Source organism: Psychroflexus gondwanensis ACAM 44 (assembly GCF_000355905.1).
GTDB classification, from domain to species: Bacteria; Bacteroidota; Bacteroidia; order Flavobacteriales; family Flavobacteriaceae; genus Psychroflexus; species Psychroflexus gondwanensis.
Genome location: NZ_APLF01000016.1, coordinates 1 through 53,915 on the forward strand (window position 1 = coordinate 1; position 53,915 = coordinate 53,915).

The 53,915-nt window shown below is 35.9% G+C and carries 42 protein-coding genes; 26 read left to right on the forward strand and 16 right to left on the reverse strand.

Translation table 11 applies throughout. From position 1 onward, the window contains the following. From PGOND44_RS12495 to PGOND44_RS12510, 4 genes are all read left to right on the forward strand, one after another. On the forward strand, positions 1–1,255 hold a 1,255-nt coding region (locus tag PGOND44_RS12495), incomplete at its 5' end, for a DUF4268 domain-containing protein (protein ID WP_003442941.1). Between the two features lie 135 nt (positions 1,256–1,390). Next, positions 1,391–2,140: a DUF7829 domain-containing protein gene (locus PGOND44_RS12500; RefSeq protein ID WP_236611997.1), complete on the forward strand. Its 750-nt coding sequence runs from the start codon at positions 1,391–1,393 to the stop codon at positions 2,138–2,140. A gap of 351 nt (positions 2,141–2,491) precedes the next feature. Then, complete coding sequence (locus PGOND44_RS16015; protein ID WP_003442946.1) at positions 2,492–2,623, forward strand: hypothetical protein; 132 nt, start codon at positions 2,492–2,494, stop codon at positions 2,621–2,623. Between the two features lie 1,142 nt (positions 2,624–3,765). After that, positions 3,766–4,215 (forward strand): hypothetical protein, encoded by a 450-nt coding sequence (locus PGOND44_RS12510; protein WP_003442947.1) that lies wholly within the window; start codon positions 3,766–3,768, stop codon positions 4,213–4,215. A gap of 250 nt (positions 4,216–4,465) precedes the next feature. Here the strand turns inward: PGOND44_RS12510 and PGOND44_RS12515 are convergent, their stop codons facing one another. From PGOND44_RS12515 to katG, 3 genes are all read right to left on the reverse strand, one after another. Then, positions 4,466–5,713 carry a phage integrase SAM-like domain-containing protein gene (locus tag PGOND44_RS12515; RefSeq protein WP_003442960.1) on the reverse strand — a complete coding sequence of 416 codons (1,248 nt, stop codon included), beginning with the start codon at positions 5,711–5,713 and terminating at the stop codon, positions 4,466–4,468. Positions 5,714–6,453: 740 nt separating this feature from the next. Then, positions 6,454–7,221 carry an SDR family NAD(P)-dependent oxidoreductase gene (locus PGOND44_RS12520; protein ID WP_003442962.1) on the reverse strand — a complete coding sequence of 256 codons (768 nt, stop codon included), beginning with the start codon at positions 7,219–7,221 and terminating at the stop codon, positions 6,454–6,456. A gap of 115 nt (positions 7,222–7,336) precedes the next feature. Then, the gene (gene katG / locus PGOND44_RS12525) at positions 7,337–9,634 is read right to left on the reverse strand and encodes a catalase/peroxidase HPI (RefSeq protein WP_003442963.1); all 2,298 of its coding nucleotides are present in this window, start codon (positions 9,632–9,634) and stop codon (positions 7,337–7,339) included. 280 nt (positions 9,635–9,914) lie between these two features. Here katG and tnpA point away from each other — a divergent pair, with 280 nt between their 5' ends. Then, entirely contained in the window at positions 9,915–10,316 is a 402-nt protein-coding gene (gene tnpA, locus PGOND44_RS12530) for an IS200/IS605 family transposase (protein ID WP_223810290.1), read from the forward strand. 526 nt (positions 10,317–10,842) lie between these two features. Here tnpA and PGOND44_RS12535 read toward each other — a convergent pair. After that, the gene (locus PGOND44_RS12535) at positions 10,843–11,550 is read right to left on the reverse strand and encodes a class I SAM-dependent methyltransferase (protein WP_003442968.1); all 708 of its coding nucleotides are present in this window, start codon (positions 11,548–11,550) and stop codon (positions 10,843–10,845) included. A gap of 330 nt (positions 11,551–11,880) precedes the next feature. Between PGOND44_RS12535 and PGOND44_RS12540 the strand changes: the two genes are divergently transcribed. The 4 genes from PGOND44_RS12540 (at position 11,881) to PGOND44_RS12555 (ending at position 17,908) form a co-directional block, all read left to right on the forward strand. Next, the gene (locus PGOND44_RS12540; protein WP_003442970.1) at positions 11,881–12,645 is read left to right on the forward strand and encodes a DUF6577 family protein; all 765 of its coding nucleotides are present in this window, start codon (positions 11,881–11,883) and stop codon (positions 12,643–12,645) included. Further along, the gene (locus PGOND44_RS12545) at positions 12,642–13,760 is read left to right on the forward strand and encodes a nucleotidyl transferase AbiEii/AbiGii toxin family protein (protein WP_003442973.1); all 1,119 of its coding nucleotides are present in this window, start codon (positions 12,642–12,644) and stop codon (positions 13,758–13,760) included. Before PGOND44_RS12540 ends, PGOND44_RS12545 begins: the two co-directional genes overlap by 4 nt. Positions 13,761–14,342: 582 nt before the next feature. Continuing rightward, a complete protein-coding gene (locus tag PGOND44_RS12550; RefSeq protein ID WP_003442976.1) occupies positions 14,343–17,324 on the forward strand; it encodes a M16 family metallopeptidase in 2,982 nt (993 codons plus the stop codon). A 221-nt stretch (positions 17,325–17,545) separates the two neighbouring features. After that, entirely contained in the window at positions 17,546–17,908 is a 363-nt protein-coding gene (locus PGOND44_RS12555; protein WP_003442978.1) for a cupin domain-containing protein, read from the forward strand. 6 nt (positions 17,909–17,914) lie between these two features. On the opposite strand, the gene PGOND44_RS12560 is transcribed toward PGOND44_RS12555, so the two are convergent. The 4 genes from PGOND44_RS12560 to PGOND44_RS12575 all read right to left on the reverse strand — a co-directional run bounded on the left by PGOND44_RS12560 (position 17,915) and on the right by PGOND44_RS12575 (position 22,816). Then, positions 17,915–20,137 carry a TonB-dependent receptor gene (locus tag PGOND44_RS12560; protein ID WP_003442981.1) on the reverse strand — a complete coding sequence of 741 codons (2,223 nt, stop codon included), beginning with the start codon at positions 20,135–20,137 and terminating at the stop codon, positions 17,915–17,917. 2 nt (positions 20,138–20,139) lie between these two features. Beyond that, entirely contained in the window at positions 20,140–21,420 is a 1,281-nt protein-coding gene (locus PGOND44_RS12565) for a tetratricopeptide repeat protein (RefSeq protein WP_003442991.1), read from the reverse strand. Positions 21,421–21,523: 103 nt separating this feature from the next. Next, positions 21,524–22,099: a DUF4331 family protein gene (locus tag PGOND44_RS12570; protein WP_003442997.1), complete on the reverse strand. Its 576-nt coding sequence runs from the start codon at positions 22,097–22,099 to the stop codon at positions 21,524–21,526. Between the two features lie 60 nt (positions 22,100–22,159). Next, a complete protein-coding gene (locus PGOND44_RS12575; protein WP_003443000.1) occupies positions 22,160–22,816 on the reverse strand; it encodes a DUF4331 family protein in 657 nt (218 codons plus the stop codon). A gap of 284 nt (positions 22,817–23,100) precedes the next feature. Between PGOND44_RS12575 and PGOND44_RS12580 the strand changes: the two genes are divergently transcribed. The 5 genes from PGOND44_RS12580 (at position 23,101) to PGOND44_RS12600 (ending at position 26,960) form a co-directional block, all read left to right on the forward strand. Beyond that, a complete protein-coding gene (locus PGOND44_RS12580) occupies positions 23,101–24,270 on the forward strand; it encodes an ATP-grasp domain-containing protein (RefSeq protein ID WP_003443003.1) in 1,170 nt (389 codons plus the stop codon). A 51-nt stretch (positions 24,271–24,321) separates the two neighbouring features. Further along, the gene (locus PGOND44_RS12585) at positions 24,322–24,549 is read left to right on the forward strand and encodes a hypothetical protein (RefSeq protein ID WP_223810284.1); all 228 of its coding nucleotides are present in this window, start codon (positions 24,322–24,324) and stop codon (positions 24,547–24,549) included. A gap of 39 nt (positions 24,550–24,588) precedes the next feature. Continuing rightward, complete coding sequence (locus tag PGOND44_RS12590; protein WP_003443024.1) at positions 24,589–26,154, forward strand: GMC oxidoreductase; 1,566 nt, start codon at positions 24,589–24,591, stop codon at positions 26,152–26,154. Between the two features lie 46 nt (positions 26,155–26,200). Further along, complete coding sequence (locus PGOND44_RS12595) at positions 26,201–26,590, forward strand: hypothetical protein (RefSeq protein WP_003443028.1); 390 nt, start codon at positions 26,201–26,203, stop codon at positions 26,588–26,590. A gap of 76 nt (positions 26,591–26,666) precedes the next feature. Further along, positions 26,667–26,960 carry a putative quinol monooxygenase gene (locus tag PGOND44_RS12600; protein ID WP_003443031.1) on the forward strand — a complete coding sequence of 98 codons (294 nt, stop codon included), beginning with the start codon at positions 26,667–26,669 and terminating at the stop codon, positions 26,958–26,960. Between the two features lie 93 nt (positions 26,961–27,053). Here the strand turns inward: PGOND44_RS12600 and PGOND44_RS12605 are convergent, their stop codons facing one another. Next, positions 27,054–28,121, reverse strand: coding sequence for a methyltransferase (locus PGOND44_RS12605; RefSeq protein ID WP_003443034.1), 1,068 nt, complete (start codon positions 28,119–28,121; stop codon positions 27,054–27,056). A gap of 148 nt (positions 28,122–28,269) precedes the next feature. Here PGOND44_RS12605 and PGOND44_RS12610 point away from each other — a divergent pair, with 148 nt between their 5' ends. Further along, positions 28,270–29,091 carry an endonuclease/exonuclease/phosphatase family protein gene (locus PGOND44_RS12610; protein WP_003443037.1) on the forward strand — a complete coding sequence of 274 codons (822 nt, stop codon included), beginning with the start codon at positions 28,270–28,272 and terminating at the stop codon, positions 29,089–29,091. On the opposite strand, the gene PGOND44_RS12615 is transcribed toward PGOND44_RS12610, so the two are convergent. Then, positions 29,088–29,636 carry an NUMOD4 domain-containing protein gene (locus tag PGOND44_RS12615; protein WP_003443040.1) on the reverse strand — a complete coding sequence of 183 codons (549 nt, stop codon included), beginning with the start codon at positions 29,634–29,636 and terminating at the stop codon, positions 29,088–29,090. The genes PGOND44_RS12610 and PGOND44_RS12615 overlap by 4 nt on opposite strands. A 222-nt stretch (positions 29,637–29,858) precedes the next feature. On the opposite strand from PGOND44_RS12615, the gene PGOND44_RS12620 reads away from it, so the two are divergent. Next, positions 29,859–32,837, forward strand: coding sequence for a SusC/RagA family TonB-linked outer membrane protein (locus PGOND44_RS12620; RefSeq protein WP_003443043.1), 2,979 nt, complete (start codon positions 29,859–29,861; stop codon positions 32,835–32,837). 18 nt (positions 32,838–32,855) lie between these two features. After that, a complete protein-coding gene (locus tag PGOND44_RS12625) occupies positions 32,856–34,163 on the forward strand; it encodes a RagB/SusD family nutrient uptake outer membrane protein (RefSeq protein WP_003443046.1) in 1,308 nt (435 codons plus the stop codon). A gap of 61 nt (positions 34,164–34,224) precedes the next feature. Here the strand turns inward: PGOND44_RS12625 and PGOND44_RS12630 are convergent, their stop codons facing one another. Both PGOND44_RS12630 and dusB read right to left on the reverse strand, forming a co-directional pair. Continuing rightward, the gene (locus tag PGOND44_RS12630) at positions 34,225–35,283 is read right to left on the reverse strand and encodes a serine hydrolase domain-containing protein (protein ID WP_003443053.1); all 1,059 of its coding nucleotides are present in this window, start codon (positions 35,281–35,283) and stop codon (positions 34,225–34,227) included. A 59-nt stretch (positions 35,284–35,342) separates the two neighbouring features. Continuing rightward, the gene (dusB, locus tag PGOND44_RS12635) at positions 35,343–36,335 is read right to left on the reverse strand and encodes a tRNA dihydrouridine synthase DusB (RefSeq protein WP_003443056.1); all 993 of its coding nucleotides are present in this window, start codon (positions 36,333–36,335) and stop codon (positions 35,343–35,345) included. Positions 36,336–36,485: 150 nt separating this feature from the next. On the opposite strand from dusB, the gene lepA reads away from it, so the two are divergent. Next, positions 36,486–38,282 carry a translation elongation factor 4 gene (gene lepA / locus PGOND44_RS12640; RefSeq protein WP_003443060.1) on the forward strand — a complete coding sequence of 599 codons (1,797 nt, stop codon included), beginning with the start codon at positions 36,486–36,488 and terminating at the stop codon, positions 38,280–38,282. On the opposite strand, the gene PGOND44_RS12645 is transcribed toward lepA, so the two are convergent. Together PGOND44_RS12645 and PGOND44_RS12650 are read right to left on the reverse strand one after the other, a co-directional pair. After that, complete coding sequence (locus tag PGOND44_RS12645) at positions 38,279–39,370, reverse strand: ABC transporter permease (protein WP_003443063.1); 1,092 nt, start codon at positions 39,368–39,370, stop codon at positions 38,279–38,281. The two genes, lepA and PGOND44_RS12645, sit on opposite strands and share 4 nt — an antisense overlap. Positions 39,371–39,390: 20 nt before the next feature. Then, the gene (locus PGOND44_RS12650) at positions 39,391–41,538 is read right to left on the reverse strand and encodes a carboxy terminal-processing peptidase (RefSeq protein WP_236611998.1); all 2,148 of its coding nucleotides are present in this window, start codon (positions 41,536–41,538) and stop codon (positions 39,391–39,393) included. Between the two features lie 162 nt (positions 41,539–41,700). Here PGOND44_RS12650 and surE point away from each other — a divergent pair, with 162 nt between their 5' ends. Genes surE through PGOND44_RS12665 form a run of 3 tightly spaced genes read left to right on the forward strand, consistent with a single transcriptional unit; the run spans position 41,701 to position 43,246 of the window. After that, entirely contained in the window at positions 41,701–42,486 is a 786-nt protein-coding gene (gene surE / locus PGOND44_RS12655; protein WP_003443067.1) for a 5'/3'-nucleotidase SurE, read from the forward strand. Continuing rightward, positions 42,479–42,760, forward strand: coding sequence for a hypothetical protein (locus PGOND44_RS12660; protein WP_003443069.1), 282 nt, complete (start codon positions 42,479–42,481; stop codon positions 42,758–42,760). Before surE ends, PGOND44_RS12660 begins: the two co-directional genes overlap by 8 nt. 3 nt (positions 42,761–42,763) lie before the next feature. Further along, positions 42,764–43,246 (forward strand): acyl-CoA thioesterase, encoded by a 483-nt coding sequence (locus PGOND44_RS12665; protein WP_003443071.1) that lies wholly within the window; start codon positions 42,764–42,766, stop codon positions 43,244–43,246. 74 nt (positions 43,247–43,320) lie between these two features. Here the strand turns inward: PGOND44_RS12665 and PGOND44_RS12670 are convergent, their stop codons facing one another. After that, the gene (locus PGOND44_RS12670; RefSeq protein WP_003443072.1) at positions 43,321–45,165 is read right to left on the reverse strand and encodes a fasciclin domain-containing protein; all 1,845 of its coding nucleotides are present in this window, start codon (positions 45,163–45,165) and stop codon (positions 43,321–43,323) included. A gap of 139 nt (positions 45,166–45,304) precedes the next feature. Further along, positions 45,305–45,958 (reverse strand): hypothetical protein, encoded by a 654-nt coding sequence (locus PGOND44_RS12675; protein WP_003443074.1) that lies wholly within the window; start codon positions 45,956–45,958, stop codon positions 45,305–45,307. A gap of 80 nt (positions 45,959–46,038) precedes the next feature. Here PGOND44_RS12675 and PGOND44_RS12680 point away from each other — a divergent pair, with 80 nt between their 5' ends. The 5 genes from PGOND44_RS12680 (at position 46,039) to PGOND44_RS12700 (ending at position 53,760) form a co-directional block, all read left to right on the forward strand. Then, positions 46,039–46,563 (forward strand): RNA polymerase sigma factor, encoded by a 525-nt coding sequence (locus PGOND44_RS12680; RefSeq protein ID WP_003443076.1) that lies wholly within the window; start codon positions 46,039–46,041, stop codon positions 46,561–46,563. 56 nt (positions 46,564–46,619) lie between these two features. Next, positions 46,620–47,522, forward strand: a complete 903-nt coding sequence (locus PGOND44_RS12685; protein ID WP_003443078.1) for a FecR family protein — start codon at positions 46,620–46,622, stop codon at positions 47,520–47,522. Continuing rightward, on the forward strand, positions 47,519–50,035 hold the full coding sequence (locus PGOND44_RS12690; protein WP_003443080.1) for a TonB-dependent receptor plug domain-containing protein: 2,517 nt from the start codon (positions 47,519–47,521) through the stop codon (positions 50,033–50,035). Before PGOND44_RS12685 ends, PGOND44_RS12690 begins: the two co-directional genes overlap by 4 nt. 189 nt (positions 50,036–50,224) lie before the next feature. After that, on the forward strand, positions 50,225–52,732 hold the full coding sequence (locus tag PGOND44_RS12695; protein WP_040556154.1) for a M14 family metallopeptidase: 2,508 nt from the start codon (positions 50,225–50,227) through the stop codon (positions 52,730–52,732). 116 nt (positions 52,733–52,848) lie between these two features. Next, entirely contained in the window at positions 52,849–53,760 is a 912-nt protein-coding gene (locus PGOND44_RS12700) for a patatin-like phospholipase family protein (RefSeq protein WP_003443085.1), read from the forward strand. Positions 53,761–53,915 lie beyond the last annotated feature (155 nt).

The following is a 53,915-nucleotide window of genomic DNA, read 5'->3' on the forward strand; positions in this document are numbered from 1 at the left end:
GACAGCACTGAAGGATAAAGATTTGTATAATATCCAGACAAAGAATAAAAACTACTTTTTTGAATTGCTTGAAAACTTCAACAATAAAGAATATGTAGACACAGGAAACTCAAATATTTCTATTGAACATATATTCCCTCAAAACCCTAATCCAGAATGGTCGGAACAGTTAAACAATGAAGAGTTTTTCATGTTTAAAGAAAGACACTTAAACACAATTACAAACTTGACTTTGTCTGGTAATAATGCCGCTTTAAGCAATAGGACTTTTAGTGCTAAAAAGAGTATGAATAAGAATGAAGGTGAACAGGGTTACCAATTTAGTCGGCTGTGGTTAAACTCATTTTTAAACTCGATAGATGAGTGGACCATCGAAAATTATGAAAAGCGATTTGAGCTTATTTATAACCGCTTCTTAAAAATCTGGGAATATCCAGATATAGAGCTTCAAGAAGACGAAACAGCATCAGAGATAAATATATTTGAAGCAGAGAGTCCAACTAGTAAAAAGTTAGAATATTTTATTTTTGAAGACACCAAATACGAAGAAACAGCTGTTTCAATGATGTATTTTTATGTAGTTAAAGCTTTATTTCAAAAAAATCCAAAGTTGCTAATTGAGAACCAAGACATTCTTAAAATGACTAAGAATGAGGAAGATTTTAGGTCTCCCAACGAAATTGCAAACGGTTATTTTATAGAGTTTAATATTGACAGTAAATCAAAATTCAATTACCTAAAGAAGTTACTTAGCCTTTATGACTTAGAGGATGAACTTGTAATAAAATATGACGATAATAATGTTACATCTTATAAGGGCAATAGGCATGTTGTTCGACAAAAATTTTGGAAAGGGATTTTAGGTAAATTAGAAAACACTCCTCTTTTTGAAAACGTAAATCCATCTAAAGACCATTGGTTAAGTACTGGAGCTGGAACTGCTGGTGTTTCTTTTACTATGGTCATTTCTAAAAACTACGCAAGAATTGAGCTTACGATAAGCTCATACAGTAAAGAGCAAAACAAGCGATATTTCAAAAAACTACTGAGTCATAAAACAGAAATTGAAGGTCAGTTTGGTAAAGAATTAGAATGGGAAGAATTACCCGATAAAAAAATGAGCAGAATCAAAATCGAAATTGACCAAGTCAATGTTTTTGATGAAGATACATGGGATGAAATGGATAGGTTTTTTATTGAGAATCTACCTAAGTTTGAAAAGGCTTTTAAGCCTTACATAAGTCAACTAAAATAATTTAATCCATAAGGTATAAACGAATTAAAAGCTTTGATAAGAAACAACCTCTTATTTAGTTTGCGCTTGTCAAATTGAGTATTAAATAATAAAAAAGCTCGTGTTCGAATTTTGATAAAATGGAGAAAATATATAGTGGAGAGTTATGTCCATAATCTGAAACTGAAACTACTAGATAAACCCTATGATCATGGCTTTATAAAAAACTTCAATTTTAACGAAGAAGAACAGGCCTATTTAAATTCCCTTTTTAATCTTAATCAATTTCTGGATACGGACACCCCTTTAATTCATCTTATTAGTAAAGGTCATATAGAATTGGTTTCTCATCTTTTAAATTTTAGTAAAATAAGAGTAGATGTAAATGAAGTAAAGCTTAATCAAACTTTGTTTGTTTGCTTCACTACTCATTTTTTAAACCTACCCTTAGAAGAGCTTAGTAGAAACTATTTAGATTATCAAAACGAAATTTCACATCTTTTCATAAACGGTTACCAAGTAAAAGAGGATGATTTTAAATTTATAAAGCAATTTAAAGCCCGAAAGGATTCTAGACAATTACAATACATAATGTTTGCTTCCTACACATTAAAGTTAGCTAAGCCTCGTTTAATATACGTCCTGATGGATCATATTAGATTATTCACAAGTCTAACCTGCATTAAAACTGGAAAACACATTGGCTTTTATAAAACTATCGAGAAACAGGTTATAGAATCAACTCAAAATAGCAGTGCTTTTCAAAATGAAATCATCAACTATATCTCAAAGAATAGAAAAACAGAATTTAAAGCAATTGAGAATAAGCTTTTGGAGATGAGGAGAAACAAATATGAGGTAATTGAGGACCCCCAATTAAGGGAAGTACTAAATAGGCTGATATAAATAATCTTATCAGTTTATATTAAAAAATGAATAAAAGTAAATTTTAATTATAAGATCTTTCAAAGTGGCATCATTTGACCGAAACAGGTGGCACCATTACTCCGAAATAGCCAACAAGCCGTATTTTAAAAATTACTGAGTCAAAAAAGATAAATTGAAGGTAAGTTTGGTAAAGCATGTTTTTAATGTCAAGACTTTTAAGACTATAAAAAATTCACTAAGTTTATACTATAAATAAAATATGGATGACACAATTTGTTGTGTTATTCATAGGTTTTAAAACATTTGAGAGAAAATTTCGATTATTAGATTAATTCGAATTATCACGACACATAATTAAAATAAAACATTATGGGAATTAAAAAAGGTCCAAAAAAAATTGCTAAGTCGACTGGAAAACCAGATAAACGCCAACGAGATAATAAGGATACGCCTGGAAATACTCCATCGCTAAAGCCACACAAGCATAAGAAAGGTGATTAATCAGAATGACTGAAAATATCTTAAAAAAATTGAAAATGAGATTAATTTCTATCTGCTGATTTTAATGAAAGCATAAAAAAACTGACTTGTTACACTTCTGAGATAAATGTTGTAAAGGTTGAATCTGAAGTTGAATAAAAACACAAACACAAACGTACTTGAAAATACAAGTATGGTAAGTACTTTATTGACCCAAATATTAAACACAATCTTATTTAAATTCGATTGGATATATATTTGCACATATAAAAAAGTAACAAAACCTAAAAATAATCCTGTAGCTCGCTAGTGCTTTTTTTAATCCAGACATTGGAATTTTGTTCACCAAAAGCAAATTTCGCGGAAACGGATTTGGTGCTTTAATGATGTCTTTTTGTTCAAAAATTCTTGTTGAAGAAAATGGAGAAGTATTCGTTACGACTGATAAAAAAAAGTTGCATCAAACATTGTCTGTGAAAAGATAGGATTTGAGCCATTTTTTAATTTCACATACACGGAAATAAATAATGGCTAACAAAGAACTGAGGTAAAAAACAACCCTTTTCTAATTAATTTATTAAATATAAAAATATGTATTTTCCGACGTTTACAGAGTTATTGTTAATCGGCTCAGGCTTAGGTATATTAGTTTTAATTTTAGCTTATACACAAGCAGATGCAAAAGACAAAGAATATAAATCGAAAATTAAAAAATATTTTTTATTACTATTTATAACCTATCTTATCATTGGATATTTTAGATTAAGCTGAATAAAATCAATATAAAAAAAGAATTTTATAAAATTGAATAACAAGAAAACTAAACTTACACATAAGTGGAAACATTTTTTGAAAAACTAAGGAAAAAATGTAAAAGAGTTTTTAGAAATTATTGATAAATCAACAATAATCATCTTGTACCGTTCTCTAGTAAAATAGTAGAAATATCATCTAACTTTTGAAAAATTAAAGCTGTATTGTCGTTAAGTAAAGCTTGATTTGTTACAAATTAGAAAAGCTTTGTGGAGTTTGCTTTCAAGCACGATTCTGTGATGGGCTTGGGGTAAAATTCTCCTTGTCAACCCGACTACAAAAATGTTGTAAAACATTAACCAAGTATCACGAAAAGAGAACACATTAAACTGAAATAATAAAAAACCACAATGAACGATTTATCAAAAGAGGAAAAGAGAATTTTTTTTGTTGATTTTATAAGATTTATAAATGCTATTGAGTTTCCAAATGAAAATGATGACCAAAAACGAATACATCTTTTATCTCTTGAAGAAGAACAGGTTAAGAGAGTGACTTATTATTTACAAGACTATGAAGGAGAAGGATTTTCACTCATTATTGTGGAGGTTGACTCGGACACGGTTAATTTAAAAATATACGAACCACATACGGATGACTTTTATGAAAAAGAAAATATAGTTGTAAGACATAATATATTAGAAAAATACAAAAATACAAATAAAGACAATACCTATTTATCAGTTGGTATGATGGAAATTATTGATAATAAGCCAACTGTTAGACCTAATGCTTTTTTGAAAATTCCTTTAAAGTCAATTTCATTTTACGAAAAAGAGGATACAGAGGATAAAGAGTAAAATTATAAAAACATTTTAAAACAAAGAACTTAGGTAAAAAACAACTCTTTTCTCCTTTAATTTGAAACACTTATGTTCAAGACTTGGAGATTCGCAAAACTGATTCTTTGAGCTTTTTTAATTGATTTTTCTCTATTTATTTAATCAACTTAAATACATAAATATCATCATAAAGTCTACTAGATTTTGTGGTAGCAAAACAGTATTTAAGTAGCTTGGAGACAACTGCGATTAAGATTCCAAATATTAATTAATAAAACTCTGCCATTAATGCAAGGTCTAAATTTGATTTGCCAATATATTCGAGCAGTGCAGCTTCAGTAGTATGTCCTGTTACACTTTTAATATAAGCCGTTGATACTTTGCCATAATTATTACTAGCAAATGAATATCGACCAATGTGTGTACCTATAAACTTATATTTAGGGTAGGTACCTTCAACGCCTCTTTGCCCTTTTTCAGTTTTCATCTTAATTTTACCAGTAATCATTTCATCTATTTTGGCTCTTTTACCTAAGATTTTAAAATATTTATTCAGTTTTTGTTCTAATAGAACAGGTGGAAATTGGTCATCATATTTTTCTAAAATTTTGAGTTCTCTCTCATTAAGCACCACTGCAATTTTTGCATATACCTTCTTTTGACCAAGTTCTAAAATACGCTTGCCTTTAACATCTCTTATCATAGAAATATTAAAACGAGAAAAATCTGAATAGCGTTGTCCTGTGCTACATGCAATCAACAACCAATCTCTAGCAATATCTAAAGTCTCATCTTTAAGATCTAAATCTTCAATATCGTTTTGCTCTTCTAAAGTCAAATAAAAACTTTGTGTTTTTTCCTTTCTATTTTTTATGGAGTTAAATTGAGTGTTAAGCTTATTACCGTTTAATTCTGCATATTTACATACTGTCTTGGTGAATTTAAGCATCCTAGAGATAGTATTTATAGCATAGTTTTCATCATCAAAGAAACTTTCAAATTGTTTCTTGAATTTTAAATCAACGTTATTAACATATACTGGTGAAGTTTGAGAATCCAAAAACCTATTGATGTTATTTCTCATACTCTTTTGCTTCCTAAGTGTACTTTCCCTTATTTCGCCTTGCTTAAAATCAATGTAATTTTGAATCCAAGCATTTAATAATTTCGGATTTTCAAATGAATCCTGTTCATTTTCACTGTGTACTTCTTTGTAGTATGAACTTATCTGACTTTCCAACCATTTTTTATTAATATCGCCTGTAAAGCTTTGATGAAAATTATGAATTACATACTGGCTTAAATCGTTAGTTGATTGATCAATTTTATTTTTTAATCGAAGCAGTTCAGCATCACGAAGACGCTTCCCTTTTGAGATTTTAATCCAGTTAGTCTTACTGATGAAAATTTTAGAATTTACTTCAATTACTTTAGGTGCACCGTCAGAAAAAAGGAATCTTAATTTTAAATTACTATTTTCTTTAGTTGATCTATAAAGGAAATTAACAGTTGCCATGGGCTTTTTTGATTAGGTACAAAGCTTGAATATTTGTACGATTTTTGTACGATGAAATTAATCAATTGAAATTACATACAATCATATGCATTGAAAATAAAATCAAATTCAAGTTTAAACTACTTATTTTCAGTGTATTATAAACTTTATTAAAAAATAATTACTTTGCATAGGATTGCATAAATATTCACAACTTGGTCCAAGTGGGACCACACAGTGGAAAACCTTTGCGATAAGCAAGGGTTTTTTTGTGGAGCAAAGCGAAGCAAATCTTGGACGAGAAGTTTACCCTGAGCCCCGATAATCATCGGGATCGAAGGGAGCCCCAAGTGGGACCACACAGCGGAAAACCTTTGCGATAAGCAAGGGTTTTTTTGTGGAGCAAAGCGAAGCAAATCTTGGACGAGTCCCGATAATAATCGGTATATCCTGAGTCCCGATAATCATCGGGATCGAAGGAACCCCCAAGGGGGACCACACAGTGGAAAACCTTTGCGATAAGCAAGGGTTTTTTTGTGGAGTAAAGTGTCCCGTCCTAAAAATGGTTGACCCTTTTTATCTCTTTTCTTGATTCAAAGTCAATAGCTTTTCTGTAATTTTTACATCCTCTTTTTTTAAAAAAAAAGTGGAGCAAAGGAATAATTTGACCTCGTTCCACTTAGTAGCTAAGCTCATGTGTTGGTGGTTTTTAGGTTAACATGTATCCATGATTCTGCAAGTGTCTAATTCATAAATTATAGTTACTGCTCTGTAAACCCGCCATCAACCACAAATTGACTTCCGTGCACATACCTACTTTCGTCTGAAAAAAGAAATGTAACCATATCACTCACATCTTTTGGCTTTGCGTAGCGGCCCAAAGGAATCATTTTTACAAATTGATCTTTCACTTCATCCCCTTTTCCTGGATTTATTCCATCTTCAAGAGATCTCATCATCCGACTATCCACTACACCAGGATGTACAGTATTTACTCGTACTTTTCGATCTCCTAATTCTTTAGCAGCAACACGCATAATTCCTATATTGGCATGCTTGGTAGTATTGTAAGCCACCATACCTGCCGTACCTGTTAAGCCTGCAACAGAGGATGTAATGACAATGCTCCCCCCATCTTCAATTTTTGGAATGACATATTTCATCCCCAGAAAAATACCCTTTATATTCACCGCAATCACTTTGTCAAACACATCTACAGGATATTCATGAATAGGTTTTACAACCCCTTCAATTCCTGCATTATTAAAGAACAAATCAATTTTACCATACCGGTCAATTGCAGTTTTAACGTATCTTTCTACATCTTCGGGATTTGTTACATCTGCAACGACGTAGGACATATCATAGTTGTTTTCTTTGGCCTCTTTTTCTTTTTCCTTAAGGCTATCCTCATCTATGTCGACCAGCAAAACCTTAGCTCCTTCAATGACCAAGTTTTTTGCAGTTGTAAATCCTATTTCTCCTGATCCACCTGTTATAATAGCTACCTTATTTTCTAATCTTTTCATTTTGAATGTTTTTAATTGTTAAAAATCATTAGCTCCTGTCGATAATCTTGTGTCTAACTATTGTCTGAAGCTCGATTGATAGCTATCATTTACATGGCTTTCTTTTTTAGATATTTTAATCGTCCTTAACGTCGTAACGGTCCAGCATCATTACTTTGTCCCAGGCTGCAACGAAATCTTTTACAAATCGCTCTTGCCCATCATCAGCGCCATAAACTTCAGCGACGTTACGCAGCTGAGCATTGGAACCAAAAATTAAATCGCAGCGGGTAGCCGTGTATTTTGTAGCTCCACTTTTACGGTCGTTGACATTGAACAGCATTTCGTTTTCACCTTGGGGAACCCACTCATAGTCCATACTGGTGAGCACCCGAAAGAAATCGTTAGACAGTTCACCAGGGCGTTGGGTAAATACTCCGTGTTTGGCATAATCGTAATTTTGGTCCAATACCCGCAGGCCGCCTACCAAAACCGTCCATTCTGGTGCATTCAATGTCAATAATTGGGCACGGTCCAAAAATATACGTTCTGAGGGTACATTGTATCCTATTTTATCATTGTGGTAGTTTTTGAATCCGTCTGAAACAGGCTTCAACCAATCGAAACTTTCTACATCGGTGAGTTCTTGAGTTGTGTCCGTACGGCCTGGAGTGAATGGCACTGAAATGGGGGTACCCGCATCTTTAGCTGCCTTTTCAATAGCAGCACAACCCCCTAGAACCACTAAATCGGCTAGAGAAACTTCCTTATTACCAGATTGACTAGCATTGAAATCACTTTGAATTGTTCTAAGCGTGTTAAGCACCTTATTAAGCTCAGAAGGTCGATTCATTTCCCAATTGTTCTGAGGTTCCAGAGCTATACGCGCTCCATTAGCACCCCCTCTTTTATCGGAATGGCGATACACGGCTGCTGAGGACCATGCTGCAGATACTAAAGCGGATACGCTTAAACCACTGCTTAAAATCTGGTTTTTCAAAACGGCTATATCAGTATCGTTCACCAATTCATGATGACAAGCTGGAACTGGATCTTGCCACAACAAATCCTCTTTTGGTACTTCAGGACCCAAATAGCGATCTTTTGGCCCCATATCTCTATGCGTTAATTTGTACCAAGCTTTTGAAAAGGCTACTGTGAAATAATCAAAGTCATTTAAGAATTTCTCACATACTTTACGATATTCTGGATCTGCCTTTAAAGCGATATCAGACGTCATCATCATCAAATCGTCCATCATTCCTTCTCGATGTGCGTCTGGAGTTTTTGGAGCATTAGAATCTACTGGAGTCCATTGGATGGCTCCAGCAAGACTTTCTTTATTCTTCCATTCAAATTTAAACAGGTTAATCAAGTAGTCATTGTCCCATTGAGTAGGATTGGGTGTCCATGACCCCTCAATCCCATTGGTCATTGTGTACTGGCCAAATCCCGTACCTTCTGGGTTCTGCCAGCCCATACCCATGGCCTGAAGGGGTGCTGCTTCTGGTGCTGGGCCTATCTTATCGGCAGTCACCATACCGTGACTCTTCCCGAAGGCATGTCCACCCGCAATTAAAGCTACCGTTTCTTCATCATCCATCGCCATACGCTTAAAGGATTCCCGAATTGCTCGCGCAGAATCCAAGGGTTTTCCATTCCCTCCAGGACCTTCTGGATTTACATAAATTAATGCCTGATGGGTAGCACCAAGCGGATTCTCAAGATCTCGATTCTCGTCCGATGGTTCACCTTTCCAGCGGAGCGTTTGGGTCACCATTTTATCGGGATGACCGTCGGAGTATTCTCCAACTTTTGATTCCTTGAAGGGTTTGCCATCCCAGAATTCTGGCCCCCAGTAGGTACTGCGGTCTGGTTCCCAAGCATCACGACGTCCACCTCCAAAACCATAGGTAGGGAAATTCATTATTTCTAAGGCGCAATTACCAGTCAAAACCATGAGGTCTGCCCACGAAAGTGCTGCCCCATATTTCTGTTTAATAGGCCACAGCAATCGACGTGATTTATCAGTATTCCCATTGTCCCACCAGGAATTAATAGGGGCAAAACGCTGCATAGCTTGTCCTGCACCACCTCGACCATCGGCGATACGATACGTCCCAGCTGCGTGCCACGTCATACGAACCATTTGCGGACCGTAATTTTTATAATCTGCCGGCCACCATTCTTTTGAATCTACTAGTAAAGCCTTAATATCTTGTTTCAATTGCTGAAAATCAATTTTATTAAAAGCTTCTTTATAGTTCTCGTCACTCATGGGATTGGCTGCAGGCTGGTCTTGGTGCAGCAACTCCACTTGTAGGCGGTTGGGCCACCAGTCATCAATCTGAGGAGGAGTTCCAGCTGCTCCACCTATTCGAGTACCTCGAAATGGACATTTACCTGAATCTTCTGGGTTATCATTATTTTTCATAGCATTCTCATTAAATTATTGTGTCAAAACTGATCAAACATTACCAATAAAGTTATGAAAAAAAAGTGAATAAGCGTTTATGAGGTACAATTTCGGGCCTACACATAGCCCAGGGTTTAAACCGTGGGCTTTTAAAAAAAGATGTATTTTTAGGATAGGATATAAAATGGTTAAAACCATTAAATCCATATTTTCAAAATATATAACCCACGGTTTAAACCGTGGGCTGAAAGAATGCAAGGAAAGCATAACCGTTTTAACGGTTTTAAAATTAACTAATATGCCACACTCATACAATAAAATATGGATACATGCCATATGGTCAACGAAAGGAAGAATACCGTTAATTTCAAGTTCAATAGAGCAAAAGGTTTATCCATTTATTTCAGAACAGTTGCGTGAAAAAGGCTGTCCAGCTAGGCTCATTAATGGGATGCCAGACCACATTCATTGCTTATTTTTATTAAATTCTCAAAAATCGATTTCAGAACTAATTAAACAAATCAAGGGGAGTAGCTCACATTGGATCAATCAAAATAATTTGATTTCAGAAAAATTTGCCTGGCAAACAGGATTTGCTTCTTATTCCGTTTCAGAATCTGTTGTTGAAAAAGTTTATCAATACATCAAAAACATCACCATCAAAAGAAAAGCTTTCAGCAGGAATATAACGAGTTTTTGAAGCTTTACGGTTTCGAAACTCAAAATGAACATTGACCTTATAAAAAATACGATAGACATTTGTAAGCATTAAAAAATAAATAGAAGAGTCCTCGGGGCAATCCCACGAGGCATTCAGAGGGCTTTTTTTTGATTGATGAAAACCATCCGTTTTCAAACCTTCATCAAAACACGAGGCAAGTCTCGGGGAATTAAACCCAATAGAGATTAAAACATTGTGATAGATTCAACTTAAAGTAAAACCAAATTAAATTTATAATGTCGTATGAATAAATTGAATTATAATACGACGTAGCTCAGCACAGGTTTTTTGATTGATTGAAGTTAAAAATAATTAGCATAGCATTAGTTACGGTAATTATTTTTGATGCAAAGCATCCGTTTTCAAAACTTCATCAAAACACGAGGCAAGTCTCGGGGAATTAAACCCAATAGAGATTAAAACATTGTGATAGATTCACCTTAATGTAAGGTGTAAGCACCGGATTTTTTATTGAGAAACACCAAGCAAATCTAGCCTGAGAAGTTTATGACTTCACGAATACCATACAATGTTGCCACGGAAGATTTCCTTTATTTTTTTCTAACTTAAAACCTGCAGCTTCAAATTCCTTAACCGCCTGCTTTTCGCTCATTTTATGAACCTCTTTAATAGGTACACGGGGATCTTCGGCCCTATACTCGATTAAATAAATTTTACCATCTGATCGCAAGGCATTTTTTATGGAAGCTAGCATTTCTATTGGGTAACTAAACTCGTGGTAGACATCTACCATAAGTATTTTATCAACCGAATTTTCAGGTAAATTGACACTCTTTTCACCTCCTTTAACAAGCGTCACATTATCGATCTTGTTATCGGTAATCCGTTCGTTCATTTCTGCTAGCATTTCATCTTGAATATCGACCGCGTAAACGAATACATCTTTGGCTATTGAAGACATTTTAAACACATGATATCCCGACCCTGCTCCAATATCTGCAATAACATCCCCGGAGGTGATATTCATGTTTTGTAACAATTTTGCCGTGTTCTCTTCCTTTTCGCGTTCAGGACGCTCTAGCCAGCTCATCCCTTGAAAACCCATCACATAAGCAATTTCTCTTCCCATATACCATTTACCAGTGCCATTGCGATCTCCTTCTTTATAGGTATAGGAGTCTACTGAGCTTGTACTCTGTGCAATTAAAGTAACTGTAAAGCAGAATATGAGTAAACCTATAATTTTTTTCATAAGACAACTCTTTTTTTGATTTCTATTAAAATTAGTGATTTTTAGTAAGAAAAGGAGGAACTCGGCAGTTTTTAAGAACTGTTTGAGGTCTGTACTATGCAATAAACAGACTACGTACTAAAGTTTTATTCGACTAGGCTTTATATGACATGATCTGAATTCTTAACATGGCTTCTGTTAACAACAAGGCAAATTAAAGCTTTTAAGAGCAAAAGATTTTTTTTCCTCCATATATATATCCAATATTTGCCAATTATTATTTTTACTGGCGTATTTTTGTTATCAAATATTTGCCGATTTTTTATATATTTGGTATAAATTTGATCTGAGATGGCTAAAATAATTGAAGATAAACTCATTGTAGAATTTAAGGATAGAAATTCTTTTTCGAGAGAAGAATTGTTTGACTTTTATAAAAATTTCGAACCTAGCCTGAAAGAAGGCACCTTAGGATGGAGGATTTATGACCTTAAGAATAAGAACATCATAAAATCTATTCAAAGAGGTTATTATACTATTTCATACAAGCCCAAGTATAAGCCTGAGATTTCTGGAGAGCTTTTGAAATTTGCCAAAGTAATTTCAGAGAGATTTGGAGAAGTAAAATATTGCCTGTGGGACACCGATTGGATTAACGAATTCTCACAACATCAATCAAGTAAAAAACTAATTGTTATTGAAATTGAAAAAGACTTTATAGAATCGCTCTACCACGAGCTAAAAGATACTTTTCGATCTAACTTCTATTTGAATCCTGATAAAAAAATCATTGATTTTTATATGTCCGAAAGTCAAAATCCTGTTATTATAAAAAAACTCATCACAAGGTCACCAATTTCAAAAAGGAAGGAAAAGAAATTTGAAATATACACTCCCCTACTTGAAAAAATACTAGTAGATCTTTTCACAGAAAAAAAACTATTCTATTTCTATCAGGGAGCTGAATTAATCCACATTTACGAAAATGTTTTAAAAAATTACACGCTCAATTATACCAAATTATTCAGTTACGCTAAACGAAGAGACCAGGAACAAGACATCAAGCAATTTATGAACAACCATATGTATCATCTTGTAAAAGACATAATCGAATGATAAAAGAGCATTGTTTTACAGAAGAATGGTTAACTACTTTCAAAAAACAAACAGAACATAAAAGAATCGATAAGATTATTCTTGAAAAAATGATTTATGCACTTCACCTATTGGAACGCATTAAAGCTAACGGACTTGATTTTGTATTTAAAGGAGGGACTAGTTTGGTGCTGCTACTGGAAGAGTATAATAGATTCTCCATTGATATTGACATCATTTGCAATACCGATAGAGAAACCCTAGAAAAAATATTGAGCAAAGTTATTGATTCTTCTAATTTCAAATCATTTGAACTGGATAAACACCGTAGTTATATACCAAGTGTTCCTAAAGCACATTATTCTTTTGCCTTTGATTCCGTAACAAAAGGGAGATATTCTGGAACTATTTTATTGGATGTATTAATTGAAGAGTCTATTTATCCAGAAATAATAGAAAAGCCTATTCAAACCAAATGGGTTGAAATGGGGGGAGAAACAAAGATCAAACTACCAACTGTAGATGCAATTACAGGAGATAAGCTTACAGCTTTTGCGCCAAACACTGTTGGCATACCCTATTTTAAGGGAAGGAATCAACAGGCATTCTCTATGGAGATTTGCAAACAGTTATTCGATTTAAGCAAACTCTTCGAACGAATAGAAAACATTGAAACTGTATCTCAAAGTTTTGAAGTCTTTGCGATACAAGAAATTGAGTATCGTAAAACTGCAACATTAGATTTAACTCCTGAAAAAGTACTACTAGACACTATAGATACATGCCTGATTCTCGCAAAAAGAGGAGGAGGTACACCTGATGAAAAAACAAATTTTACAGAATTACAAAAAGGTATTCGAGCTTTTGGCACAGGTTTTTTGATGGTTGGCAATTTTAGAATAGATGATGCTATTCCTGCATCTGCTCGCATAGCTTATTTGGCAACAAAACTATTACACAAAGAATTATCGCCAATAGAATATTACAAAGGACAAGATTTAAAAGCACTAAGTATTGAAAATAAAGATTGGAATTTCTTAAACCGATTAAAAAAACAACCTGATAAATCCTCTTTTTATTATTGGCACAAGACACTTGAAACGATGGGTTTGATAAAACAGAATAAAAATGAGTAAAACCAACAAATACTCTATCGATAAGCGTTTTACTCGACTAGGCTTTATATGACATGATCTTAACATGAAGTAATACACCACCGAAATCCAAAGTGGCTAGGTCATCGACATTAAGACATCTTTATACCAAATTTAAATATCGGCATTGAGTATCAAGGAAAACACCATAAAGAGTCTGTAACGTTTTTTGGAGGAGTTGAGACTTTCGGAAAAAACCTTGAGCGTGATAAGCGAAAAAAGACTATGTTCTGAAAATGATTTAAAACTGTTTTATGTTTTTCCAGAAACAGACACCATAAAATTTAGTACAGAATTAAAAGAAAATGTAAAAGCTTTAAGCACGAGATAAGCATTTATGTGGCTCTTTTGTTCTAGCATGAGTAGCACTTTATCTGTACCCTTTGTGTATCTCATTAAGGGGTAAGAATCCCTTGGGAACAGTACCTTTATGACCAATGACATAAGACTAGACTCTCGTATTCAATAGACTACAAGGTTAAACCTTAAAAAAATTCAAAAAGGAAAGTATTTATTTGTGGAATACGAACTATATTTATAGCATTAATCCTAACAACCCATCTTATGAAATATGTTAAACAGTATGTTTTTATCCTAAGCCTTGCCCTTTTGAGTAGTTGTACACAAAATTCAACAGAAGAAGGCTATTTAATTACAACGCAAGAAGACGCCAATGGTTTTAGTTATGAAATGGCAGAAAATGACCCTTCAGGCTTAAGACTTTACACCTTAGATAATGGTTTAAAGGTATACCTAGGAAAGAATGAAGAAGATCCCAAAATTCAAACCTTAATAGCTGTAAGAGCGGGATCTACTTACGACCCCGCAGATAATACTGGACTTGCCCATTACCTAGAACACATGGTCTTTAAAGGAACGGACGACATAGGCACTTCAGATTATGAAGCTGAATCTAAATTGCTTACAGAAATTTCTGACTTGTACGAAGCCCATAAAACCGAACAAGATCCTGAAAAGAAAAAAGCGATCTACAAACAAATAGATTCCGTTTCATTTGAAGCTTCAAAATTGGCAATAGCCAATGAATATGATAAAATGGTTAACTCTTTAGGCGCTGAGGGAACCAATGCTTTTACATCGAACGAGCAAACGGTTTATGTCAACAAAATACCATCTAATGAGTTGGAAAAATGGTTGACCGTAGAAAGCGAGCGTTTTAGCAAATTGGTTTTACGTTTGTTTCACACCGAGTTGGAAGCTGTTTATGAAGAATTCAACAGAGGTCAAGATAACGACGGCAGAAAGCAATACTTCGCCACTCTAGAAGGACTCTTTCCTACACATCCTTACGGAACTCAATCTACAATTGGAATTTCTGAACACTTAAAAAATCCATCTATGGAAGCTATTAATGCTTATTTTGATAAGTATTACGTCCCTAATAATATGGCGGTGATTTTGGTAGGAGACTTAGACTTTGAGGCTACCATCCAAAAAGTGAATGATGCTTTTGGCGATTACGAACGTAAAGAAATAGCTCATCCTACATTTCCAGAATTGGATCCCATCACCGAACCCGTGAAAAAAGAAGTCTATGGCCCCACATCGGAGTCTATTTATTTAGCCTTCAGATCTGAAGGTAAAGGCTCTGAGCAAGAGGTTTTACTTACACTTGTAGATTATATGTTAGCCAATTCTCAAGCTGGGCTTATCGATTTGAATTTAAATCAGAAGCAAGTCGTACAAAACGCCTCTTCCTTCACCAATTTCGACAATGACTATGGATTCCATTTACTTTATGGAAGCCCAAAAGAAAATCAAAGTTTGGATGAAGTCAAAGATTTACTCCTTGAGCAAGTAGAAAAAATTAAGAAAGGCGAATTCGAAGATTGGCTTCTCGATGCTGTTGTTAACGACTTAAGATTATCACAGATCAGACAATATGAAGATGCTTCTTCTACAGCTTACGCTTATTTGGACGCATTTATTGGCTTTCAAGATTGGAATAGCAGATTGGAAATGCTAGACAGAATGAAAGAAATCAGCAAAGAAGATATCGTGAAGTTTGCCAACGAATTTTACGGAAACAATTATGTAGAAATACATAAGTTAAAAGGAGAAGATTCTTCTATAGTAAAAGTTGAAAACCCTGGCATTACTCCAATTGAACTAAACCGAGATAAAGAATCTGCTTTTTTGAAGGAGTTCAATAAGGTTGGATCTCCAAGTTTAGAGCCACAATATATAGACTATAAAACGGCTATTAAGGCTACGGAAACCGATAACAATATTGAAGTTTCCTACATTAAAAACCCAAACAATGATATTTTTAATTTGAATATCATTTTCGATATGGGACAAGATCACGACAGAATGGTGTCGCTTGCTGCGGGATATTTAGACTATCTAGGGACAGATAAATACACACCAGAAGAGCTAAAACAAGAATTTTATAAAATTGGGATAAGCTATAATATCTTTTCATCGAATGATAAAACATACATGAGTATTTCTGGCTTAAAAGAAAATCTTGATGCAGGTTTAGCCCTATTAGAAAACCTTTGGGACAATGCACAGCCCGATCAGGAAAGCTATGATAAATATGTAGAAAGCATTCTGAAACAAAGACAAGATGGTAAAACTCAAAAAGGAAATATATTTTATAATGGAATGATGAACTATGCACAGTATGGTGAAGATTCTAGATTGAGAAATATCTATTCTGAAAAAGAATTAAAAGCGTTTAAACCTGCTGAGCTGGTAGCTAAAATAAAAGAAATGCGGGCGTACAAACAGCGCATATTTTATTATGGAAACGATGTTGACGCTGCTGTTGCTTCCTTAGACAAACACCATGCGGTTCCTGAAACTCTGATGGATTATCCTGAAAAAATGGAATACCAAAATGTAGATACTGGGGGTAATGTATATTTTGTGGACTATGATATGGTGCAAAGCGAAATCTTATTGCTATCTAAAGGCGATGAATTTGATGATAAAAAAATGGCCGCTGCAAGACTATTTAACACCTACTTTGGAAGCGGTTTATCCTCCATTGTTTTTCAAGAGATTAGAGAATCCAAATCCTTGGCTTACTCTGCCTTTGCCAGTTATAGTATGGCTTCGGAAGAAGGAGAACCAGATTACACCATGGCCTATGTTGGAACACAAGCCAACAAGCTAGAACAAGCCGTAAATGCTATGATGGAATTGATGAACGATATGCCAGAAGCGCAAGAACAATTTAATCAAGCTAAAGAAGCTACCTTAAAGCAGATTGCCGCTGAACGCATTACAAAGTCAGATATTTTCTGGACCTATGAAGGTTTGAAGAAAAGAGGGATAACCAATGATTACCGAGAGGAGATGTACCAGACCATTGAAAATATGACATTTGATGACCTGAAAACGTTCTTTAACGAAAACATTAAAGGACAAGACTATAATGTAGCAGTGATGGGCAACAAAAAGGATTTAGATTTTGAAGCCCTTGGTAAACTAGGTACGGTTAAAGAATTGGATATTGATTATATTTTTAACTACGAAAAGAAAGAAGAGGAAAGTCTTGAAGAGGTCAAGCTATAAATCAAGTGAAGTAGAGAAAACCCCAGCATTTTAGGTAAATGCTGGGGTTTTTAGTTAAAGAGACATTGGTGAAAAGACCTAAAATGAAGACCCCTATCCCTCTAGGTTAACTGGTCCGATTGTATATCGATACTCTACGTATAGGAGTGAGATTATTTTTAAAAAATTAGATTTGTATTACCAATTCAAAGGTTTTTTTAGAGATTTAAATTTAAAAACAAATGATAGAAGCCATCAACATAAAGAACAAACTTGAATTAATCGATGAACTCTGGACCCCAAAAGTCATTGCAGAATTGAATGGACAGCAAGTGAAGCTTGCCAAAATCAAAGGGGAGTTTGTGTGGCACGACCATAAAAATGAGGATGAGCTCTTCTATGTCCTTAAGGGAAAATTGGTGATGGAATTTCGAAATAGAAAAGTAGAAGTAAACGAGGGCGAGCTTATAGTAGTTCCAAAGGGAGAAGAACATAGGCCTTTTGCCAAAGAGGAAGTATGGATTCTTCTATTTGAGCCTAAAACCACAAAACATACTGGCGAGGTAAAGTCAGATTTTACCGTCGATACTCCAGAAAAGATATAAAGGACTTCAAAACGTGTAAGTCACCGTTGCTTTTATAAAAAAGGGTGTTCCTGGTGTAAAGTGTATTTCTTCTACAGGTCGTGTCTCATTCCGCAACCTCGATTCTGTTGCAAACTGTGTTTCATTCCAGTCTACATCAAGTACATTTTCTATAGCCAATCCTAAGCTTATAGCCTTAAAGTCATAATTCACATTAAAATCGGTGACAAAGTAACCTTCTGCAACTATGGAATTATCTTCATTGGCCGGTCTATCATCCAAATACCTGAGTCTTATTCCGCCAGAAAAACCATCCAAATTATTAACTGATAATCCACCTGTGAACGTAAAATCTGGAGCTAATGGAATATAGTTTTTACCACTTGGCTCTTCTGTGCTTCTAGCATTCGTAAATGTGGCATCAGAGTCTAAAAACAACCAATCTGTAAGTTGATACCTCAACCCCAAATCCAATCCATAACGTCTTGTTTTCCCGCTAGGCTCTACAATGCCAGCATCGCCTACATAGACAAACTCTTGCTCTAAAAATAAATACCAAAGTGCTGAATTGACGACGAGTTTTGGAAATGGTTTCCAAACGCTTCCAAAGTCGGCACCATAAGATCGCGGTAAAATATCTTCTCCGCCGTTGGCAACCACTACTCTAGTATCATTGGAATGGAAGCCGAGTCCAGATTTTAAATATAGCTGTAAATTGTCTTTGGCGTTATAAAAGAAATTTAGTTTTGGACTTAAAATAGCTTTTGTCTCAGAGAGTGTTTCGTAGTTGGTTTGTAAAGCATCATTGTATAAAAACTTAAAATAATCTACACGCAAAGCTGGTGCAATCTTAACCTTACCGAGTTCGAATTCAGCTTTTACAAAAGCATCGATATTGGTCTGATTAATATCTCCCAATTGAATGTTCTCGAGTGTTGTTCGTCTATTCAAGGTTCTAGATAATTCTACATCATCAACTACATCATGTCTTACCCCAAAACCAGAGCTTAGATTCAATTCGATTCCTCCTAAATCTGTGGTATGAGTAATCGCTGCATTGACACCAAAAATATTCCTATCTTCTTTCTGTTTAATCTGATCTCCATTCACAGGATCTTCCAGAAAGAATGTAAAATTTGAGTACAATTCAAAAGCATAATGAGAGTAAAAAGCATTGGCACTCAGTTTGGTATCGTCTGAAATGTAGTTATCGAACGTTACATTGAAGTTAGTACGCTCGGTTTCGCCTCCTTCAGTATCGTCTATCGCGCCAAAACGTGTCATGTTGCCGTTATCGACTTCACGCTGTGGGATTTGCCCCGACGCGTCCCAGCGACTTGTAAAATGTGATGCTGTTAAGGTAAGCTTATCGTTTTCTGGAGAGTACATGACGTACTTTCCAAATAAATTTAAGCGATTGAAATTCTGTGGAGATTCAAAAGGGCCATCTGTCGCTATATATTCTAAAGCTACATAAGCATTCTGGTTTTTAGTGTTTTCTAAAAGGTCGAATAAACCAACCGTTCTAAGGGTATTGAACTGACCTGCCGACGCTGATATGCTACTTTCTTTTAAATAATCTTTGGTTTCAAAATTGACATAACCTGCCGTGTTAAAATCACCTTCCTGAGCGTAGTATCCTCCTTTACCAAAATCAATTTTATTGATGGTTTCTGGGATAACAAAGTGTAAATCGCTATACCCTTGTCCATGGGCATGAGATACCATATTTACTGGCATACCATCTACTGAAATAGAAACATCTGTCCCATGGTCGACATCAAAACCACGAAGAAAAATCTGTTCTGCTTTTCCGCCACCAGCATGCTGGCCAATAAAAAGACCTGGCACTTTTCGTAAGACTTCTTGAGATGAATTTACGGGAGTCACCTTCAAGTCTAATCTCGAAATGGTACTGACAGTGTTTAATTCTTCCGTTATCACCATCTCATCCAATTGAAAGGTTTTTTCTTCTAATATGATTTTTAAATCTGTGGTGTTTTCAACTTGAATCGTTCTGGTTTTGTAACCCAAAAGACGAACTCTAATAGAATCTGCTATTTTAGTATTCGTACTTACAAACACTCCATTCTCTGAAGTATGGGTATGACTTTCTGAATTGATATTATACACATAAACATCTTCTAACGGCTGGTTAAGCTCATTCACAACAATCCCTTTTACTTCTTGGGCGTAAGTCATAAATGAAAGACAGCCCAAGATGAAAGCTCCTAAAATCCGCTTGCTCATGACTATAGTTGATTTATTTTAGTAGCCATGTTTGGTCCCAACTCATATAAACTACCTATTAGTTCTTGTTTTATAGGTGCAACCTTATCGGTTTTACCTGCAGCTTTATAAATTTCTGCAATATGATATAATACATCTGGCTCAGACGTCTGTCCTTCCACATGAGCTTCTATAATGTCATTTGCTTTTTGTACATCACCGGTTTTAAAGTAACTCCAAGCTAATAGATCGTAAGACTGAGGTGTTGGTCTATTTTCTATTTCGCGCTTGGCGATTTCTAGTGCTAATTCTGGTTGACTTAAATCTTCAGAATATAAGGCGACGTTATATTTATTATACATTTCGCCATACTGCGCATTTTTCACTGCATTGGTATAAGACGCGAGGGCTTTTGATTTTAAATCTCCATCGTTTGTATACTCAGCGATTTCAGCTTTCAAAAGGTCATAATCTGGTGAGTTATAATAGGACGTTATATGGTTGAGTATACTCAAGGCTTCTTTTGGATTCTTTTCGTGAGAATATATAATCCAAGCAATTCCTTTCTTAGCGTAAGCATCGTCTGGGTCTAGGGCCAGTGCTTTAAGAAAATAGGTGTAGGATTTATCAATTTCACCTGCATGACCATAGAAGTCTGCTAGGTTGGTATAAGCCCATTGCTTTATGCCTTTTAAGTTTGAAGATTCTGCAATAGCAGTTGCTTTTTCCATCTGTAGAATAGCACCCTCTAGGTTTCCAATATGGTCTTCCCATTTTGCAGATCGAATGAGATAATCGAAATCTGAAGTATTTTTAAAGTCTTTTAGGTAGGATTCTGCATAGATGTAGTTCCCTAATTCTAAATGCACATCGAATAGCATTTTCTTAGTCCCCTTTAGGTTCTCACCATTGGTTTTAGCTTTTAGAAGTAATTCTAAAGCTTCTTTAAATCTGTGTTGTGAAATGTAATTGGAAGCAAGATTTTTCAAAAGTCCTGCATCGCTATCCTTTACAATTTTATTGGCTTCAATAAGATCCTGTTCGGCTTTAATTAAGTAGTCGATATTTCCAGTAGTGCTAAACACTTTAGTATGTGCATTGGCACGTTTTACCAAATAAGTATAGGCGCTAGAACTTTTCTCTATTCTATCGGTCCAGAAATTCACATCTTCTAAGAGTTTTGAAGAGTCTATCTTGGTTGAAAGATATGGACTGTAATCTGTTTCATTTGTAACTTGATTGGAAGTACAACTTACTAGTGATAAAAGAACACTAATAACCGAGAGTATTTTTTTAATAAGCATGATGGTTTGTTTTTTTGAAGTGACTTATCCTTTTGCTTTTTGGGCATTAAATAATAATCTGAAATGAGACCTCGCGACCTCATTCCAGACTATACTTATCATCTTACCAAGGTGTCGCTAAGTAAGGGAAAGAGTTTAAAAATTCTTTGTCGTTAGAACTTACATTATCACTAACCAATCCTGGGTTTTCTGGATTGGATAATCCGTCTTCACCACCAAATATGAGTATCAATTCTACATCGATAACATCATCGGCTAAAGCTCTACCTGTTAACACATTTGTCCCGTCGAAAAAGGTTGTTGGATCATCCAAAGAAACTGTAAGCACATCCGTAGCTAAAACCCCAGTAAACTGGGCCGCTGTAAATCCTAATGCATTGGCGTCGCTTGGGTTTGCTGGATCGTAAGCTGGGCTCAAAGCTTCTAGTTTAGTTTGAAATGGTCCTTGAAACATCTCTCCCATTTGTGAAGGCACTGTAGAATTAAATGTGTCTTTCATACCGTCATTTACAAATACGGTATTAATTGCTGGTCTTGCCATTTGGTCTTCCTGAATATAAGTTCCAGAAAAGTCTGGTCCTGTTGGCATATTTATTTGATCGTCGTCGCTACTGCAATTGATAGCAGTCATAGAAGCTAAGATCGCAACAGCAAATAATTTTATTTTATTGAATTTCATGTGAATTGTTTTTATTATTAATGGATTACCCTTGAAACGCTTAGGCTTCAAAAAGGTTAATTATTGTTTTCTTTTAGATTCTACCCAAGTGTTGATAGTTCCAGATCCACCAATCATGGACTTTGGCACTTCAACAACCACAGATAAAACGTTGGAACCTGAGAAGGTGTCATCTCCTGGGCTGTTAAATCCACCAGCTTCTCCATTGATAATAGCCGTGTATTGGTTAAAATCGAAAAAGAAAGGATCATCTCTTGGGCCTGCAAAGAATTTCATTCCACCAGTTTCTTTTACAATTGCAGATTCTCCGTATTTGGTAATATCAACTACACCAGCATTAGTCGTGGATGTTGATGAAAAATTGGTGTTCAATCCTGTTTGGCTTGGAGCAGTAGGTCCAAAGAAATACATCTGGCCGTCTCTAGGAATGGCCTGGATAACCAGATCTTCTACATTGTCACCGTCAGTATCAATGTTGATTTCAAGCATTACATTTTCGTCAAATGAAGCTCCTGCAGTGTTTCCTGGCGATAATAAGCCTTGTACACTGGCAACAAACACTATGTTTGATGTGTTTTCCCCTCTAAAGGCATAGAAATCTGTGATATCACTTGTACCACCAGCTACAGCGGGTGCATCAATGTGATCTGCTGCAATGGCAACGAATGTTGCAATACCTAATAGTGCTGCTGCCATTAAAATTTTTGTTTTTTTCATGATTTTTGAGATTTTGTTTATTATTAATTAAGGTCTCAATACTACTTACGCAAAAAGGATTGGTACGGTTGTGTTATTAAAATAAAATTTTGTTTTTTACTTAGGGTGAAGCAACTTGAACCCTTGAATAAATAGGAGATGAGCTATACTAAGCAAACACTTTATTTAAAATTAATTTCTAATTCTAGTCTTTTAAAAACCTCGAAGACTCCCGATTCTGATTCTATTTACTAAATTTAGGTTTTGAAAAGACTCTCATAAAAACATACTAGACTCGATAAAGAATGATATTGATAGACCACCCCTACGTTTCAGATTTTCTACTCAAAACGATTAAAGAGTATGATTTTGAAATTGTTTCTACTCCAGAAGCGAAGTCCTTAATTACTGATGATTCTCTAAATTGGATTTCTGAAAAGGAAGCGGCGAAGCAAATTATAAACACTTTAAATCCTCTGGTCTATACCAATTCTGAGAATTCGTTAGCCTGGGTTTTCAAACATCTAAAAGCTACTCGACTCCCTGAACAGATCCAACTGTTTAAAGACAAGCTTAAATTCAGAGAGCTCACTCAAGAGTTGTTTCCAGATGTCTTGTTTAGGAAAATTAAAATAGATGAAATCCAAACCCTAGATATCAATGACTTACAACTGCCCTTTGTTATTAAGCCTTCCTTGGGGTTCTTTAGTATTGGAGTTCATATTGTGCATAGCAAGTCAGATTGGTTTGCTGCTCAAAAAGAATTAACCTACGAGAATCTTAAAAGCATTTACCCTAAAGAGGTGATGGATGCGTCTACCTTTATTATTGAAGACTATCTGGAAGGAGAAGAATTTGCCGTAGATGCCTACTTTAATGCTGAAGGAGAAGTCGTTATTTTAAATATTCTCCACCATAAATTTTCTTCCAGCACCGATGTTAGCGACCGAGTCTACTCCACCTCTCAAGGCATTATTCGCAAATACAAAGACCCTCTTGAAGCCTTTTTAAAACCCATAGGTAAAAAGGCAGATTTAAAAAACTTCCCTCTACATCTAGAGGTCAGAATTAATGAGCAAGGCGTCATAAAACCCATAGAAATAAACCCCCTACGCTTTGGAGGCTGGTGTACAACTGGAGATCTTTCGTGGTATGCGTTTAAATTTAATTCCTACCACTACTTTATTGAAAACAAAAAACCAGATTGGGACGCGGTTTTTAAAAAGGATAAGGGTGAAATTTATAGCATTGTTTTATTGAACAACACGTCGGGATTTCAAGCTTCAGAAATCTCTCATTTCGACTTTGATAAGCTCAAGCGAGATTTGGAACACATAGTAGTCACTAGAACATTCGACTTTAATAAATACCCTGCCTTTGGCTTGTTATTTACGGAAACCAGTGAAGGGAATGAAAAAGAGTTGAACGACATACTCAACTCTGACTTAAGTAAATATGTAGTATTAAAACAGTGAATCTTAAACCCCTAAAATCGACTCAAAATCAAAATGAATAAAATTAAGTTAATGCTAATCTTACTATTTGTTGTTCCTTTAGAATGTTATAGCCATGAATCTAGCAATGGAATAAGGAACACAGCAATAAGTAGCGGAATAAGTTTAGGTACAGTTTTAGCTGTTGTAGCCTCTTGGGAAAGGAATAAATCAGTTTTATTAGCTTTTTTACACGGTATTTTCAGCTGGCTATATGTTATTTACTTTGTACTCACCAGAAAGCCTGGCGAAAAACTTTAAAAACAGATCGAGTTTAAGTAAATCCTTCACGGAAAAAATATGGAATACGATTATATCATCATAGGGAGTGGTTTTGGAGGTTCGGTTAGTGCTTTGCGATTATCTGAAAAGGGATATAAGGTTTTAGTCATTGAGAAAGGCAAATGGTACGAAGCCAAAGATTTCCCAAAAACCAACTGGAACTTTAGAAAGTGGCTATGGATACCCTTTTTAAGGTTTTTTGGTATTATGAAACTTTCCGTATTCAAACACATCGCCGTAATTTCTGGGACTGGTGTTGGAGGAGGCTCCTTGGTTTACGCCAACACCTTACCAACCCCTAAATCTGCTTTTTTCAATTCCGGAAGCTGGAAGGACTTAAACGATTGGGAAATTGAATTGAAGCCGTATTACGATGAAGCCTTAAGAATGTTGGGAGCTACAAAAAATCCAGAATTGTTTGATGGAGATTTGGGTCTCCAAAAGGTAGCCGAAAACTTAAACATCCAAAAGAAATTTGCCCCAACTCGTGTTGCCGTATTTTTCGGAAAACCAGGTCAAACCCAAAAAGATCCTTATTTCGATGGCCAAGGCCCAGAACGTTCGGGTTGTAATTTTTGCGGAGCCTGTATGACGGGTTGTAGACATAATGCAAAAAACACACTCGATAAAAACTACCTCTACTTCGCCCAAAAAAACGGCGCAGAAATACTGGCCGAAAATGAAGTTTATGATGTTCAACCTATCGTCACTAAAGACGGTTCTCAAGGTTATAATGTCTCTTTAAAAAGCAGTACAAAATTCTTCAGCAAACGCAAAACACTAAAAACTAAAGGGGTGATATTCTCAGGAGGCGTTTTGGGTACGGTAAAATTACTGCTAAAACTTAAAAAGAAATCCCTGCCTAATTTATCAGATAAACTGGGTGAAGATATCCGCAGTAACAATGAAACCCTAGTAAGTGTTACCGGACTGGACAAAGACAAAAACTATTCGAAAGGGGTAGCCATAGGAAGTATCTTGGATACCGATGAAAACAGTCATCTCGAAATTTGCAGATATGGTGAAGGCTCCGATGCCTGGAAGCTAGCGCACTTACCCTACGTAACGGGATCGAATGTAGTATCGCGACTTTTTAAAATTCTGATAAAGTTCTTAAAACATCCCGTTGATTATTTCAAGATTTATTTTGTGAACGGTTGGGCCAAGAACACAGTGGTTTTACTTTTTATGCAAACTCTGGACAGTACCTTAAAATTTAAACGGAACGCTCTGGGGCAGATGACTTCAACTGTTAGTTCAGGAAAGGCTCCTACGCCTTTTATTCCGGAATCTATAAAGCTGGTTAAAGCTTACCGCAAAGCGATAAACGGAGTGAGTACCTCTTTTTCTTTAGAAACATTGGCGGGTATTCCTTCTACAGCCCATATTTTAGGGGGAGCCGTGATGGGAAAGAATCCTTCCTCTGGAGTAATCGATAAGGACAATAAAGTTTTTAATTATCAGAACCTTCATGTGATTGATGGGTCTATGATTTCTGCAAATCCAGGAGTAAATCCATCCTTATCCATAACCGCTATTGCAGAACATGCCATGCACCAAATACCCGCAAAAAAAAAATTATAGCTAGTATTGTGACTTCACTCATCAAACACCCCTAACAGCCAATTCAATGGAAATTAAGTATTCAAAAAAAAGACTTAACCAGAATTTATATTTTGGAATTTTATGGTTAGTTCTTGGAAGCGCAGCAGCCGTTTTTACTGAAGCAGCCAATATTTTTAATTACGGATATCTATCGCTTGGTATTTTATACATTGCCACTTATCTTTTTGAAAAACACAAAAAATATCTTACAATAACCGACGCAATAATCTCAAAAAACAATGTATTTCCAAAGACCATACATCTAAGTGAAATCAAACGAATTAAAAAAATTGGCGCTGATTATATAGTGGAGGCGGAAACTACCAAATTGAAAATCGATACAGATTGGATTGACGAGAATTCACTTTCAGAATTAAAAACTTTTCTAGATCACTTAAGTTTAAAAAAAGATTAAACCTTTAGACATTAACTGAAAAAGCGAATTATTTACTTTAAATTTATGAAATAAGTAATAATATAAATTAAAATAAATGAAAAAGTTAGGCTTATTGATAACAGTGAAAGCTAAAAAGGAAAAAGGAGATGATGTGAAAGCATTCTTATCCAATGCGGTAAATCTTGCAAGAGAAGAGAAGGAAACTATAACCTGGTATTCCTTTCAAATTGATGAGTCTACCTTTGGAATATTTGATACGTTTGAAGACGAATCGGGAAGAGAGGCCCACCTCAACGGAAAGATAGCTAAGGAATTAATGGAAAACGCTCCTGAATTGCTAGCTGAAGAGCCTTCGATTAAAAAAATAGACGTTATGAGTAGTAAATAAGGCATCATATCAAGACTTACAAAAAAATAAAAAGGAGACTCATTTTTTCATAAGCAACGGTGACTGTTACACACTTGATAACCTATACTAGGTTCAACTATGTGTAAGTACCCAGAGCTCTACTTCTTCTGAGGTACGCCAATGCGCATCTCTTTTAGTTTTTTGAGAGGCCGCTCCTACAGATTTTTTGTAACACTTTTCCAATTGAAATCTGTTTCCTTCAGCTAATTCTGTCTCTATAGGATGACCAGTGGTTACTTTTGTTATTTGCGCTAAATTTGAGAAAATAAGTACGAGCTTCCCTTCAGGCAAGAGTCTTTTTTTGGCGGCAGTAAAAAAATCTGGAAATAAGGTTTCGTTATAATAAATAGCATTTTCCATACTTCCCAAGTCATGAGTTCTTGGCAACCAAGGTGGATTAAATACAATCAACTCAGTTTGCTTTTCCCATTTCCCAAAAAGATCTCCAAAATCCAATTCGATCTTCCGAGATAGCTTTGTGGTTCCCATAAATTCCTTTAATCCGATAATAGCATTAGGATTTGTATCTGTAGCATAGACTTTTTGAAAACCGTGTTGAACCATTTGCAAAGAGAGAACTCCGCTCCCTACTCCAACATCTATCGCTGTTTTTTTTGGCCCTTTGTAGCGTTTCAACCAATTATCAAAAAGAACTAAATGCTCGAATCGTGTTGGAAAGTAGGTTCCGTAATACGGATGTATTTTATTTCGCAGTACAGGTATGGAAACTCCATTTTTGTACCATTGCCAAGCACTATTCAAGCCTTGTACTTGTGGAAAGGTCAAAAAGAAATGATTGTTTTCTGAATACAGTTTTTCCAACCATCCAATACTAGGAGATCGCTTTGCCACTATTTTTTGATCAGTAATTTCCAGTAAAATGAGATTAGAAAGTCTAAAGTACTCTGCGCGATAGGCATGCTGCTCTTTGAAGGATTTGTTAGGTAGTTTACGCTTCAGATAATTATGCAATTCCTTAAGAAGGGATATGCCGTCATTATAAAACTCAGTGATAAGTATGGATTCACCTTGTACTAAGTTCTCGATCGTAGACCTGACATTACTTTCACGTTGAAACGACTTCTGTTCTTCACTAATCGCTATCGGTTGTGGCTTATTTATTTCTAGTTCAGCACTCATAGGTTGGTTTACGTTTTTTTAAAAATAAGTATTCGTTCTGCTTAATTCCGCAATTTATAGATAATAATTTAAAACTTTTTTAGAACTCAATCAATTGCATCTAAACACAAAGTCTCTATTTTTGAACGGATTTTTAATCTTCCACCCTATGGCTTTAAACAAATGCTCAGTTATTTTTTTAAGTTTACTATTTGTATCCACCATAAGCCTTGCTCAAGTTAAGATTAGCTCTTGGAACATTCGACATTTAGGAAACTCTAAATCCAAAAGTGAAATTGAATTTATGGCAGAAACCTTGCGGGATTTTGATGCTGTTGCCATTCAAGAAGTAGTCGCTGGAAATGGTGGTGCGCAGGCGGTGGCCAAACTAGCCGATGAACTCAACAGAAAAGGCTCACCTTGGGATTATGTGGTGAGTAACCCCACTCAAGGTGGAACTTATAGCTCGGAGCGGTATGCATTTCTTTGGAAAACCAACCGATTGAAAGTTGATAGAAAAGCGTGGTTAGACCTAGATTGTATCGAGGAGTTTGAGCGGGAACCTTATTTTATAAGATTCAAATTTGAAAATCAAGATTTCACGCTTGTGAATATTCACGCTGTTCCAAAATCTAAACAACCAGAGCGAGAATTAAAATATTTAAAGCTTTACCCCGAGCTTTATCCCGATGAGCACTTTATATTCTTAGGAGATTTTAATTTACCAGAAAGCCATAGTGTCTTTAATCCTTTAAAGTCTAATGGCTTTATTTCTGCACTGGTGAATCAAAAAACCAGTCTAAAAATGAAATGTAAAGCTGGAATTTGTCTAGCTTCAGAATATGACAATTTCTTTATAGACTCTAAAGCTTTTAAGATTCTAAAAACAGGCGTCGATTTGTTTTATGACACATTCTCGGACTTAAAATCGGCTAGAATGATTTCAGATCATATCCCCATTTGGGTTGAATTTGATTTCAACTCAAATTAGTAATCGGTCACCGTCCCCCAATTTTCTCCACTTTTAATTCGGTAAAGTTGCATTTCTGAAATCCCAAACTGTTTAGCAATCATTTTCATACGAGTGCGACGGTTAGGGTCATGGATCTTGCGTTTAATAAGTCTTACCTTAGCTTCGGTAAGTTTGGAGTACGTCCGCTTTTTAGGTCTATTGAGATACTCTGGATTAGTAAATTGGTGGTTTTCTTTCTCCTTTTTGGTTGCCCACTTTAAGTTTTCGACCTTATTATCTTTTTTGTCATAATTGAGATGAATGACATAGATCCCGTCACCTTGTTCCAGAAAATGTTGTGCAACCAACTTATGAACGTAACGACTGGTTGACTTTCCGTTCGCTTTTTGTTTCAGGGGAATGGTTTGGTACCCATTAATAAAAAACTCCTTGACCAACACCTCTCTAAAAGATTGGCATTTTATAAGCCTTCCATAGTTGGAAACCTTATACTTTTCGGTATCCGCAATCTTTTCGTCGAAGACCACGGGCTTCCATTGCTCGTTCCAGTAATTTCGAATCATTTTCTCTTTATTTTGAAATAAATCAATACTTAGGATGAGGAATTGATTTTCAAAAATAGATTTGAGTATGATGCAATTTAATCTATTCTTTTAAAATACTACTGATAAATTTACTTTTTAAAAAAAACCCATTCAAATGTTAAAAATTATAACAAAAGCAATAATTATTAACTTAAAGTTATATTAAAAACATAGATTGGTTTAACAAACTAAATAATTGATATGAAAAAATTTAAACAAAAAGCGCTGAGCTTTCTTGTGTTTTTTGCCTTTCTACCTGGATTGGTATTAGCACAAGAAACACTTACAGGAAAAACAATTGAAAAATCCACAGGTAACATTATACCATTTGTTAACGTGGTGGAAAAAGGAACCTCCAACGGGACGACAAGTAACATGAATGGTGAATTTTCTTTATCTGTGGAAAAGTTGCCCACAACTTTAAGATTCACCTATCTAGGATATGAGTCTCAAGAAATAAATGTCAGCACTTCTTCACCACTTACGGTTTCGTTTATTGAATCTGCTGCAGCTTTGGAGGAAGTGGTCATTACAGGTTTAGCGACTTCCGTAAAACGATCTAATGCTGCAAATGCGGTTTCTTCTATCTCTTCTCAGGAATTGGTAGGCAGGGCTTCTCAACCTACTTTGGATGGAGCTTTAGCTGGTAAATTTGCGGGAGCTTTGGTCACAAGAAATTCTGGTGCTCCTGGCGGTGGTATTTCTGTAAAACTTAGGGGAATTACATCGGTCTTTGGAAATTCTCAGCCTCTTTATATTGTAGATGGTGTTTATATCGACAACAGTAGTGTTTCTGGAGCAGGACTTAATTTTGTTTCTCGAGCAGCTGCTGGTGGAAGTTCATCTTCTCAAGATAACCCTTCCAATAGAATTGCAGACTTGGAGGCCAATGATATTGAGCGGGTAGAAATACTGAAAGGAGCTTCAGCGGGAGCCATTTATGGTGCGCGTGCTGCTGCTGGGGTAATTATAATTACAACCAAACGCGGAAAAGCAGGCGATACTAAAGTTTCCGTTCAACAAGAATTAGGATTTAACTCTATTATAAACTTCAGAGGCCAAAGGAATTATACCCGGGAAATTGCAGAGAATGGATTTGGAGAAGGGCAAGGAGACCTGTTTGCTCAAGCTGAACAAAATGGAAACCTAGTTGATTATGAAAAGGAAGTTTTTGGAGAAGAAGGCTTTATAAGTAATACCTATGCCAGCATTTCTGGAGGATCGGACAACACGACTCTTTATGGATCGTTCTCCAACCGAGAAGAAAATGGAATCGTAGAAAATACAGGCTACAATAAAAAGTCTGCTAGACTGAATGTCGTTCACAACTTTTTTGATGATAAAATGAAATTATTTGTAGGGGCTAATTATATAGATTCCAGCTCGGATAGAGGATTTTTTAATAACGACAATTCTGGATCTACGATTGGAGTTACACTTACATCCCTTCCACCTTGGGCACAACTTTCCCCAAATGAAAACGGAGTCTATCCCTTCAACCCCTACGGAGGGTCTAATCCACTTCAAACTATAGCCTTGATCACTAACCGCGAAAATGTAAATAGATTTATTTTGGGGAGTACCTTAGATTATGACGTTTACCAAGGCGAAAACTCAAGTCTAAAAGCACAGTTTAGATTTGGACTTGATTTTTATCAATTGCAGACAAGAGCTTTATTTCCGAAAGAGCTCCAATTTATGGATCCTGCAAACGGGGGCCTTAACGGAGTAAGTGCTTTAGGAAATACTAAAAACAGGAATAACAACTATTCTGCCTTTTTAGTCCACACTTATTTTACTGACGACAATATCACCTTCACTTCTCAAGGTGGTATAACCAGAGAAAGTTTTTCTATAAACACAGTCAATAGTGTGGCTTCAGACCTCATTGGTTCTGAAACAAATTTGGACCAGGCTGGGAATATAAATGTAAATCAATTCCGAAGAGATCAAGATGACTCAGGCTTCTTCGTTCAAGAAGAAGTGAATTACCAAGATAAGCTTATAGGAACCATTGGTGTAAGAGCAGATAAATCTTCAAACTTTGGAGATGCGAACACTCTATTTTACTATCCAAAAGCGTCACTAGCGGTGAATCTTCATAATTTTGATTTTTGGAAAAGCGATTTCCTTACAGATTTCAAACCAAGAATTGCTTATGGTGAAGCTGGGAATTTTGCACCGTTTGGGGCTTTGTTCACTACTTTAGTAGGAAATTCAATAGGAGGACTTCCTGGTATTGGAGTTCCAGCGACTTTAGGGGATGCCACAATTGATCCTGAACGCCAAAAAGAATTGGAATTTGGATTTGATGCTGGTCTTTTAGATAATCGGGTCAGATTACAAGCTTCTTATTATATCAAAGAAGTTGATGATTTAATTCTTCAAGCTCAAAATGAACCCTCTTCAGGATTTACACAGCGATTTTCAAACGCTGGTAGCTTAAGAAATAAAGGACTAGAACTCACCCTAGACGCTGATGTGTTACGAGATGGTGATTTCAAATGGAGTACTAATGTTATTTTCTTTAGAAACAGATCTGAAGTCACCAGACTTGATGTTGATCCTTTCGATTTAGGTGGTTTTGGTACCGGCTTAGGAACTTTTAGAGTTCAGGAAGGTAGAAGTGTTACTCAAATTGTTGGAAATAATGCCGAAGGCAATGTGATAAAATTGGGAGATGCAGAGCCAGACTTTCAAATGACATTTACTAATAATTTCAGTTATAGAAACTTTGACCTTTCCTTTCTATGGCATTGGAAAGAAGGCGGAGACAACATTAACTTAACGACTTTGCTAACCGACCTCGGACAAACTTCTAATGATTATGATGATTTTAGTTTAGACCCAAGTGGACAATTGAGTAATGGTAATTTTAGAATAAATTCCTTAGGTAACGGTATTGCAGCTCCTTTTGTAGAAGATGCTTCTTACCTGAGATTAAGAGAAATAGCTCTAAGTTATACTGTTCCGGATAAGGTAGTTCAAAGTCTTTTTAAAGGCTATGTTTCCAATATCAAGATGGGATTGACGGGATTGAACTTAGTCAACTTCTTTGATTACAATAGTTATGATCCTGAAGTCTCCAATTTTGGCTCAAACGGATTATCAACAGGAGTAGAGGTCACACCATACCCAACATCAAAACAATATTTATTTAGAATAAAAATGGACTTTTAATCAAAAAAATATAGACTTATGAAATTAATACATAAAATCTTATTCTTATCTTTAATTTGCCTTATGACTTTGTCATGTGAGCTGGAAGATGGAGAAAATCTAAATGGGCCTACTGCTGAATCCATACAGGACGGTATTACCCGTGGTGAACTAGAACAAGCCATTACAGGTGTGCTTTCGGATATGCGATTGAGAATTGACACCCAAGTCGACGGCCAATCTTTGGCTGGACGAGAATATTACAGATTTCAAAGTTCAGACCCTCGTTGGTCTTCAGATGTGATGACTGGAAATTTAGACAACAATACGTTTTACACCACAACTCCTTACAGTGCTAGATACACTGTGATTAAGAATGCTAATTTGATAATAGAAGGTATAGGAAATAGTGAAGGGATTTTTACCGAGGCCGAAAAAAGTCTTTCTGAAGGCTTCCTGAATACTATTAAAGCCCACGAACTTTTGATGGTACTTAACCAGCAATATCAAAATGGAATTCGAGTTGACGTGTCTGATCCGAATAATTTGGGCCCTTTTTTAGGTTATGATGAAGCTATTGCTTTTATTTCTACTCTTCTAGGAGAAGCTGCAACGCAGTTGCAAAATGGTGGAGACGAATTTCCTTTTTCTCTACCTGAGGGTTTTACTATTGCTGCAACTCCTGCAGACTTTTTTCAATTCAACAAAGCTATTCATGCTAGAGTTGAGGTCTATAGAGGAAACTATACAGATGCTGAATCCCTATTGGAAGACTCCTTTATGAATTTAAATGGAGATCTTAGTGAAAGTATTTATTTTACATTTTCACAATCCGGACTAGATTTTCCTAATCCATTGTTTTTTAGTGTTAATCAAACAGTAGCCAATGCCAGAATTGCACATCCTTCATTTATTGAAGACACGTTAACGGGCGATAGCAGAATTAGTAAAGTAGTGAGAAGAGAGGAAGTCTTAACTCAATCAGATTTAAGCGGTATTTACAATGTTTTCGTTTATGACAATATTGTAGATAATGTAGATATTATTAGAAATGAAGAACTTATTCTTCTTTATGCTGAAGCTTTACATATTTCAAATCCAAGTGAGGCTATCAATGCTATTAATATTGTAAGAAACGCAGCAGAGCTTGATGATTATACAGGAGGGGATTCTCCAGCTGAACTCGTTGATGAAATTTTATTGCAACGGCGATATTCTCTTTTTGCTGAAGGTGGACACAGGTGGATAGATATGAGACGTTTTAACAGGCTTGATCAACTTCCAAATGACAGACCAGGTGACAATGTTTTCGTTCAGTTCCCAACTCCTGCTGCAGAAAACAGGTAGAAATCATATAGACAAATTTTATTTAAAAGCGCTGTGTTTAAAAACACAGCGCTTTATTTTTTTAAAACGCACTTAAGAGTTTAAATCCCAGTTCGTCTATACGTGAGGCATTAGGATGAAATGCAGACACATTAGTTAAGACAATAACAGCCTTTTGAATTTCAGGAATAACGAAAACAGAAGCAGAATAACCGCCGGTCCCACCATTATGCCAATATAAATCATGGCCTTGCTCATCTTGCAAAATATGCCATCCCAAGCCAATCCTTAAATTTGCATTGACCAAAAAAGTAGGTAAGGTCGTTAATGAAAACGCAGTTTCCGTATCCTCAAAATGGGCCTTAACAAATTTTGAGAGGTCAGCGGTAGAAGATAATACTCCACCAGCACCAGCAAGTACTCCCATGTCCCAGACGGGTGTAGGATTTCCATCTTGATCCAAGCCTTGAACCAAATTTGACTCAACAAGATTGCTGTCTAGTGTAGAATTTTTCATCCCTAGGGGCTGAAATATTTTTTCTGAAAGTAAGTCGTCAAAGGTTTTATCTGTAGCATTTTCTAAAACATTCGCCAGAATGCCAGCCCCCAAATTTGAATATTGATAGCTAGGCTCTGTGGTATTTTGTAGTTCCATTTCTGTGGTTAAGTAAAACTCCAGATCTGCTTCGGTATAATTAAGGTAAGGATTTTTAGGGTCTGCTAAAGCTAAGTTCAAGTTAGAAGGAAGCCTTGGTAAGCCAGAGGTGTGGTTGGAAAGTCTTTCTAACGTAATTGAAGTATTGGCAAGTGGAAAGCTAAAAAACTGCTGAAGCGAATCTGTTAATTTCAATGTCTTATCAACAACAAGACTTGCCAAAAGTGTAGAGGTGAAAACTTTGGTCACCGATCCAATCTGAAAAACCGATGCACTGTTATCTAATTTATTTATTGTGTCAGAGAATTTTACTTGCCCGTAATAGTAAGTGTCCTCGTGGTCAATTAATGCTACAGAAAATTGAGTTTGAGATGGGAATTCAGTTAAGTAATTTTTTAAAGTTTGACGAATCTTTTCATCAAGACTTTGAGCGTATGAACTGAGGCCAAGCATCATCACCAAAGTGGTTAAAAAATATAATTTCATCCTTCTTAAGTTTAAATGAAAACTATGTGTTTCAAAAGAAAAAAAGAGTTTGAGATGGATTAAACAAACTGGTAGTCTGAAAACTTATCTTCAACCTCATCAAAAGTAGCAAATACATCTTCCGAGTGATCGGAAGTTACCATTTTCATCCTGTAATCTTTAAAATGAGGAATCCCCTTAAAGTAATTGGTGTAATGTCGTCGAGTTTCAAAAACACCTAGCTTCTCCCCTTTCCAATCGATGGCCATTTGGAGATGACGTCTGGCAATATCAACGCGTTCTACCAAAGAAGGCGGTTCACAATGCGTTCCAGTTTCAAAATAGTGTTTTACCGCTTTGAAAAACCAAGGCGATCCTATGCTTGCCCGACCAATCATTGCCCCATCGAGTCCATATTCATCTCGCATAAGTACTGCTTTTTCTGGACTATCCACGTCCCCGTTTCCAAAGACAGGAATATGCATCCGCGGGTTGTTCTTGACTTCTGCAATAGGTTTCCAATCTGCTTCTCCCTTATACATTTGAGCTCTTGTACGCCCATGAATTGAAATGGCTTTACAACCTACATCTTGAAGCCGCTCTGCAACTTCATAGATTTTAATAGAATCATGATCCCAGCCTAATCGGGTCTTAACAGTTATAGGGAGATGAGTATGTTTCACCATTTCTTCGGTGAGCTTCACCATAAGATCTACATCTTTCAAAATACCTGCTCCTGCTCCTTTTGAAACCACTTTTTTAACTGGACACCCAAAATTGATATCTATAACATCTGGCTTCGTCTTTTCAACAATTTCCACAGACCTCAACATCGAATCGAGATTTGCGCCAAAAATCTGAATACCAACTGGGCGTTCTTTTTCGTAAATGTCAAGCTTTTGAAGGCTTTTGGCAGCATCACGAATCAATCCTTCAGAAGAAACAAATTCAGTATACACCATGTCCGCACCGTATTCCTTACAAAGCGCTCTAAAGGGAGGATCGCTTACGTCCTCCATGGGTGCGAGAAGTAATGGAAATTCTCCGAGGTCTATGTTATCTATCTTAGCCAAAATTTTTTATTGCAAAAATACAGAATTATAAACAATTCCCATAAAGCTTTTAACAGAGAGAAATATAAGCCTCTCAAGCCAAACAATTCCTTTATATTTGCGGAGATAAATTCAAATGCTTTTTAAGCATTTGTACAGGACAAACGGACTATGAAGAATATTCGAAATTTTTGCATAATAGCTCATATAGACCACGGAAAAAGCACCTTAGCCGATCGTTTATTAGATTTTACGAAATCTGTGACAGAACGTGAACGAAAGGAGCAACTTCTAGACAGTATGGATTTGGAGCGTGAACGTGGAATTACCATAAAAAGCCACGCCATCCAAATGGTCTATAATTATAAAGGTGAAGAATTTGTCTTCAATCTTATCGATACGCCAGGACATGTGGATTTTTCTTACGAAGTATCTCGATCTATAGCAGCTTGCGAAGGAGCTTTACTCATCGTAGATGCCGCACAAAGCATTCAAGCGCAAACGATTTCAAATTTATATCTAGCTTTAGAAAATGATTTAGAGATTATTCCAGTCCTCAATAAAGTAGATTTGCTTAGTGCTAGCCCAGATGAGGTCACCGATGACATTGTAGATTTAATCGGTTGTAATCGAGAAGATGTCATTAGAGCAAGTGCAAAAAACGGCACTGGTATAGAAGAAATATTAAATGCTATTGTAGAGCGTATTCCTTCTCCAAAAGGGGATCCTGAAGCTCCGTTAAGAGCTTTGGTTTTCGATTCTGTTTATAATCCTTTCCGTGGGATTGAAACTTACTTTAGAGTTTTTGATGGAAGCATTAAAAAGGGTCAACATATTAAATTTGTCGCGACTGGTAAAAATTATTTTGCAGATGAAGTGGGGACTTTAAAACTGGTTCAATTTCCCAAAAAAGAGATCAAAGCTGGAGATGTGGGCTACCTGATTACGGGGATTAAAAATGCAAAAGAAGTAAAAGTTGGAGATACCATTACCGACGCTGAAAATCCTACCAAAAATACAGTTGCTGGTTTTGAAGAGGTGAAACCCATGGTTTTTGCAGGGATCTATCCTGTCGAGACTGATGAATACGAAGAGTTGAGATCTGCAATGGAAAAACTTCAGCTAAACGATGCTTCGCTGGTTTTTGCACCAGAGAGTTCAGCAGCTTTAGGTTTTGGCTTTAGATGTGGTTTTTTAGGAATGCTTCACTTGGAAATTATTCAAGAACGTCTAGAACGTGAGTTTGACATGGTTGTTATTACAACTGTCCCTAACGTATCTTACAACGCTTTCACCTTAAAAGATAAGGACAAAGCTATTGTCGTTAGCAATCCAACCGATTTACCAGAACCCTCTTACTTAGACCGTGTTGAAGAGCCTTTTATAAAAGCGAGTATTATCACAAAATCAGGTTACATAGGCCCTGTGATGTCCCTTTGTATAGAAAAACGAGGACAAATCACCAACCAGTCTTACCTCACTCAAGATCGTGTAGAACTGAGTTTTGATATGCCCCTAGCTGAAATTGTTTTCGATTTTTATGATCGATTAAAAACGGTTTCCAAAGGCTATGCATCCTTCGATTATTCGCCAATTGGAATGCGAAAATCCAAATTGGTAAAAGTAGACGTACTATTAAACGGTAATAGTGTAGACGCCCTTTCTGCTTTACTTCACGCTGACAATGCTTACGATATTGGGAAAAGAATCTGTGAGAAACTAAGAGAACTTATCCCTAGACAGCAGTTCGATATCCCTATTCAAGCGGCTATCGGTGCAAAAATTATTGCTAGAGAAACGGTTAAAGCTTTAAGAAAAGACGTGACGGCTAAATGTTACGGTGGTGATATTTCTCGTAAGCGAAAACTTTTAGAGAAGCAGAAAAAAGGAAAAAAACGTATGCGACAAGTCGGAAATGTAGAAATTCCACAAGAAGCGTTTATGGCTGTTCTAAAATTAAATGATTAATTTTTCACATCTAGGGCATCTCTAAGCGCATTTCCTACAAGCATAAAGGCCATCACTAAACTCATTATTCCTAAACCAGGAATAATAGCGAGATAGGCTTTTCCCAATATAATATAGCTATAATGATCTTTGATCATAGCGCCCCAACTTGGCGTAGGAGGCTGAGCGCCTATGCCTAAAAAGCTAAGTCCACTTTCTATCAATATAGCGGCGGCGAAGTTGGCCGCAGATATAACAATTACAGGAGCCATGATGTTAGGGAGGATATGTTTTGTAATAATTCTTTGATTTTTGAACCCCAATGCTCTTGCGGCTGTAACGTATTGTGAAGATTTTACACTCATCACTTGACCTCTAACCACTCTAGCAACTTCCACCCACATCGTTAAGCCTACCGCTATAAATACCTGCCAAAATCCTTTTCCCAAGGCTAGCGTTATGGCAATGACTAAAAGCAAAGTAGGTATGGACCAAGTGACGTTGATAAGCCACATCACTACAGCATCGATTTTCCCTCCATAATATCCTGATATTGACCCTAAAAAAATACCGAGCACAAGCGATATTAACACTGAAATAAATCCTACTGAAAAAGAGATTCTTATCCCAATAAGCATCCGGCTTAGCAGATCTCTACCATATTTATCGGTTCCCAACCAATAGGTTTTGGTAGTCACAAGTTCAGATACATCTCCTTCGAAATCTATCTGAGATACATCAATTTCATTCTCTAAAGCAGCCTCTTCCATACCGTATTCGAGATAGTAGAGTTTATCGCCTTGTTCTTTGTAGGATTGAATAGGGATAATAGTATTCGCTGTTTTATCTCCAAAAAATGATTTGGAGAACCAAGATTGCTGATCTTGATTAGGACTGGGCAACACAATAACTTTGGTTGTAAACCCAGGGGATTTCGAATGAATACTCAACGCCATGTTATTGGCATTTTCTGAATCGTCTGGAGATAATAGGTAGGCAAAAACACCTATAAATAAACAAGCAACGACATACCAAAAACTCAAGACCCCCCAAATATTTTTTTTAAATTTTTGGAGGGCTAAGTAAGTTAAAGACGTATTTCTGGTCAAACTTCTAGAATTACACCTAATTAATCTTTTCTTGCTGCAAGTTTGATAGAGCTTTCATCGACGTTTAAATCTTGAAGTACATTTATAGCTTCTTGTACATAAACATCTTTCGATAAGCTTTCATGCCATCTCTTTCTCTTTTGGGTTAAAGAGGAATCTTGAGCCATAAGAGACTCTTCATAAGGCAAAGAGCTATAGGTGAGATCTGTTTTGTAATTATTTATTTTATCAAACTTTTCAGACATATTTTTTACCTCAGCCATTTCTCTATCATAGTTGGCATAGTTTAAACTATATGAGTTTTGATTTCTTTGAGCATTGATCCATTTGGCATTTTCATCTATCAATTTGATTTGAGCGTTGTCGGACAAGCGATCTCTACTCGAAGCAATTACCTTTTCTAGATTAGAATACCCTCTCCAAGTTTTATAATCTGCAGGAGCAATTTTGTCCCATGGCATTGGATTTTCATAATCTCTTTCGCCAATATCGATATAAGAATATCGGTCGGGAACAGCAACATCACTTTCTACACCCTTAAGTTGGGTGGATCCTCCATTGATTCTGTAAAATTTCTGAGTCGTAATTTTAAGTGCTCCCATATCTCCAAAAGAGCTGTTTCTCATCCAACGATTAAGATCTACAACATTCTGCACAGTTCCTTTACCATACGTTTGCTTACTACCAATCACAACAGCTCTATTGTAATCCTGCATAGCCGCAGCTAAAATCTCTGAAGCTGATGCCGATAATTCATTTACGAGTATAACCAGTGGTTTGTCCCAAATCACATCGGCATCTGTATCTTTTAAAACTTCTGTATTATTTTTTGCATCTCTAACTTGAACCACAGGACCATTTTCAATAAAAAAGCCTGCAATATCGACTACCGTAGATAAAGAACCACCTCCATTATTTCTGAGATCTATCACCAAACCTTCTGCTCCAATTTCGTTAAGACGAATCAATTCTTTTTTGATATCTGAAGCTGCATTACGTTCATCATAATCTTGCATATCAAAATAAAATTTAGGCAAATTGATGATACCATAAGACTTTCCGTTTTTTATTACTGTTGAAGATTTAGCATAGGTTTCTTCAATCTCTACAACATCCCTTATAATGTTGATTGTTTGAGAGCTTCCATCTACTTTTTTAACGGTTAATGTTACTTTGGTACCCTTAGGGCCTTTAATGAGATCCACCGCGTCGTCGAGTCGCATTCCACGGATGTCTACGGGTTCAGCTTCATCCTCTTGTTTCACTTTTTGAATCAAGTCACCAACTTCAAGCTCTCCATTAGTCCATGCTGGACCTCCAGAAATCACCTCAACAATCTTTACGTTGTCTCTTTCTTTTTGCAACCTTGCTCCAATTCCTTCTAGTTTACCCGACATCGAAATATCGAACCTGTCCTTGTCTTGAGGAGCAAAATAATTTGTGTGTGGATCGAATTGACTTACCACAGAATTGATGTATAAATTGAACCAATCTTTTCTCTCAAGATTAGACATCGCATCGAAATAATTTTCTATAGATTCTTTGGTAATCTCACGAGCTTCTTTCTCCAGCTCTACATCAGATTTTTTGTCTACCTCTTCACCATTTTTTATTTTCTCTACCTGTTCTTCTTTCAGATCATGGAACGAAGAAAGTGTTGAAAACTTGAATTGCTGTCTCCATCGTTTTTTTAATTCAGATGTACTAGAGGCATACTCTAGTTTTTCGTAATCTGTATTAATCATTTCTTGTTCTTGAAAATTGAAGGGCTTTTCGAGCAATTCTGCGTAAAATCCTTTAGCCTCTTCCATTCTTTGGGTTAGAATTTCGACAGTAAGGTTGAAAAAAACTAAATTTTTATTTTCAATCTGATCATCAATCTGAGTTCTAAAAGCTTCAAAATCTTGAAAATCACTAACTAAAAAATGTCTTTTAATAGGATCTAAACCTTGGATGTAATCTTTGAAAACAGCCTCAGAAAATTCATCATCTATCTCTTTCATGTCAAAATGGCCTTGCTCAATCACGTGAGTGATAAGCTCAATAAGGACTTTGTCTTTATCCGAATCTTCATCAAAATCTTTAGTTGTAAAACTACAAGATGTGACAGACAGGAGAGTTACTAATAATAAAATAACAAAATTGCGTCTTACTTTGTATCGTTTCATCGTATCAAAATTCATTAAAACTTAAGTTACTAATGTAATATTTTCTAATGTACTGTAAAAACTGTACCACATCTTTTAATGCTAGCTAATAATTTGTTAAACGTCATAATTCATTTAATTACGAGCTGAAATGATTATTTTAGCTCCTTGAAAATGAAATCTATGCAAACAGAAAACAAACCTTTAATATTAGTCACGAACGACGATGGTATCACTGCCCCTGGTATAAGACATCTTATACAGATTATGAAAACTATTGGAGAAGTAGTTGTCGTTGCTCCAGACAGGCCACAAAGTGGTATGGGACACGCCATAACCATCAGTGACAATTTATATTGCGACCCAGTGACCATCGATAAATATTCTCAAGTCAAAGAATATTCTTGTTCAGGTACACCAGCGGATTGTGTAAAAATAGGAACCCAAGAGATCCTAAAAAGGAAACCAGATTTATGTGTAAGCGGAATTAACCACGGGTCTAATTCCTCCATAAATGTTATTTACTCCGGAACGATGAGTGCTGCGGTGGAAGCAGGAATAGAAGGAATACCTGCTATTGGTTTTTCTCTACTAGATTACTCGATGGAAGCTAATTTTGACCATACGACTAAGTACATAAAACGCATTACTAATAATGTCATCCAAAATGGCCTTCCTAAGGGAGTGGTACTTAATGTCAACTTCCCTAAAGCTGGAGAAGAAAAACTAAAAGGTGTAAAAATCTGCAGACAAGCCAAAGCCTTTTGGAGAGAGCAATTCGACAAGCGACAGAGTCCGCAAGGGAGAGATTATTATTGGCTATCAGGAGAGTTTGTAAACGAAGATCAAGATGGAGGAACAGATGTTGAAGCTCTAGAAGCTAACTATGTGTCTATTGTCCCGGTCAAGTTTGACCTTACAGCACATCAATTTATTGATGATTTAAAATCGTGGTCCATCAATGATTAAAAAAGAAATTGCCATAGGCTTCTTAATAGGAATCACTGCAAATCTCGCAGGCATGTTTCTGTATATCAGCATCATCATGCAAAGGGAGTTTGAAGTGGTTCTCAGCAAAGCTTCGGAAGAAGGTGTACTTGGAAGCATTATTGCTTTGGGTGCTATTTTAAACTTTTTGCCGTTTTTTGTGTTTATTAAAAAAAAGCAAGATTATAGAGCACGCGGGGTACTCATGGCTACTATTTTGAGTGCAATTATTATTCTAACCACTAAATTTATTTGATACATGTATAAACAATCATTTGAAATTCGCTGGAGCGATCTGGATGCTAATAGGCATTTAGCGAATTCTTCCTATCAGAATTTTATGAGTCATACCAGAATGGCTTTTCTGGTTGAAAATGGCTTTTCTCAGCAGGAATTGGTAAAGCATAATATTGGTCCAATTGTATTTTATGAACACATCTTCTATTTTAAAGAAATAAAACCTGAAGACAAGGTAAGGGTCAGTTTAGAACTAAAAGGCCTGAGTGAAGACGGCATGTTTTTTCAATTTGAACATAATTTATATAACCAAAAAGGGGAGAATTGTGCAAGATGCGATATGATGGGATCGTGGATTGATCTCACATCGAGACAACTCACTGCTCTTCCAGAGCATTTGCTATATCCCTTAGAACATTTAACTAAAACTGAAGATTATAAAGTACTGACCAAAGATGATACTAGAAAATTTGGAGTGAAACCAAAACATCTCGATAAAGTTTAGGCACACTAAAATTTTAAAAGCAAAAAAGGTTCAACGAAATGTTGAACCTTTTTTATTCTAAAAAAGCTTAATATTTATAATTGTGGTAATAAAACAGTATCAATCGCGTGAACTACACCATTAGCCGCTTGAACATCAAACACAGCGATAGTGCTTACTCTACCATTAGGATCTGTTAAAGTTCCTGCAGTAGCATCTACCGTTAGGTCTGCTCCCAATGTAGTCACAGTTCCATCCATAAGATCGGATGATCTTACATTAGCTCCTGCAACAACGTGGGTATTCAAAGCAGCAGTTAAAGTAGCTGGATCTATATCTGCAATTCCTTCAACATCCAATTCGGTGAATAAATCATCAAAAGCTGAATTAATTGGAGCAAATACTGTGAATGGAGCTGGAGCAGATCCATTTGGAGTAGATAGCGTCTCTACATAATTTTGTGCAGCCTGACCGTCATCGGTAAGCGCACTTACCAGACTACTAAAATTAGGGTCTGCCGTTGCAAAAGTGACTACGGTTGGTAAACCTATTACCGCGTCAACGATATGCACAACACCATTAGCCGCTAAATTATCTGGGGCTGTTACAGAAGATACACCATTTAATCTTACGCCATTATCTAAGTTGATATAAAAGCTCAAGTTGTTTTCAGTATCACCAAACGTAGCAAGAGAATTGGTGTAACTTGTCGTTAAACCAGAAGAAAGTGCCGTTCCTGTTAAAACGTGATTTAATAAAACTTGAGTTACCACTTCCACTGGAAGATCTCCTAAGGCTGAACCATTCAAGAATATATCGAATGCAGCATTGGTTGGAGCAAAGACAGTATACTCGCTCGCCCTGTCGTTTAAAACATCATCAAGACCTGTCAATTGCAATGCAGCAAACAAACTAGACAAGTCATCATTCATCATAGCCAATCCTGTAATTGTTGGGTCAATAACATCAACTATCTGTTGTGGTAATAACACCTTGTCTATAGCATGTACTACACCATTATTGGTTTGCACATCTACTATTGCAATATTGGCATTTACCCCTGTAGCGTCTATAACTTGAGCTCCATCTGATAAGTCAAACTCTAATTCTTCCCCTTGCAAAGTTGCTGCTGTTAACCCTGTTGTAAGATCACTTGATCTTACGTTAGATCCAGCAATAACATGATATTCTAAAATGGTAGCTAAAGTTGCAGGGGCAACATCCCCTAAACCTGAAGCACCAAGACCACTTAATAGAGACTCAAAAGCACTATTAATTGGAGCAAAAACTGTAAAAGGCGAGGCTTCTGAACCTGATAGGATATCTACATAATTTGTCTGGTCGTTACTCGCCGCTATTAAAGCTTCCACTAAAATTGAGAATTGAGGATTAGCCAAAGCTTGAGTTGTAACGCTCGGTAAGCCGATGACAGCATTTACTTCGTGGACAACACCATTAGTTGCCAGAATATCTGCTGTAGTAACATTAGAAACACCGTTTATTCTAACGCCGTCATCTGTATTAATAAATAGACTAAGATTACTTTCAGAAGCACTTCCTAAGCCTAAAGAAGTCACATATCCTGTAGTTAAATCTGCTGCTAGGACTCTTCCGTTAACAACATGATTTAAAAGAACTTCTCTTAAGAGACTTTCTGGAACTTCTTCTAGACTTGAAAATCCATTGTCTCCCAAAAATGTACTAAACGCGTCGTTAGTAGGTGCAAATACCGTAAGGTCACCGCTACCACCAACAAATGGTGTAACTAAATCTGTACGTTCTAAAGCAGCTAGAAGTGAAGAAAACTGATCATTTTCAGAAACAAGCCCTGCAATAGTTAAATCTCCCTGAGGAGGAGTTGGAGCGTCATCATCGTCTGAACATGCTAAGAATGCTGTAGCAAGAAACGCCACGAGCAAAAATTTTGATAGTAATTTCATAGTTTTTTGTTTTATTGTTATGTGCATAAGACAAACACAACTCAAAAGTTACTACCTCTAAAGCTCACTTTAATATGGATTTAACAAATAGGAGGATGAAATACTAAGGAATACTTAATAAATATCTAGGATTTATTCCCTATTCACAATGGGAAGGTAATGAATCCAGCATATCGATAAATTCTTGGTTGTTATTGATAACAATTTCACGAGAATTTTTAGTAAGAAGTGTAATAGGATAATCTATTTCGTAAACATCAGAATCGTGAAGATTTTCCAGGTATAGAAAAATAGCTTTGTTATTGAAGAAATGATGCGTTTGAAAAGAGGAGTTTACATCATTGTAATCCTTAAGGGTTAAAGGAAAGTTTATTGAGTAACAATTAAACATAGTGATACTTTGAAAATCATCACACTGATTGGCCAATGCATTTAATTCAGAAGTAGAATTTACCTCCTGAATGGTATAATCACTAAAGACTATAGAAGCTGGAAATACAATCTCGATAGTATCTTCTTCTCTTAAGTAACTTAAATCATGTGCTGAATTAAAAACTCGGAGTTGGTCATTGACGGTAAGTTCATAAGGAAAAACAAGACTAAAACAAAAAGCATTGTCCACAACATCGTCAAAAGAAGCATTGTGAGAAGTTATAGATTGAAGTTTAGAGGAAAGATCGGATGAATGGTGTAAAGTATTTTCATCTTCTACCAATGGGGCATCGTCTTCATAGCAGCTCAGCATTAAAATGGGGAGCAATAAAAAAATAACCGCTTTATAAAATTTAACCATGTATTTTTAATTTACACTCATAAAACAACTTAGGACTTATAATTCCTACCAAATTAAACTTTTTTTATAATTTTGAATTCATGAAAAATGCAAAACCTTTATTTGAAAATACCTGTGAAAAAACTGTATTTTCAAAACTTCACGAAAGGTATGCAAAAGATTTACACGATTTTATTTACTATAAATTTGGCGAACACTATAACCCTAAAGACAAAGTTCAAGAAGCGTTTATGAAACTCTGGGAGAATTGCAAAAAAATATCACCTGACAAGGCTAAGAGTTACTTATTTTCAGTGGCTAACAACACCACTCTAAATACCATAAAACATAGAAAAGTAGTCTTAAAATACGAGACAGATGCTTCAAAAAGTACCTCGAATAATCAAGACCCTCAATTTTTACTTGAAGAAAAAGAATACTTAAGTAAATACCAAAAGGCCTTATCCAAGCTTACAGAAGAAAAACGAGTCGCCTTTATGCTGAATAGAGTCGAAGGGAAAAAACATAAAGAAATTGCAGAGCTATTAGGGATTTCCAGAAAAGCTGTTGAAAAACGAATCTACTCTGCACTCAAACAACTTAGACAAGATATTGATGGAATTTAACAGGTTTAGAGTAGGAGATTCCGTAAGTAAATTGTCTTATAAGTGATTAAATTGCTATGAAAGAGGAATATTTAATTGAAAAGTGGCTCAGTGATGAGCTCACTGCAGAAGAAAGGGAGGCGTTTAAAAAATTAGACGCCTACCCTTCTTATGTCAAAATCTCCGAAAAAGCAAAACTGTTTAAGGCCCCTGAATTTGATGTTCAAGATTCTCTTACTAAGCTTGAATCTAACCTTCACCAACCTGCTCAAAAAACGCCCTTCAATTTTTACAAGACCATTGGTATAGTTGCAGCTATATGCATCATAGTCTTTTCGGCTATAAAACTATTAAATCAAACTTCATATTCAGAAAGCATACAAACTCAAGTTGCTGAGACAAAAACTTTGAGTCTACCAGATGACTCTGAAGTGAATTTAAGCGCGAAGTCAATTTTACAATTTAACTCTTCAACTTGGGCAAAAGAAAGGATTTTAGATTTGGAAGGGGAAGCTTTTTTTAAAGTCTCTACAGGGAATAAATTTATAGTAAAAACAAGCTATGGAAACATTCAGGTTCTTGGCACACAGTTTAATGTAAAGTCCAGACCTTATGGGTTTGAAGTGACTTGCTATGAAGGTTCCGTAGAAGTAAGCCTCAACACCAAAAAGTATATTCTACAACCCAAAGATGTTTTAAGTTTCAAAACTAAAAAAGTCACTACGTCCAAAACTGCTTTTACAAATCCAAGCTGGATCAACAAGACCTCACAATTTCAAAGCACTTCGCTAGAATCGGTTATACAAGAATTCAATCTCTACTACGACGTAGAGTTCGACACCTCAGCCATCAATTCTTCTAGACTCTATACTGGAAGTTTTGTGCATAATGATCTAGAAAATGCCTTAAAATCCATTACTTTGCCTTTAGATTTGACCTACCAGATAAATGGTAAAAAGGTCATATTGTCTAAAAAGTGAGGTTACTGAATTTACATTCTATTTTACTTATCCTTTTGAGCTTTAGCAGTTATGGCTATGCTCAGAACTCAACTCGTGAACTAGGTTTAAGCGAATTTTTGAAAACTATTGAGAGTCGATTTGAAGTCAACTTTTCATATGCCGATGATCAAATAGAAAACCTTATTGTAACTCCCCATTCTTCTTTAAATTCACTAGAAGAGTACCTCAATTTTTTAGAAATATCGACTCCTTTTGTATACGAACAGCATTCCGACAAAAATATACTAATCATTCCAAATGATAATGAATTTGAATTGTGTGTAGTCGTTAAAGATGAGTTGACTCAAAACCAACTGACAGAGGCATTGCTTAAGGTGGGCAACTACCTTTACAAATCGAATGCTTCAGGCCAATTTAAAATACCGGTAAGCGCTAAAGAAATCGACTTAAAGATTAGGGTGAAGGGCTACGCTCCAGAGTTTAAAAGAGTTTTAACCAGCAAAACTAGATCTTGCATTGAAATTATGGTCTCCCCTTTTTCTGTGATGCTTGAAGAAATTATCTTAACCAATTATTTAACAGGTGGCATTCAAAAATATAGGTCTGGGATTTTAAAGCTCGATTATGAAAGCTTTGGATTGTTACCTGGGCTAGTAGAACCTGATGTTTTACAGAGTATCCAGGCGCTTCCTGGCATAACTAGTCGCCAAGAAAGTGTATCCTATCTCAATGTAAGAGGAGGTACACATGACCAAAATTTATTTTTGTGGGACGGTATTAAAATGTACCATACCTCCCACTTTTTCGGGATGATTTCTGCCTTTAATCCCTACATGACCAAAAGCGTAAAATTGATCAAAAACGGAACTTCCTCACGATATGGTGATGGAGTTTCTAGTGTGATCGATATGCGTACTAAAGATTCTATTGCGAAGTCTTTTAAAGCTGAAGCTGGAGTGAACCTAATCAATGCTGATGTTTATATTGAAGCCCCAGTGTCGCCTACCTCTTCCCTTGAGTTTTCTTTTAGAGAATCCATCAATGATATTTGGGAGAGCCCAACCTACAATCAATATTTTGATAAAATCTTCCAGAATACTGAAGTTACCAACGAAACAAATCCTGCCTCTCAACAAAATAATGAATTTATATTTTACGATGCTACTTTAAACTACAAGCACAAGCTCACTGAAAAGGATTATATAAAAGGTAATTTCTTTTACACGCACGATGAATTTTCATTGAACAGGTTTGAAATCTTAGGCAATAGGATTAATACAAGGTCTAGCGAACTCGAACAAACCAATGTGGCTGGAGGCCTTTATTATGAGAGAAACTGGTCTGAATCAACAAAGACTGAAATTCAGTTTTATACTTCCAAATATAATCAAAACTCTGTCAATACGAATTTATTGAATGACCAAAGCCTAGAGCAAATCAATGAAGTAAGAGAAATCGGAGTTCGTGTTAATCTAAAAACCAATTTATCTTCAAAGCTTAATCTAGAATCTGGATATCAGTTTAACGAGACTGGGATTCTCAATTCAGAATCTATCGATAATCCAGGGTTTTTAAGAGAAACTCAAAACTCTATTTTAACGAACAGCCTTTATAGCCAGTTAAACTATCTGTCCACAAATAAAGACCTCAGTGTAGAATTTGGAGGAAGACTTAATCATTTTTCAAAATTTAACAAGGTGGTAATTGAGCCTAGATTTAACTTAAGTTATAAAATAGTGGACCATTTTTACCTGGAAGTCCTAGGTGAACAAAAAAGCCAAGTCACCTCTCAAATTATCGATTTACAAACGGATTTTTTAGGTGTTCAAAATAGAAGGTGGGTCCTTTCCAATCCTAATAACCGACCAATTATACAAAGCCAACAAGTCTCGACTGGACTCAATTACGTAAAACCAAGTTGGTTTATCAATGCAGATGTCTACTACAAACACGTAGAAGGAATCACCACGCAAGGACAAGGTTTTCAAAATCAGTTTCAATTTTTACAAGTCCATGGAAGTTATGAAGTAAAAGGAATTGATTTTTTAATCAATAAAAATTTCGATCCCATTTCTGGATGGGCAAGCTATTCCATATCCGACAATTTTTACCATTTTGACGCTTTAGACCCCTCGCGTTTTCAAAACAATCTGGATATACAACATGTGATTTCTTTTGGTTTGAGTTACGAGAAAAAGGGCTTAAAATTATCTACTGGATTTAACTGGCATTCTGGAGCTCCTATTACGCTTCCTATAGAAAATCAAGGCGTAAACCCTCAGCAAATTCTATTTCAAAGGCCAAACGCGGAGCGATTACCCGATTACTTTAGGTTAGATTTTTCAACAACCTACAACTTTGCCATTTTTAAAAATGTGAATGCTCTTGCTGGTTTGTCCTTCTGGAATGTGTTTGGAAATTCGAATATATACGATCAGTTTAATCGGTTGGATGAAGAGCAAAATATCCAAACCTTTCAACAACAAGGTTTAAATTTTACACCAAATTTAGTGTTCAGACTTAAGTTTTAATAACCTCTAAAGGTTTTTCTCTAAACATCAACTGTTTTAGGAAGAATTATTTTATTGCACAAAGTTACAACTTTAGTATATTTAAAATCTTAAATCGCAATATAAACTGAACTTGAGAAAGTATTCCTTAAACTTTTCACTCAAACTCAAGTCTTATTTACATATGGAACTCTAATTTAATTAATGACTATGAAACAAATTCTATTTTTTACCACCTTTCTTTTTGCTTTATGTGCTCAAGCACAAGGAGTGAAGCTAAAAGACTACTTACCTCAAGATGTAACCTATAATCAAAACATTCCTACTCCCAGTGACATCATTGGTTTTGTTCCTGGAGATTGGCATGTTTCTCACGATAAACTGGTTCAATACATGAGAGCCATAGCAGAATCTTCAGATAGGGTTAGAATAAAAAACAGAGGCTTTACTTACGAGAAGAGACCTCTTATTTTACTTACTATTACCTCTCCAAAGAATCATAAAAACCTAGCTGAAATTCAAGAGAACCATCTCAAGATTATATCTGGAGAGGTCTCTGAATCTCAATTGGAATCTATGCCCATTGTAGTGAATCAGGGATTTTCTGTCCACGGTAATGAACCTAGCGGTGCCAATGCCTCTTTAGTTTTAGCCTATTATCTTGCTGCTGCAGAAGGACCTTCTATAGACCAGATGTTGGAGAATACTGTTATACTCCTCGACCCAAGTTTCAACCCAGATGGTTTACAACGATTTGCCTATTGGACCAATACCAATAGAAGTACAAATTTGAATCCTGACCCACAAGATCGCGAATTCTCTGAAATTTGGCCAGAGGGCAGAACAAATCATTATTGGTTCGACCTTAATAGAGATTGGCTTCCCCTACAACTTTTGGAAAGCCAGGCTAGAGTAAAAACATTTTACGATTGGAGACCTAATGTCTTAACCGATCACCACGAGATGGGCTCAAATTCTTCCTTCTTTTTTCAACCTGGTATCCCCGAGAGAACCAATCCCCTCACCCCACAACTCAACCAAGATCTTACGGAACAAATCGGTAACTACCATGCTGAGGCTCTAGACAGTATTGGTTCTTTATATTATTCGAAAGAAAGTTTTGATGACTTTTACTACGGTAAAGGGTCTACCTTTCCAGACATTAATGGTTCTATAGGTATTCTGTTCGAACAAGCAAGCTCTAGAGGTTCTGGACAAATGACTGATAATGGATTATTGACATTCCCCTTCACCATCAAAAATCAATTTACCACAGCCCTCTCCACTTTGAAAGCTTCCTTAGAATTGAAAACTGACATTCTCAAGCTACAGTATAGTTTTTATAGAAACGCCGAGAAGAACGCTGAGAAGGGAGCTTATGTGTTTGGTAGAAAGAACGATCCTGTCTTAGCCAACGAATTGGCAAAAGTCTTGGAGCAACATCAAGTAGAGCTTTATAAGCTTGAAAAAAATGAACGTTTTAATGGAAAGGATTTCGATCAAAATTCTTCGTATATCATTCCTAAAAACCAATTACAACATAGGCTCGTGGAAGCCATGTTTGAGGAACGTACGAGTTTTAACGATAGTATTTTTTACGATGTCTCTGCCTGGAGTTTCAGACATGCTTTTGATGTAGATTTTGCTGAAGTAAAATCTATAGATATGGGTGAAAAACTAGCTTCAGTAGAATTGGACATCCCCAATGATCTTCAAAAATCTGAGTATGCTTATGCTTTACGCTGGAATGATTTTAATGCCCCAAAGGTTTTATATAAAATCATGGATGAAGGCATGCGTGTAAAAGTGGCCCAAAAACCATTTCAATCTAAAACTGAAGCTTTTGATTATGGAACTATTGTAATTCCTGTACAAAATCAACAGAAAACCAGTAAAGAAATCTATGCTCTCCTCGATGAATTACAAAAGGAAAATCATGTGAAGCTTTCACCATTAAAAACTGGATTAACCCAAGGAATTAATCTTGGAAGTCCTAATATGAGTCATTTAGAAATGCCTAAAATCGCTATGCTTGTTGGCGAAGGAGTAAGGTCTTATGATGCCGGAGAAATATGGCACATGCTAGATTTTAGATTCGAGATTCCGGTTACTAAGCTAGATACCGAAAATTTCAATAGAACTAGCCTAGAGAGCTATACCCACTTGGTTATTCCTAGCTCAAGTTCTAATGCCTTATCAGCTTCAGAAAAAGAAAAGCTAAAAGACTGGGTGAGGAAAGGTGGAAACCTTATCGCCTATAAAGGCACCATGAATTGGCTGAAAGCTGAAGAGATGATTGACTTTAAAACGAAAAAAGATAGTGTTGTCGCCAAGGACATCAGTTTTATAGAGCGATCTGAATTTTATGGCGCTAAGCAAATTGGAGGAGCTATTTTTAAAGCTAAAATTGACAGATCTCATCCTATAGTTTATGGTTACGATGGTGATGAGATAGCCCTTTTTAGAAACTCCAACTTAATGCTAGAGGCAGATACTTTAAGTTTTAATAATCCTATTCAATATACCAACTCACCCTTATTAAGCGGATATATAAATGCGGAAAATTTAGAATTGATTAAAGGCACTGTGCCCTTTAAACAAAATGGGTATGGAAGAGGAAACGTGATGATCTTTACTGATAATACCAACTTTAGAGCCTTTTGGCTTGGAACCTTCAAATTATTTTTAAACTCAATCTTTTTTAGCGATCAGATGTAATATAGTTATTTCTATCCATTACAGAAGTCCATTTCTATACCTAGAAATGGACTTCTGTGTTTAGAGTCAAAATTATTGTAATTTCAATACTACATTTATGTTGAGAAAATAAAACTATGAGAGCATTGGTCATTTCAGGTGGAGGAAGCAAAGGAGCGTTTGCAGGAGGCATTGCAGAATATCTTATCACCGTTTGCAAAAACGATTATGACCTTTTTGTAGGCACCTCTACCGGGAGCCTACTTATCCCATTGCTTTCTATAGGAGAAATATCTAAGCTCAAGAAGGTGTATACCTCTGTGAACCAAAAGTCTATTTTTAGTAGAAATCCATTTATCATCAAAGAAAGAGATGGTGAATTTGAAATTAGGATCAATCACCTCAACATCCTTATAGGATTTTTGAAAGGTTCAAAAACCTTCGGAGAGAGTAAATCCTTAAAAAAATTAATTTTAGAAACAATCACTCCCGGTTTTTTTGAAAAAATGAAGAATCAACACGTAGATGTAGTCGTCACCGTCTCCAACATAAGTTTGGGCAAGGTTGAATATAAGTCCATCAAGGATTTTAATCGAGAAGAATTTTGTGATTGGATATGGGCTTCTGCTAACTTAGTTCCTTTTATGAGCTTAGTTAAAAAGGATGGCTACGAATATGGCGATGGGGGTTTAGGTAACGTTGTTCCAATCGCAGAAGCTATTAACAGAGGTGCTAGAGAAGTAGATATCATTTTGTTAAAAACCGAAAAGCCATTTCAGAAAAAACCAGTAAAAAACGTCCTAGAATTAACGACTCGGATATTTGATTTCCTTCTCGAACAGATTATTACCAATGATATTACGATTGGGAAATTGAGAAGTAAACATGACGAGATCACTCTCAACTTTTATAATCCTCCAGAAATGCTCACCAAAAACTCTCTTATTTTTGAACCTACAAAAATGAAAAAATGGTGGGACCTAGGTTTTGAGTTTGCACAACAGAACAACCCTTATTGCAGAAGAATACAGACCAAATTATTTCAATAAAAATATTTTGCCAGCTTAATCTTTTTGAATTAATCTCTCTTATAAACTTAATTGAGAAAGAATGGTTAGGGATACAGCAATAGAGGTTTAGATAATGTTATCTCCCTTCCGTGGTGCTAGAGAAGTCAATAATCCTAAGAAACATATTCTGCTCC

What these genes read in the sequence shown, in the direction of transcription:
- surE (WP_003443067.1), top strand. Translation starts at nt 41,701, where the DNA reads ATGCAAACAGAAAACAAACCTTTAATATTAGTCACGAACGACGATGGT.
- katG (WP_003442963.1), bottom strand. Translation starts at nt 9,634, where the DNA reads ATGAAAAATAATGATAACCCAGAAGATTCAGGTAAATGTCCATTTCGA.
- PGOND44_RS12585 (WP_223810284.1), top strand. Translation starts at nt 24,322, where the DNA reads ATGCTAATCTTACTATTTGTTGTTCCTTTAGAATGTTATAGCCATGAA.
- PGOND44_RS12515 (WP_003442960.1), bottom strand. Translation starts at nt 5,713, where the DNA reads ATGGCAACTGTTAATTTCCTTTATAGATCAACTAAAGAAAATAGTAAT.
- PGOND44_RS12535 (WP_003442968.1), bottom strand. Translation starts at nt 11,550, where the DNA reads ATGAAAAAAATTATAGGTTTACTCATATTCTGCTTTACAGTTACTTTA.
- tnpA (WP_223810290.1), top strand. Translation starts at nt 9,915, where the DNA reads ATGCCACACTCATACAATAAAATATGGATACATGCCATATGGTCAACG.
- PGOND44_RS16015 (WP_003442946.1), top strand. Translation starts at nt 2,492, where the DNA reads ATGGGAATTAAAAAAGGTCCAAAAAAAATTGCTAAGTCGACTGGAAAA.
- PGOND44_RS12550 (WP_003442976.1), top strand. Translation starts at nt 14,343, where the DNA reads ATGAAATATGTTAAACAGTATGTTTTTATCCTAAGCCTTGCCCTTTTG.
- PGOND44_RS12650 (WP_236611998.1), bottom strand. Translation starts at nt 41,538, where the DNA reads ATGAAACGATACAAAGTAAGACGCAATTTTGTTATTTTATTATTAGTA.
- PGOND44_RS12675 (WP_003443074.1), bottom strand. Translation starts at nt 45,958, where the DNA reads ATGGTTAAATTTTATAAAGCGGTTATTTTTTTATTGCTCCCCATTTTA.
- PGOND44_RS12660 (WP_003443069.1), top strand. Translation starts at nt 42,479, where the DNA reads ATGATTAAAAAAGAAATTGCCATAGGCTTCTTAATAGGAATCACTGCA.
- PGOND44_RS12565 (WP_003442991.1), bottom strand. Translation starts at nt 21,420, where the DNA reads ATGCTTATTAAAAAAATACTCTCGGTTATTAGTGTTCTTTTATCACTA.
- PGOND44_RS12595 (WP_003443028.1), top strand. Translation starts at nt 26,201, where the DNA reads ATGGAAATTAAGTATTCAAAAAAAAGACTTAACCAGAATTTATATTTT.
- PGOND44_RS12575 (WP_003443000.1), bottom strand. Translation starts at nt 22,816, where the DNA reads ATGAAAAAAACAAAAATTTTAATGGCAGCAGCACTATTAGGTATTGCA.
- PGOND44_RS12695 (WP_040556154.1), top strand. Translation starts at nt 50,225, where the DNA reads ATGAAACAAATTCTATTTTTTACCACCTTTCTTTTTGCTTTATGTGCT.
- PGOND44_RS12605 (WP_003443034.1), bottom strand. Translation starts at nt 28,121, where the DNA reads ATGAGTGCTGAACTAGAAATAAATAAGCCACAACCGATAGCGATTAGT.
- PGOND44_RS12625 (WP_003443046.1), top strand. Translation starts at nt 32,856, where the DNA reads ATGAAATTAATACATAAAATCTTATTCTTATCTTTAATTTGCCTTATG.
- PGOND44_RS12630 (WP_003443053.1), bottom strand. Translation starts at nt 35,283, where the DNA reads ATGAAATTATATTTTTTAACCACTTTGGTGATGATGCTTGGCCTCAGT.
- PGOND44_RS12555 (WP_003442978.1), top strand. Translation starts at nt 17,546, where the DNA reads ATGATAGAAGCCATCAACATAAAGAACAAACTTGAATTAATCGATGAA.
- PGOND44_RS12670 (WP_003443072.1), bottom strand. Translation starts at nt 45,165, where the DNA reads ATGAAATTACTATCAAAATTTTTGCTCGTGGCGTTTCTTGCTACAGCA.
- PGOND44_RS12590 (WP_003443024.1), top strand. Translation starts at nt 24,589, where the DNA reads ATGGAATACGATTATATCATCATAGGGAGTGGTTTTGGAGGTTCGGTT.
- PGOND44_RS12580 (WP_003443003.1), top strand. Translation starts at nt 23,101, where the DNA reads ATGATATTGATAGACCACCCCTACGTTTCAGATTTTCTACTCAAAACG.
- PGOND44_RS12600 (WP_003443031.1), top strand. Translation starts at nt 26,667, where the DNA reads ATGAAAAAGTTAGGCTTATTGATAACAGTGAAAGCTAAAAAGGAAAAA.
- PGOND44_RS12685 (WP_003443078.1), top strand. Translation starts at nt 46,620, where the DNA reads ATGAAAGAGGAATATTTAATTGAAAAGTGGCTCAGTGATGAGCTCACT.
- PGOND44_RS12615 (WP_003443040.1), bottom strand. Translation starts at nt 29,636, where the DNA reads ATGATTCGAAATTACTGGAACGAGCAATGGAAGCCCGTGGTCTTCGAC.
- PGOND44_RS12610 (WP_003443037.1), top strand. Translation starts at nt 28,270, where the DNA reads ATGGCTTTAAACAAATGCTCAGTTATTTTTTTAAGTTTACTATTTGTA.
- PGOND44_RS12570 (WP_003442997.1), bottom strand. Translation starts at nt 22,099, where the DNA reads ATGAAATTCAATAAAATAAAATTATTTGCTGTTGCGATCTTAGCTTCT.
- PGOND44_RS12545 (WP_003442973.1), top strand. Translation starts at nt 12,642, where the DNA reads ATGATAAAAGAGCATTGTTTTACAGAAGAATGGTTAACTACTTTCAAA.
- lepA (WP_003443060.1), top strand. Translation starts at nt 36,486, where the DNA reads ATGAAGAATATTCGAAATTTTTGCATAATAGCTCATATAGACCACGGA.
- PGOND44_RS12620 (WP_003443043.1), top strand. Translation starts at nt 29,859, where the DNA reads ATGAAAAAATTTAAACAAAAAGCGCTGAGCTTTCTTGTGTTTTTTGCC.
- PGOND44_RS12680 (WP_003443076.1), top strand. Translation starts at nt 46,039, where the DNA reads ATGAAAAATGCAAAACCTTTATTTGAAAATACCTGTGAAAAAACTGTA.
- PGOND44_RS12540 (WP_003442970.1), top strand. Translation starts at nt 11,881, where the DNA reads ATGGCTAAAATAATTGAAGATAAACTCATTGTAGAATTTAAGGATAGA.
- PGOND44_RS12510 (WP_003442947.1), top strand. Translation starts at nt 3,766, where the DNA reads ATGAACGATTTATCAAAAGAGGAAAAGAGAATTTTTTTTGTTGATTTT.
- PGOND44_RS12560 (WP_003442981.1), bottom strand. Translation starts at nt 20,137, where the DNA reads ATGAGCAAGCGGATTTTAGGAGCTTTCATCTTGGGCTGTCTTTCATTT.
- PGOND44_RS12665 (WP_003443071.1), top strand. Translation starts at nt 42,764, where the DNA reads ATGTATAAACAATCATTTGAAATTCGCTGGAGCGATCTGGATGCTAAT.
- PGOND44_RS12520 (WP_003442962.1), bottom strand. Translation starts at nt 7,221, where the DNA reads ATGAAAAGATTAGAAAATAAGGTAGCTATTATAACAGGTGGATCAGGA.
- PGOND44_RS12700 (WP_003443085.1), top strand. Translation starts at nt 52,849, where the DNA reads ATGAGAGCATTGGTCATTTCAGGTGGAGGAAGCAAAGGAGCGTTTGCA.